We start from the raw sequence: 44,293 nt of genomic DNA on the forward strand, positions 1-44,293 counted from the left end.
GGCGGGGCGCCGCCCGGGAGCTCGCCACCGAGGCACCCCTGTGCACGGTCGAGGAACTCGGGTCGAGGGCGAGGGTGCTGCGGGACATGCTGGACCCGGCCGGAGCCGAAGAGCGCTATGCGGCGAGGTTCCAGAAGCGGTCGTTCCGGTGGTCCACCACGGCGGACGGGCTCCCGGCCGCGCACATCGTGTTCGACGACGAGGGCGGCCACTGGTTCCGGAACCTGATGGACACCGGCCTGTCGCCCCGTCGCGGAGGGCCTCGGTTCGTTGCCGCGGACGAGAAGAAACAAGCGGAAGACCTCGCGGGCGACCCGAGGTCGAACGATCAGCTCGCGTACGACCTGTTCTTCGACGTCCTCCGCGCCGGTGCCCTCGCCGACACGAAGGACGTGTACGGGACCAAGGAAGCCGGGGTACGCCTCGTCACCCTCACCGACACGGTCACCGGAGACACCGTGCACCGGGACGCGTTCGGAAGGCTCCTCGCCAGCGAGGCAGCGCACCGGGACGCGCTTGGGCGACTCGTGGCGACAGCACAGTCCGACGACGGCACCCTCACCATCCCCGGATCGGTACTGGAACGCGCGTTGTGCGTCACCGGGTCTGTCGAGGTCACCGTGGATACGCACGGCACCCCACTGGACCTCGGCAGGGAGGCCCGCCTGTTCTCGCCGAAGCAGAAGCTGGTGATGGCGATCCGGGACGGCGGATGCCTCTGGCCCGGCTGCGACCGCCCACCCGCCTACTGCGAAGCCCACCACGCCGAGCACTGGGCCGAGGGCGGTGCCACAGACTGCGCGTCCGGGGTCCTGCTGTGCAGGTTCCACCACCTTCACCTGCACAACACCGGATGGCGGATCGAACCGATGCCCCGGGGCGTCGGCGGCGGGTTCCTGTTGCATGCCCCGCCGGGCATGAACCTCGACCCCATCCCCTTGCGGTCGAAATCCTCGCTCCGCTGGCTTTGGGACCCGCCACCCGACCGACCCGCATGGCGAACTGCTGCATAGAACACCTAGCCACATGCTCGCATCGACGTTCAAGATGGTTGTCGGCGCGCTGCATCGAGTCTGCATCGCCGGCAGCCGCCTCGTCGGACGCTGAGACCACGGCATCCGGTCAGGATCGAAGAAGCGCCACGTCGGAAGGGCAGGGCAGACTGGACCTCATGCCTGACACCGCCGTGCACGTCGCCGACAGCCACAACGTCATCCGCGTCGTCGGCGCGCGCGAGAACAACCTCAAGAACGTCGACCTCGAGATCCCCAAGCGCCGCCTGACCGTGTTCACCGGCGTGAGCGGCTCGGGGAAGTCCTCGCTCGTGTTCGCCACGATCGCCAACGAGTCGCAGCGGCTCATCAACGAGACCTACCCCACCTTCGTGCAGCAGTTCATGGGACAGCTGAACCGCCCCGACATCGACGCGCTCGAGAACGTCAGCCCCGCAATCGTCGTCGACCAGGAGCGCATGGGCGCCAACGCGCGCTCCACCGTCGGCACCGCCACCGACGTGCAAGCGATGCTCCGCCTGCTGTTCAGCCGCATCGGCAGTCCGCACGTCGGGTCGCCGCAGGCGTTCTCGTTCAACGTCCCCTCCGTGTCGGGCGCGGGCGCCGTCACGTTCGAGAAGGGCGGCAAGAAGGTCAAGGAGCGCCGGTCGTTCCAGATCACCGGCGGCATGTGCCCGCGCTGCGAGGGGCTGGGCCAGGTCAGCGATGTCGACCTCGACGAGCTGTTCGACCGCACCAAGTCGCTGCAGGAGGGCGCCATCACGATCCCCGGCTACAACGCCGACGGCTGGATGGTGCGCGGGTTCACCGAGTCGGGCTTCATGGACCCGGCCAAGCCCATCAAGGACTACACCGAGCAGGAGCTCGCCGACTTCCTCTACAAGGAGCCGACGAAAGTCAAGATCCAGAACATCAACATGACCTACGAGGGGCTCGTCCCCAAGATCACCAAGTCGATGCTGCAGAAGGATCGCGACGCGCTGCAGCCGCACATCCGCGCGTTCGTCGACCGCGCCGTGAAGTTCATGCCGTGCCCGGAATGCAAGGGCACGCGCCTCAACGAGGGCGCCCGGTCGTCCACGATCGGCGGCGTCAGCATCGCGGATGCCGCGGCGATGCAGCTCACCGACCTCGCCGCCTGGCTCGAGACGGTCGACGACCCCAGCGTCGCACCCCTCATGACCGGCCTGCGCGACACGGTCGCCTCCTTCCTCGACATCGGCCTCGGCTACCTCTCGCTGGAACGCGCCTCCGGCACGCTGTCGGGCGGCGAGGCGCAGCGCATCAAGATGATCCGGCACCTGGGTTCTGCCCTGACCGACGTCACCTACGTGTTCGACGAGCCGACCGCGGGCCTGCACCCGCACGACATCCAGCGCATGAACGCCCTGCTGCAGCTGCTGCGCGACAAGGGCAACACGGTCCTCGTCGTCGAGCACAAGCCCGAGGTCATCGAGATCGCCGACCACGTCGTCGACCTCGGTCCCGGCGCGGGCCGCGCGGGCGGCGAGGTCATGTTCCAGGGCGACGTCGCGGGCCTGCGCGCCTCCGACACCATCACCGGGCGCTTCTTCGACCACCGCGCGCAGCTCAAGCCCGCCACGCGCACCGCGAAGGCGTCGCTGCCGATCCGCGGCGCGACCCAGCACAACCTGAAGGACGTCGACGTCGACATCCCCCTCGGCATCCTCACCGTCGTCACCGGTGTCGCCGGATCCGGCAAGTCGTCGCTCATCCACGGCAACGTGCCTTCGTTCGACGACGTCGTCGTGGTCGACCAGTCGCCCATCAAGGGCTCGCGCCGCTCCAGCCCGGCGACCTACACCGGGGTGCTGGATGCCGTCCGCACCGCCTTCGCGAAGGCCAACGGCGTCAAGCCGGGACTGTTCAGCGCCAACTCCGAGGGCGCCTGCCCCGCGTGCAAGGGCCTCGGCGTCATCATCACGACGCTCGGGTTCACCCAGACGGTCGAGACGCTGTGCGACCTGTGCGAGGGCTCCGGCTTCAGCGACGAGGTGCTGGAGTACACCCTCGACGGCAAGAACATCGCCGAGGTCCTCGCGATGACGGCGGCCGAGGCATCCGAGTTCATCGCCAAGGGCCCCGCGCACACGACCCTCGCCCGCATGGTCGACGTGGGCCTGGGCTATCTGACCCTCGGCCAGTCGCTGAACACGCTCTCGGGCGGCGAGCGGCAGCGGCTCAAGCTCGCGATCTCGATGGCGAAGAAGGGCGCGATCTACGTGCTCGACGAGCCGACCACGGGGCTGCACCTCGCCGACGTCGACAACCTGCTGGCGCTGCTGGACCGCCTCGTGGATGCCGGAAACTCGGTCATCGTGATCGAGCACCACCAGGCGGTCATGGCGCACGCGGACTGGATCATCGACCTCGGTCCCGGCGCGGGTCACGACGGCGGGCGCATCGTCTTCGAGGGCACGCCGCACGACCTCGTCGCGGACGCCGAGACGCTCACCGCGCGGCACCTGCGCGCCTACGTCGGCGGATGACCGCGCCGTCGCTGCTCGACCGGGTCCCGGCCGGCGCCGACCCCGACGCCGTCTACGACGGGTTCGTCGCGTGGGCCGCCGACCAGGGGCTGACGCTCTACCCGGCCCAGGACGAGGCCGCGATCGAGCTGGTGTCGGGCGCGAACGTGATCCTGTCGACCCCGACCGGCACCGGCAAGTCGCTCGTGGCGGTCGCCGCACACGTCGCGTGCCTTTCCCGCGGCGGCCGCACGTACTACACCGCGCCGATCAAAGCCCTGGTGAGCGAGAAGTTCTTCGCGTTGGTCGACATCTTCGGCGCCGCGAACGTCGGCATGGTCACCGGCGACTCCTCGGTCAACCCCGACGCGCCGATCGTGTGCTGCACCGCCGAGATCCTGGCGAACCTGGCGCTCCGGCAGGGCGCCGCGGCAGAGGTGGACCAGGTCGTCATGGACGAGTTCCACTACTACGGCGATCCCGACCGCGGCTGGGCGTGGCAGGTGCCGCTGCTGCTCCTGGAGCGGGCGCAGTTCGTGCTCATGTCGGCGACGCTCGGCGACGTGACCGGCATCGCGGACGATCTGTCCCGCCGGACCGGGCGGGCGACGGCATCCATCACCGGCGTGGAACGGCCCGTGCCGCTGCACTTCTCGTACGCGCGCACTCCTGTGCACGAGACCGTGCAGGAGCTGCTCGACACGGGTCGGATGCCGGTGTACATCGTGCACTTCTCGCAGGCGGCGGCGATGGAGCGGGCACAGGCGCTCTCGAGCGTCCGCATCGTGAGCCGCGCACAGCGCGACGAGATCGCCGAGGCGATCGGCGGCTTCCGCTTCACGACCGCGTTCGGCCGCACGCTGTCGCGGTACGTGCGGGCGGGCATCGGCGTGCACCACGCCGGCATGCTGCCGCGCTACCGCCGGCTGGTCGAGACGCTCGCCCAGCGAGGCCTGCTGCGCGTCATCTGCGGCACCGACACGCTCGGGGTCGGCATCAACGTGCCTATCCGCACGGTGCTGATCACCGGGCTCGCCAAGTACGACGGGCAGCGGATGCGGCAGCTCACCGCGCGCGAGTTCCACCAGATCGCCGGGCGGGCGGGCCGCGCCGGCTACGACACCGCCGGCACCGTCGTGGTGATGGCGCCGGAGCACGAGATCGAGAACGCCGCCGCGATCGCGAAGGCGGCCGGCGACCCGAAGAAGCTCCGCAAGCTCGTGCGCAAGAAGGCGCCGCAGGGCTTCGTGAACTGGGGCGAGCCGAGCTTCGAGCGCCTCGTGGCCGCCGAGCCCGAGCCGCTCGAGCCGCAGCTGCAGCTCACCGCCGCGATGCTCATCAACGTCATCGCGCGGGGCGGCGATGCCTTCGCGCACGTCCGCGCGCTCGTGTTCGACAACCACGAGCCCCGGGCGCGGCAGTACGCGCTCGCGCGGCGTGCGCTGGAGATCTACCGCACGCTCAAAGCCGCCGGCGTCGTCGAGGTGGTGGACGGTGACGCCGTCCCGGCGGCCGGGGACCCGGCATCCGCTCACCCGGCGGCCGGGGACCCGGCATCCGCTCACGAAGTTCGGAGAACCGCGCCAACTTCGGAGGATCCGGCCGAAATCCTCCGAACTTCGCGCAACTCTCCGAAGTTCGTGGCGGCGGAGGGGACGGGTGGAGCGGATGCCGCGGCGGCGGAGGGGACGGGTGGGGCAAATGCCGCGGGGGCGGAGGGGAAGGGCGCGGCGGATGTCGCGGGTGGGGCGGATGCCGCGGGCGCGGGGCGGCACGTGCGGCTCACGGTCGACCTGCAGCCGAACTTCGCGCTCAACCAGCCGCTGTCGCCGTTCGCGCTCGCCGCGATCGGGCTGCTCGATCCCGCCGACGGGCCGGGAGCGGCGGGCACCGGGCACTACGCGCTCGATGTCGTGAGCGTCATCGAGGCCACCCTCGACGACCCGCGCCCGGTGCTCTCGCAGCAGCAGTTCCTCGCCCGCGGCGAGGCGGTCGCCGCCATGAAGCGCGAGGGCCTCGACTACGACGAGCGCATGGACGCGCTGGAGGACATCACCTACCCGCAGCCGCTCGCCGAGCTGCTCGCCCAGTCGTTCGAGGTGTTCGCGTCGAGCCAGCCCTGGGTGCGCGACTTCGCGCTGTCGCCGAAGTCGGTCGTGCGCGACATGTTCGAGCGCGCGTTCTCGTTCTCCGAGCTGATCTCGTTCTACCAGCTCGCCCGCAGCGAGGGGCTCGTGCTGCGCTACCTGAGCGACGCGTACCGGGCGATCCGGCAGACGGTGCCGATCGAGGCGCAGACGCCGGAGCTGCTCGACCTCGTGGAGTGGCTCGGCGAGCTCGTGCGGCAGGTGGATTCCAGCCTCGTGGACGAGTGGGAGAGCCTTATCGACCCCGTGCTCGATCCGGCCGCCCCGGTGGTGCCCCCGGCCCCGCCGTCCGTGCTCACCAACCGCCGCGCGTTCCTCGTGCTCGTGCGCAACGAGCTGTTCCGGCGCGTGCAGCTCGCCGCGCTGCAGCGCGACGACGACCTCGTGGCGCTCGACCCCGACGTGGATTGGCCGGCGGTCCTCGACGCGTACTTCGAGGAGCACGACGAGATCCTCACCGGCGGCCCGGCACGCTCGCCGCGGCTCGTGGACATCGACGAGTCGGCGGCGGATGCCGCGGGCCTGTGGCGCGTCGAGCAGACCATCGACGACCCGGCCGGAGACCACGACTGGCGCATCCGCGGCGAGGTCGACCTCGCGGCATCCGTCGAGGCCGGCACCGCCGTCGTACGCATCACCGAGGTCGTGCGCCTCTGACCCGGCCGCGCGGCAGCTCGCGGCGTTCACTGGGCGCGTGTGGTCGCGGGCGCGTGCCGGCGCGACCGAGTGCGCCGACTTTGGATGCCGTACCGCAGGGGCACCGCGTCCGAACCCCGCACAGCCGTCGACCAGAAGTACGGACCGCGAGGGGAGCGATGACCGAGGCGGCGCCGCGCCTGCGGTTCCGGTTCATCGGGTCGTGGCATCCGGTCCTTCTCGGCGCGACCGACAGTCCGCGGCTCATCGAGACCTTTCTGCGTGATACCACCGCGCGGCGCGACGACCTCGCCGTGCTCCGCGCGCAGCTGCGCGCCGAGCTGCGCACCGCGGCCGAGACGGCGCGCTCCGGCGGTGCGGAGGCGATGTTCCTCGCGACCGAGGTCCAGCCCGGGCTGCCGACGCCGATCTCGCTGACCCTCTATGCGCCCGCCGAGCTGCGGATGAGCCCGGCCGTCGGGGTGGACGGCACCGAGGTGATGCGCGTCTTCCGCGACGCGCTCGCCCAGCGGGGCGCCGAGGGACTCGACACGGCACGCGAGATCGCGCATGCCGAGACCACCGTGCTGCGTCTGCATCGGGTCGAGCCGCAGGAGCTGGAGGGTGGCGCGTCGGTACGCCGGCTCTCCGCCGAGTACTGGATGGCGGTGCCGGGCACCAAGAACGTCGTGCTCGTGAACCTCGCCACGCCGCTGGGCGACATCCCGCACGTCATGCTGGACTTCTTCGACGCGATCGTGCGCGCCGCGTGCTTCGACGCGGACGACGTCTCGACCGACACGTCGCCGGCGGCGTCGCCGACCCGCTGAGCGCCTGATGGACGCACGTGGCTAGCCGGCGGCCGGGGCTCGCTCTCGCGCTCGCGGCGGCGACCGCCCTGACGATGACGGGACGCAGTGCACAGCTGGCCACGGACGACGTGAGCGCTCGGCTCGTCGAGGCCACCGGACTGAACGGGGCGCTCGTCGAGGTGCAGCATCCGGCTGCCCCCTGGAACGACAAGATCGTCATCTGGATGATGGTCGACGACGATTCCGCCGATGCGGTGGCCGAGGATGTACGCGAGGTGGCGGCGTTCGCCGCTGAGGATCGTGATCTGGGCGGCCAGGACCTTACGCTCGCCGCGGCGAAGGGGGCGCCTGCAGATTTCCCCGACCGGTCCTCGCTCGTGCTGTCGGCCGCTTACGTCATGGGCTCGGTTGCGGCGCAGGTCGGCGGGAAGGGCGTCGAGGATCTCCTCGAGCTCGACGCGGACGACGTCCGTCGCCTCGCGCGACGGTGGTGATCGTCGAGGAGAAGTACGGCTAGACCGTCGCGTCCTGCAGGTGCGTGCCGCCGTGGGCGAGCACCTTCACGATGACGCCGCGGCCGCGCAGTTCGCGCAGGGTCCGGGTCTCCTCGTCGGTGTCGCGGCCGAGGGCGTGCAGGTTGACCGTGACGAGCACGTCGCCGGGCCCGAGCCGGCCGAACAGGCGGCCGAGCCGCTCCTCCCACGACTCCAGCGTCTCCGGCGCGGGGTGGCGGAAGCCCTCGATCGGCACGCCGAACCTCGCCAGCGCCTCGCGCTGCTCGAACACGCTCGGCATGTCGGCGCGCGCGACGACCAGGCCCACGAGCCTGGCACCCTGGGGTCGCGCCTGCCACCAGTCGCGGTCGCGCTGCAGCTCGGAGAAGCACTCCGGGCACTCGGACGGGGTGTGGGAGGGCGCTGCCGTCGTCGCCGCCGTCGTCTCGTCCACGAACACACCTCCTTGTCGCCGACCGTCGTTCTATTGTGCACCGCTACTGGTCGTCGCGGCGCAGCTCCAGCCCGATCTGGTCCGCATCGAGCTCGGCGAGCGCGTGCCGCAGGGCCGCGGACGAGAACGACCCCTCGTTGCCCAGCTCGACGAGCCGGTCGCGCATGGCCTCGATCATGACGATCCGCAGCTCGCGAGCGTCGGCGAACTGCTGCACGGCATCCTCCTCCGGGGGCTTCGCCATGCGGTGGCCCAGCCGATGCAGGAGCGCCGGGTCGAACGGATCGCCGGACTCCTTCGCGAGGCCGGGGTCGCTCAGCCGCGCCAGCGCCGCGCCCTGGAGCTCGGCATCCAGTCGCGAGCGCTCACTGCGGGGGTCCGCGTCGACGGATGCCGGGATCCGCAGGCGCCGGACCAGTCCCGGAAGCGTCAGGCCCTGCAGCAGCAGGCTTACGACCGCGACCAGGAAGGCGGTGAGGATGAGCAGCTCGCGCGCCGGGGTGTCGCGCGGCAGGGTCTGCGCGGCGGCGAGAGTGACGACCCCGCGCATGCCGGCCCACACGATCACCGTCCCGTGCTTCCAGGTGAGGGGCGACGCGGCGTAGTAGTTGAGGTCGTGCAGCATGCGGGTGAGGCGCTGGCGCATCGTGGCGGCGTGCCGACCGTCCGCCATGCCGTCCAGTCGTCCGCTCACGATCGCCTCGTGCACGCGTTCCCGCCGCGACGACCGGCGGCTCTGCAGCCAGACGAGGAGGGCGACGTAGCCCGCGCGCGCGACGACGATGACCACGAGCGCGCCGGCGGCGAGCAGGACGGCCAGCCACGGGCCGTCGTGGCGCTCGAAGTTGGCCGCCACGATCGCGCGCAGCTCCAGGCCCATGATGAGAAAGACCGCGCCCTCGAGCGTGAGCTCGACGGTGCGCCAGGTCAGCTCGTCGGAGATGCGCTGCTCGGCGGTGAAGCGGCGCGTGGCGCCCTGGCCGGTCGTGATGCCCGCCACGACCGCGGCGACCAGTCCCGAGCCGCCGAGGTGCTCGGTCGGCAGGTAGGCCAGGAAGGGCACCGCGAAGCCCAGCGCGGTGTTCGCGGCGGCGTTGCCGATCCAGCGGCGCAGCCGCAGGTTCACCAGCCCCACGATCATGCCGATCGCCACGGCGCTCGCGACGCCCCAGACGAACGTGCCGACGGTGCCCCAGAACGAGAAGCCGGCCGCGACCGTCGCGATGGCGCTGCGCAGCAGCACCAGTGCGGTCGCGTCGTTGAGGAGGCTCTCGCCCTCCAGCATGGTGACTACCCGGGGCGCGATGCCGAGCTTCTTCACGATGGAGGTGGCCACGGCATCCGTCGGGCTCAGGATCGCCCCGAACGCGACCGCGAGGGGAAAGCCCAGCCCGGGCACGAGCGCGACGAACACGGCGCCCAGCAGGAGCGAGCTGATCACGACGAGCGCGATCGCGAGCCCCGCGATCGGCGCCGCGTCGCGGCGGAACTCCACCGCGGGCAGGCGCACCGCGGCCGCGTAGAGCAGGGGCGGCAGGATGCCGACGAGGATCCACTCCGGATCGACCTCGACATGCGGCATGAACGGCAGCAGCGAGACCCCCAGGCCGATCACCACGAGCAGGATCGGCGAGGATACGCCGATGCGGCGCGCGAGGGGGACCGACAGGACGATGACGATCAGGCCGAGCAGGACCGGGGCGAGGGCATCCACGGTTCAGAGCACCCCCGACTCGCGCGCGGCGTCGCGCGCGGCCGGCGCGCCGATCCGCGCGGCCTCGACGGGGAGCGAGGTCGTGGCATCCATAGGTCAGAGCCTAATTCCCGGCGCCGTCGGTCCGTCGGGGTCCGTTCCGACGCGCCGGTGGGCCCGGAAGACCGCGCCGCGCGCCGTGCTCTCACCGAATCCTGCCCGATCCAAGGCTGGATGCGCTCCAGCGCCCGCGTCGAGCCCCATTCCGGCGATCTGACCTGCATCCGGGTCAGATTCCAGGGATGCCGAGGCGGATGCGGTGGCCGGGAGCGGCGGGGTACCGTGGGCGCATGACGTTCAACCCCGACGCCGACGTCAGCGGCAACAGGGCCACGCGCCGGGGCCGCACCGCGGCGATCGCCGGCGGCGGGGCCGTCGGCGTGGGCGGCCTGGTGGTGCTCCTGCTGAGTCTGTTCACCGGCACCGACCTGACCGCTCTGCTCGGCGGCGGCACGGGAGTGCCGCAGGGCTCCAGCAGCGAGACCGAGATCGGTCAGTGCGAGACCGGTGCCGACGCCAACGAGCGGGACGACTGCCGGTTGGCGGCGGCGTCTCTTGCGATCGACCAGTTCTGGGAGCAGACGCTCGAGGGGTACCGTGCGCCGCAGCTGGTCATCGTCGATGGGGAGACCTCCACCGCGTGCGGCACCGCGTCGAACGCGACCGGGCCGTTCTACTGCCCGCCGGAGGAGACGGTGTACATCGACCCGACGTTCTTCGGTCTGCTGCGCCAGCAGTTCGGCGCCGAAGCGGGCCCGCTCGCGCAGCTGTACGTCGTCGCGCACGAGTACGGGCATCACGTGCAGCGCCTCACCGGGATCATGGACCGCTACCCGACCGGCGACAGCGGTCCGGCGAGCAACGGCGTGCGCATGGAGCTGCAGGCGGACTGCCTCGCCGGAGCCTGGGTCGCCGCGATGTCGCAGCAGACCGACGCGCAGGGCGTCCCCTTCCTGCAGGAGCCCACCGAGGCACAGCTGCGCGATGCACTGGATGCCGCCGCCACCGTCGGCGACGACCACATCCAGGCGCAGTCCGGCGTCGTGAACCCGGAGAGCTGGACGCACGGGTCGAGCGCACAGCGCCAGCGCTGGTTCTCGACCGGGTACGGGCAGGGCGTGGGCGCGTGCGACACGTTCTCGGTGGCCGGGAGCGCGCTCTAGCCCCGCCGGCTCAGGCTCGGCTCGACCCTCAGGTCACCGCGCGCGGCTCGTTCACTTGGCGCAGCTGGTCGCTCTTCGCGTCGACAGCGACCATACGCGCCCACCGAGTGCGCGCGGGGTTCGGCTGACCTGGCCCATTCGGTCGCTGTCGACGCAATCGGCGACCAGTTGCGCCCACCGAGCGCGCGCCCGGCGTCACCGGGCAACGATGCGCGCGGCGCCTCCGGTCGAGCGCGGTCAGATGAGGGCGAGCTCGCGCAGTTTCGCCTCGACGTCGGCGTTGGAGGGCTCGACGTGGTGGGTGGCATCGGGGTAGACGACCACAGGGATGTTGGTACGGCCGGAGATCTCGCGCGCGACGTCCACCGCCGCGGGGTCGGCCTCGAGGTCCACATACGTGTAGGCGACGCCGAACTCGTCGAGCTGGGCCTTCGTGCGGCGGCAGTCGCGGCACCAGTCGGCGCCGAACATCGTGAGGGTCTGGGAGGTCATGCGTCCAGCGTACGTCCGCCTGCGCCCTCGGGGACCGCCACCGGCTCGCGCGCGGGCGGGGTCGGGGCGCTCCGACGCGGTGCGTAGACGACGAGCGCGTGGAAGACGAACCTCACGACGAAGGCGGCGACCAGCGTCAGCGCCGCGGCCATGACGCTCGGCACGTGCGCGCTCTCCACCAGCACGGACATCACCGGCAGCCGCACGATCGCCTCGACGTTGTTGAACGCGAACGACTTGAGGAACCGGTGGCGCATCAGCCCGGACTCGCTGCGCATGTCGGCGAAGACGAGGTACTCCAGCAGCAGGAAGTTGCCGATGATCGTCACCTCGCTCGCGATGACGGCCGCGACCAGGTATTCGACGCCGAAGCGGATCAGCCCCCACATGATGAGCAGGTTGGCGATCGCGCCGAGCCCGCCCACGAGCGCGAACGCCGACATGCGGCCGAACCTCAGCATCGCGAGCTGGACCAGGAAGCGCACCCCCTGGGTGAACGACGCCTTCGACCGGCCGGCGTGGCGCTCGGCGAACGCGAAGGGCACCTCCGCGACACGCAGCTGGCGCCGGGCGAGGATCTCCAAGAGGATCTTGAAGCCGCGCGGCCGCAGGGCGTCGAGGTCCACGGCGTCCCGGTCGAGCAGGAAGAACCCGGTCATCGGATCGGAGCAGCCGGCGAGCTTGCGCGGGAACATCGCCTTGGTCACCAGCGTGGACAGCCGCGACACCGCGGTGCGGGTGGCGTCGGCGAGCCCGCGCGAGTCGCCCCCCGCCGCGTAGCGCGAGGCGACGACGATGTCGACGTCGCCGGCGTCGGCACGCCGGAGGAGCCGGGCGATGTCCTCGGGCGGATGCTGCAGATCACCGTCCATCACGAGGCACCAGCGTGCCTGTGCGAGGCGGAAGCCCTCCACGACGGCACCGCCGAGCCCCGCGTCGGGGAAGTCGCGGTGGATCAGCCGCACGGGGAAGGCGGATGCCGCGGCGGCGGCCTGGATGATCTGCGGAGTGTCGTCGGTCGAGTCGTCGACGAAGATCACCTCGAACGTGCGCCCGTCCGACTGTGCGCCGATGCGGCGCAGCAGCTCCACGACGTTCGGACCCTCGTTGAAGGTCGGAACGATGATGGACAGGTCCATGGGGCTCTCTCGATGGTCGGGCGCAGTCGTCTCAGGCTAATGCGTCGTCCCATGATTCAGGTGGGAGCATCCCCAGAGCCGGCCCAGGCGGGGCCGTGCGGACGGTCTAGACTCGTGGCATCCCATCCGCCGTGTGTGAGAGCTTCGTCGTGTCCGAGACCGCTGCCCGCGCCTTCGAGGTGCGCCATGTGCAGCTCGCGCGCGCCCTCCTCGCAGCGCTCGCGGCGGTGACGATCACGTTCTCGCCCGACCACTCCGCCGGGGTCGGGCTCGCGGTCTTCAGCGGGTTCGCGATCGCGACCGGCGTGGTGGTGCTGCTCGCGGCTCGGGTGCGTCCGGTCGCGCCGCGGTGGCCGGCGGTCCTGCTCGGGTCGGTGACGCTCGTCGCGGGGCTGATCGCGAGCTTTCCGGGCTTGCGATCGATCGGACTGTTCTTCTCGCTCGTGATCGTCTGGGCGGTCGTCAGCGGCGTCGTGGAGGTCGTCGCCGGCCTTGTACGGCGCGACGAGCACACGCGGGATGCCGTCTTGATCGGCGTGCTCACGATCGTGCTGGGCGTGGCCCTCCTGTTCGTCTCGCCCGGATATGCGCTGCACTACGCGATCGAGGAGGCGGGGGAGTTCACCCTCACCGGCATCGCGATCGCCGTCGGCGTCTTCGGGGGCTACGCGGCGGTCGTCGCGGTGTTCCTCGCGATCGCGGGCTTCTCGCCGCGGCGTCCCGCAGCCGGCCCGGACGCCGCCACAGCCTCGGTGGTCGGCTCGGGCGGCGCCGCGTGACCGATCGGCGACCCACGCGTCGCGACCTCATGAAGCCCGTGCAGCTGCTCGGGCTCGCCTTCGCGGCCGCCGTGTTCGTCGGCGTGGTCACCGCGGTCTCGATGGGGGCGTTCCAGGCGCACCCCGCGGACGAGATCCAGCGGGCGATCGTGGTGGCGCTCGTGGCGGCGGGCATCGCGTTCATCGCCACCCTCGTGATCATCGCGCTGCTCATGCTCGTCGTCGACCCGGCCCAGATCGTCAAGCAGGTCGACCGACCGGTGCTGCTTCCCGACGAGGACCCTGCCCCCGGGCAGGCCGACGCCGAACGGCGCGACGAGTCGCCCTAGGCGAGGTCGCGCAAGCGAGCGGCGACGGAGGCCGGCGTCATGGCACGACCGCTGCATCGATCGTGTCGAGCTCGGCCGCCTCGTCGTCGGGCACCCACACGAGGATGTCTCCGGGCTGGCATTGCAGCACGCGGCAGATCGCGTCGAGGGTCGTGAACCGGATGGCCTTGGCGCGGCCGTTCTTGAGCACCGACACGTTGACCGGAGTGATGTCGATCGCGGCGGCGAAGTCGTTGACCGACATCTTGCGCTTGGCGAGCTCGACGTCGAGGTTGATGACGATCGGCATCACACCACCTCCGAGAGGTCGTGCTCGAGCTGCGATGCTTTGCGCAGGAGCCCGCGCAGCACCACGATAAGCAGCGACAGGCCGGACCCGACCACGATCCCGAGCGTGCACAGCAGCGAGATCGATCCGTTCTGCACACCCACCGCGAGGAGGGTCACGAGCGTCACGACCACGAGCACGGTCGCAAACCCGACCGCGGACAGGCTCACGTCCACCCAGGGAAAGGCGGACCGGCGGAAGATGGCATCCGCCCGCACGAGCGACAGCAGCCGCCACACGCACACGAGCACGACCTGCACGCAGACGAGGAAGAGGATGCCGATGACGACGCCGGGCACCTGCAGATAGGCGATCTCGCGGTACCGCCAGGCGGACTGCGCCGCGACGGCCGGCACGATCACCACCTGGCAGACCAGGATCAGGGCGATCAGCACCGCCAGGAGAGTCTTGAGGAGGACGATCGTCGCGTGTTGCATGGGTCGCCTATCGATAGACAGTCAGAATCTATCGATAAACGTTGCATATCTGTCGCGAAACGACAACCGAGAGGATGCTGGGAGTGGGCGCCGCTCCGGGCGCCGCTCCGCGCACCCGGCTCCACCCGGCTCGCACCCGAGTCACTGTGCTTGCACCCGAGTCACTGTCTTGACCTCGAGTCACTGTGCTCCAGCGCAGTGACTCGACACGCGAGCAGTGACTCGACGGACGGCCAGGGCCGCACCAGAGACCCCGGGGGTGGGTGAGGGCAGCGGCTCAGCCGAGCTCGTCGACGAGCCGGTCGGCCAGGCCCGTGTAGGTCGCCGGGGTCAGGGCGAGCAGGCGCTCCTTCGCGGCATCCCCGATGTCGAGCCCCCGGACGAACTCGGCGAGCTCCGCCCCGCCGACACGGCGGCCGCGCGTGAGATCCTTCAGCAGCGCGTACGGGTCGGTGATGGCAGAACGGCCCGCGACGATCTCGGCGCGCACGACGGTCTGGATCGCCTCGGCGAGCACCTCCCAGTTCGCGTCGAGGTCGGCCAGCAGCACGTCGCGCGCCAGCGAGATCTCGCCGAGGCCCCGCTGCAGGTTGTCCAGGGCCAGCAGCGAGTGCCCGAACGCGACGCCGATGTTGCGCTGCGTCGTCGAGTCGGTGAGGTCGCGCTGCAGGCGCGACGTGACGAGGGTCGATGACAGCGTCGCGAACAGGGCGCCCGCGATCTCCAGGTTCGCCTCGGCGTTCTCGAAGCGGATCGGGTTGATCTTGTGCGGCATGGTCGAAGACCCGGTCGCGCCGGCCACCGGGATCTGCGCGAACATGCCCAGGGAGATGTAGGTCCACACATCCGTGGCGAGGTTGTGCAGGATGCCGCCGGCGTGACGCACGCGGTCGTACAGCTCGACCTGCCAATCGTGCGACTCGATCTGCGTCGTGAGGACGTTGAAGCCGAGACCGAGGCCCTCGATGAACTCCCGCGACAGCGCGGGCCAGTCCACGGCGGGGTCCGCGGCCAGGTGCGCCGACCACGTGCCGGTCGCACCGGAGAACTTGGCGAGGTACTCGCCGCTGTCCAGCTGCCGCGCGATGCGCGCGAGGCGCCACGCGAAGACACCGAGCTCCTTGCCCATCGTCGACGGCGTCGCGGGCTGGCCGTGCGTGCGGGAGAGCATCGCGGCATCCCGGTGCTCGATCGCGAGCGCGCGGAGCGCGTCGATCACGGCGTGCAGCTTCGGCAGCCACACGTCCTCGACGGCGCGCTTGACGGTGAGGGCGTAGGCGGCCGAGTTGACGTCCTCGCTCGTGCACGCGAAGTGGGTGAGCTCGGCGAGCGCGTCCAGCCCCAGGGCCGACAGGCGGTCGCGCACGAGGTACTCGACGGCCTTGACGTCGTGGCGAGTGACGGCCTCGGTCGCCGCGAGCCAGTCGATCTCGGCCTGCCCGAAGTCGCGGTACAGCCTGCGCAGCGACTCCTTGTCGGTGTCGGAGAGCGGCGCCGAGCCGAACAGCGACCGGTCGGTGAGCGCGATGATCCACTCGACCTCCACCTCGACGCGGGCGCGGTTCAGCCCGGCCTCGGACAGGTGATCGGCGAGGGCGCCCACAGCGGCGCGGTAGCGGCCGTCGAGGGGGCTCAGTGGCTGGGGGGGCAGGGAGGTCACGGTACTCCGATCGCAGGGGAGCCCTCGCGTGCGCGAGCCCCGAGGGCGCCGAGGCGACCGGCTCAGCGGGGCTGGCGGAGGGCGGGCTCGAGCTGGCCGAACAGTGCTCGACTGGCTCGTTCGATCATAGCGAGCACGTGGTCGAACATCGTGCCGCTGTCGTAGTAGTACGGGTCGGGGACGTCGAGACCGTCGCCGGCCTCGGGATCGAACGAGAGCAGCAGCACGATCTTGTCCGCGTGAGCCGCGCCGCGTGCCTGCACGGTGAGGGCGCGTTCGTGGGAGCGGTCCAGCGCGACCACGAGGTCGTGGCGGTCGAAGTCCGAGACCGCGAACTGGCGCGCCCGGTGCCGGGAGCCGTCGTAGCCGCGCCGCTGCAGGGCGGTGAGGGCGCGCGCGTCGGCGCACTCCCCGACGTGCCAGTCGCCGAGTCCCGAGCTGGAGGCCTCGAGCCGTTCGCCCAGGCCGGCCTGTTCCGCGATGCGGCGCAGCACCACCTCGGCCATGGGGGAGCGGCAGATGTTCCCGGTGCAGACGAACATCACGCGAAAGGGCTCCACGCGCGCGCACATCCCCCCATTGTGCGTGACGCGGGGCCTCCTGCACAGGGGTGGATCTGCGCAGACTGTCCACCGATCGGCCGCTCCGGCTCCCACGGCGGTGGCGGACGGCGCAGGATCGTGACGTGGACAGCCTCGCCCTGCTCGAACGCACGCTGGTGCGGGTGGATGCCGTGCGCGCCGAACTGGCCGGCATCCGGCGCCTCGCGGCGGCCCTCGCGGACCAGACGGCGTGGCGCTCCAGCGGCGCCGACGCCTTCCGTGCCGCGGTGGGCGCGTGGATCGAGCAGCTCGATCAGGCATGCGCGCAGCTGGAGCTGCTGCGCGACGACCTCGACATCGCGCGGGCGCGATCGATGCTGGTCGCGGTCGGCGGATGAACGACGACCTTCAGGTGAGTCGGGGCGGCGCCACCCTCGTCGACACCGAGAGCGTACGGCAGGCCGCGACGGGCTTCGCCGGCGCGGCCGTGGCGTGCGCGCGCGTCGCCGGCGAACTGGAGCTGCTCGCCGGGGCGCTCGGCGGTGCGCTCGGGGCCGCCTTGACGTGGGACGACGGCGGGATCGCGGCGCGGGCGCGCGCTCTCGCCGTGGTCGGCGATCGGGCCCGGGCCGAGGCCGAGCGGCTCGCCGGCGGGCTCAGCGCCGCCGCGGCCGCGTACGAGCGAGTCGAGCTCGAGGCCGCGCGCGCCGCCGCGCTGGCTGCCGGCGACGAGGGCCTCGCGCGGCTGCTCGGCGGCCGCCTCGCGGCGCTGCGCCTGACGACGCCGTCCGACGCCCCGGCCCTGCCGCTCGGGGGCGACGACTTCCTCGACCGCCGGGGCGACCTGGTCGCGCAGTGGGCGCAGGCGCCGCCGCTGGCGCCGCTGGGAGCCGCCGCCGTGGAGGCGGGGATCGTCGGGCTGGTCGCGGTCGAGCGGATGGGCCGGGGAACGGTCGCGGCATCCGCGCGCCTGCACGGTGCGCCGCCGGCGGTCCGCGTGCAGCCGGTGGCCGAAGGGGCGGATGCCGCCGCCGCCGCTCCGGCCGGCCTCGCGGCCGCGGCGACGCGGGTGCCGCACACCGGGGAGGGTCGCGTGCGCGTGGAGCGGTACACGATGGCAGACGGGACGCGGCAGTTCGCCGTGTACGTGGCGGGCACCCGGTCCATCGGTCCGAGCGCGACGGAACCGTGGGACCTCTCCTCGAACGTGGAGCTGTATTCGGGCGAGCGGTCGGCGTCGTACCAGGCGACCGTCGAGGCGCTGCGCGCGGCGGGGGCGGACTCCGGTGACACCGTGCACGCGTTCGGCTATTCGCAGGGCGGCATGATCGCGGCGCGCCTGGCGCTCGAGGGGGAGTTCTCGGTCGATACGCTCGTGACGTTCGGCTCTCCGGTGACCGTCGACGTCGGCTCCGGCACGCTGAGCGTCGCGCTGCGGCACAGCGACGACCCGGTCGCCGCCCTGGTCGGCGAGGGCTTCCCCGCCGGAGTGGGAGCCCCGGGGAGCTTCGTGGCCGAGCGGCTCGGCGACCCGGTCGGCGGGGTGGTGGACGTGATCGACCCGTTCCGCGCGCATCGGCTGGAGCGCTACGCAGAGACGGCCGGCATGCTCGATGCCTCGGCCGACCCGCGCATGGACGCGGTGCGCGGGGTGATCCGCTCGCTCGGGGAGGCGGCATCCGTGGAGAGCACCGAGTTCGCCGCCGAGCGCGTCGAGCCCGCGCAGAGCGAGCCCGTGCGGAGCGAGCCCGTGCGGAGTGACCATCAGTCGGCGTCGGTGGCCTACCGCGGCCGCTGAAGCGGCGCGCGCTCTCGCGAGACCTCCCGTCTGCACCGGTTTCGGCGTGAAAACGTTGCAAACGCGAGGTTTCGCGAGCCTCGGAGGCGGCGGCAGCGGCGGGTCGCAGGCGGCGGGGGGGCGGCGGCAGCGGCGGGGTCGCAGGCGGCGGGGTGTCGAGTGCTCAGTCGCGCTTGCGCCGCTGCGGGCGCAGCAGGATGCCGAAGACCCAGTTGATCAGCGAGATGAGAAGGGCTGCGACGACCCCGAGCCAGAAGCTCTCGACGCGCAGCCCCCAGCTCCACCAGTGCGTGAGCCATGCCGTGAGCCACAGGAGGAACCCGTTCACGACGAGCGAGATGAGCCCGAGCGTCAGGATGTAGATCGGGAAGGCGACGACGCGGATGACGCCGCCGACGATCGTGTTGACGATCGCGAACACGGCGGCCACGGCCAGGAGGGTGAGCACCAGCTGCAGCGTCTCGCCCGGGTCGAAGGCGACCACCGACACCTGCAGCGCCGGGATCAGGGTGACGACCCAGATCGCGAACGCGTTGACGACGGCACGGATGAGAAGGCGCATGGGCTCTCAGTCTCGCACGACTGTCACGTGCCGGCGCAGAAGAGCGTCGTCGCCGGGGGATGCCAGGAGCCGGTACCAGCGGGCTCGCCCGAGCTCATAGGTTGTCGATGAGCTCGCGCATGAGTTGCGACGGTGTGACCTGACGCTCGTGCGCGACCTCGTCGAGCTTTGCTCGGCGAGCGGCATCGAGCCGCAAGGTGAACGGCCGGGCCTGAGCCCCTACGCTGATCGGTCGGCCGGGCACCGCAGGGCCGAGGTGATGGCCCGTGTAGCCCCGCTCGGACTCCGCTTCGGCGGCCCAGCGCTCGATGTCGTCATCGGTGAACGGCGTTCCGTTCACCGCGGTGTGCTCGCTCATTGTGATTACCTCCCTAGCCCTACCTCGTGAAGCACCTTCTTGGTGGCGGGCATCGCGTGAAACACCAGCCACGCATCCGCCTCCTCTTCGACGGCGATGAACTCGAGCAATCGTCCGTTCGAGTCCATGCCGACGCCGACCCAGTGCACGGGATCCGTGTCCCGCGGACGAGATCTCAAGGCTCCCTCGACCGCGGCTACGACGTCGGCATCCGTGATCGCTGGACGCTTCGCGGCAATCCGCGGATGCACTCGGATCTGCATGCACGACCTCGCCGTCTCCCCGTTATGTACCACAGAATTGTAGTACATAATGCTCCTGGGTGGGCGATCGGGAACGGGTGGCGCGGTCGCGGCGGGGCAGAACCCCGCGCGGGGGGCGGGCTTCGTAGACTCGTCGGGTGACCGACCTCCCCGTGCGCATCCGTCCCGAGATCGCGGCGCTCCCGGCCTACCGGCAGGGCCGCGCCGCCGGCGCCGACGCCTTCAAGCTCTCCAGCAACGAGAACCCGTTCGACCCGCTGCCCGGCGTCATCGCGGCCGTGCAGGGCGCGACCTCGTTCAACCGCTATCCGGATGCCTCGGCCGCGCGCCTGCGCGACCGCCTGGCCGCGCGACACGGTGTCGAGGCCGAGAGCATCCACGTCGCCGCCGGATCGGTGTCGATCCTGTACCAGCTCGCCCAGGCGGCCGCGGGACCCGGCGACGAGATCGTGTTCGCGTGGCGCTCGTTCGAGGCCTACCCGGGGCTGGCGGTCGTGGCCGGGGCCACGACGGTCACGGTGCCGCTGACCGCGGACGGGCGGCACGACCTGGTCGCGATGGCGGATGCCGTCACCGAGCGCACCCGCCTGGTCATCGTCTGCAGCCCCAACAACCCGACCGGCCCGGCGGTCGCGCAGGCCGAGTTCGACGCCCTCGTCGCCGCGGTCCCGCGTGACGTGATCATCATTCTCGACGAGGCATACGCCGAGTTCGTCACCGCCGCAGACGCCGTCCGCGGCGAGGCGGTGCTGGCGGCCGGGCACGACAACGTCGTGATCCTGCGCACCTTCTCGAAGGCGTTCGGCCTGGCGGGCCTGCGCGTGGGCTACGCGGTGGGCCACCCGCGCATCCTCGACGCGGCGCGGTCGGCCGGCATCCCGCTGTCGGTCACCGCGGCCGCCGAAGAGGCGGCCCTGGCGAGCCTCGACGCCGAAGGCGCGCTGCGCGAGCGCATCGACGAGCTCGTCGCGCGTCGCGAGCGGCTGGTCGCGGGGCTCCGCACCGCAGGCTGGAACGTGCCCGACGCTCAGGGCAATTTCGTGTGGCTCCCCGCCGGCGAGCACGCCCTGGCCGTCGCCGAGGCCTTCGCCGACGCGGGACTCGTCGTCCGCCCCTTCGCCGGCGACGGCGTGCGCATCTCGGTCGGCGAGGCCGAAGCTGTGGACAAGGTGATAACGATCGCGGCATCCGTTGTCGAGAGCCTCCCTCTGACGCACCCCGCCCGGCGGTAGCGTGAACAAGATGACCGCGACTTCCGACGCACCCGACGCCGCCGATCCGGCGATCGTGCGCGTGCTCGCCGACGACGGCACGTTCGCGCCGACCCCGGCCGCCGAGCGATACCTGCCGCTGATCGACGCGCTCGACGACGCCGTGCTCGAGACGCTCTACCGCGACATGGTGCTCGTGCGTTCCTTCGACCAGCAGGCCACGAACCTCCAGCGGCAGGGACAGCTCGCGCTGTGGCCGCCGTCGCTCGGCCAGGAGGCCGCGCAGGTCGGCTCAGCGCGCGCCGCCCGGCCGCAGGACCACTTCTTCCCCTCCTACCGCGAGCACGTCGTGTGCATGATCCGCGGTGTCGACCCCGTCGACATCATCCGGCTCATGCGCGGGCTCACCCACGGCGGCTGGGACCCGACCGACCCGGCACGCGGCAACGTCCACCTCTACACGCTCGTGCTCGGCGCCCAGACGCTGCACGCGACGGGCCTGGCCATGGGAATGGTCCTCGACGGCCGCTGCGGCACCGGCGACCCCGACCGCGACGAGGCCGTCGTGGTCTACTACGGCGACGGCGCGTCGAGTCAGGGCGACGTGCACGAGGCCATGGTCTTCGCGAACAGCTACCGCACGCCCGAGGTGTTCTTCCTGCAGAACAACCACTGGGCGATCTCGGTGCCGGTGGCCACCCAGTCGCGCGCACCGCTGTCGCGCCGCGGCGAGGGGTACGGGATGCCCTCGCTGCGCGTGGACGGCAACGACGTGCTCGCCAGCTACGCCGTCACCAAGGCGGCCCTCGACGAGGCGCGCGCCGGCGACGGCCCGCGGGCGATCGAGGCGCTCACCTACCGCATGGGCGCCCACACCACGAGCGACGACCCGACCAAGTACCGCACCGCCGAGGAGGAGGAGCGCTGGGCGCGGCGCGATCCGATCGCGCGCATGCGCGCGTACCTGGAGGGCCGGGGCGCGGCATCCGCCTTCTTCGACGGGGTGGATGCCGAGGCCCGCGCCTACGCCGACGACGTGCGCGTGCGCACCAACGCGCTCGGCGACCTCGACGTGTCCATGATGTTCGCGCACGTGTATTCGGAGCCGCATCCGCTCGTCGACGCCCAGCGGCGCTGGCAGGCTGAGTACGAGGCCTCGTTCGGGGAGGCGACCGATGGGCAGTGACCGGACCGAGCACGCCGCCGCGGTGCAGACCATGCCGATCAGCCGGGCGCTGAACGCCGGCATGCGCGCCGCGCTCGCCGCGGACGACCACGTGCTGCTGATGGGCGAGGACATCGGCCGCCTGGGCGGCGTCTTCCGGGTCACCGAGGGGCTGCAGGCCGAGTTCGGCGACCGCCGCGTGCTCGACACGCCGCTGGCCGAGTCCGGCATCGTCGGTACGGCGATCGGGCTCGCGATGGCGGGCTTCCGGCCGGTGTGCGAGATCCAGTTCGACGGGTTCGTGTTCCCGGCGTTCGACCAGATCACGACGCAGCTGGCCAAGCTCACGAACCGGCACGAGGGCGCGATCCGCCTGCCGGTGGTCATCCGCATCCCATACGGCGGCCATATCGGAGCGGTCGAGCATCACCAGGAGAGCCCGGAGGCGTACTTCGCGCACACGCCGGGCCTGCGCGTGGTGAGTCCGTCGACGCCGAACGACGCGTACTGGATGATTCAGGATGCCATCGCCTCGAACGATCCGGTGATCTTCCTCGAGCCCAAGGCGAAGTACTGGATGAAGGGCGAGGTCGACACCTCCGCGCGCGCCCTGCCGCTGCACGCGTCGCGGCTCGTGCGGCGCGGCACCGACGTGACGCTCGTCGGCCACGGCGCGATGGTCACGACGCTGCTGCAGGCCGCCGCCCTCGCCGAGGGCGAGGGTACCTCGTGCGAGGTGATCGACCTGCGCTCGCTGTCGCCGGTGGACTACGGTCCGATCCTCGACTCGGTGCGCCGCACCGGACGCATGGTCTACGCGCAGGAGGCGCCGGGGTTCGTCTCGGTCGGCTCCGAGATCGCGGCGACCGTGATGGAGCGCGCGTTCTTCGCGCTGGAGGCGCCGGTGCTCCGGGTGTCCGGCTTCGACGTGCCGTTCCCGCCCGCCAAGCTGGAGGGCCTCTACCTGCCCGATGCCGACCGCATCCTCGAGGCCGTCGACCGCGCCCTCGCCTACTGACCCACCCACCGCCCCCGCTACCGCCCCCGCTACTGCCACCCCCCACCGCCCCACCGCCACCCTGCTACCGCCACCCCCCGCCCATGACCCCACCTCCCACCGCGAGACTCCACTGGTGCACCGAGACTGCGTGCCCAGCCTGCAGTCTCGGTGCACGGATGGAGTCTCGCGGTCGGGGGCGACTCGCGAGAGGACCGAAATGAGCACGCAGACCTTCCACCTCCCGGACGTCGGTGAGGGGCTGACCGAGGCCGAGATCGTGCAGTGGCGCGTCGCGCCGGGCGACGCGGTCGCCGTCAACGACGTGCTCGTGGAGATCGAGACCGCCAAGTCGCTCGTCGAGCTGCCCTCGCCGTTCAGCGGCACCGTCGGCGAGCTCCTCGCCGCCGAGGGCGACACGGTCGAGGTCGGTGCGCCGATCATCACGATCGCGGGCGCGGCGTCCGCTCCGGATGCCTCGTCCGGACTCTCCGCGCACGGCGAGAAGCCCGCCGAGCCCGAGGGTGCCGGTGCGGTGCTCGTGGGCTATGGCACCGGCGGCGGGGTGACCTCGCGGCGCCGCAAGCCGGCCGAGCGGCCGGTCAAGGCATCCGTCGGCGTGGTCGCCAAGCCCCCGATCCGCAAGCTCGCTCGCGATCTCGGCGTCGACCTCGCCGCTGTGACCCCGACCGGCCCCGCCGGCGAGGTCACGCGCCAGGATGTCGTGGGCCACGCCTCGCAGGCGAGCGTGTTCCGCAACATCCAGACGCCGGAGTGGGGCGACGTCCGCGAGGAGACCATCCCCGTGGCGCCCGAGGTCGCCGCCTCGGCGGTGCCCCCCGTCGTCGCCGACGGCCCGTCACGGCTCGCCGCCGGTGCCGCACTTCCCGCCCCGGCGCCCGACGCCGCCGGGCGCGAGGAGACGATCCCGGTCAAGGGCGTGCGCAAGGCGACGGCATCCGCCATGGTGGGCTCGGCCTACAGCGCCCCGCACGTGTCGGTGTGGACCGACGTCGATGCGAGCCGCACGATGGAGCTCGTCAAGCGGCTGAAGGCCTCGCCCGACTTCGCCGACATCAAGGTGTCGCCGCTGCTCATTATGGCGCGGGCGGTGATCTGGGCCGCCCGCCGCACGCCGATGGTGAACGCGGCCTGGGTCGAGACCGAGACCGGCGCCGAGATCCGGGTGCGCCGGTACGTGAACCTCGGTATCGCGGCGGCGACGCCGCGTGGCCTGCTCGTTCCCAACATCAAGGACGCGCACACGCTCAACATGCGCGAGCTCGCGAAGGCGCTCGAGCGCCTGACCCTTACCGCGCGCGAGGGCAAGACGACTCCTGCCGACCAGCAGAACGGCACGATCACCATCACGAACATCGGTGTGTTCGGAATGGACGCCGGTACCCCGATCATCAACCCCGGCGAGGCCGGGATCGTGGCGATGGGAACGATCCGGCAGAAGCCCTGGGTCGTCGACGGCGAGGTGCGTCCCCGCTGGGTCACGACGGTCTCGGGCTCGTTCGACCACCGCGTCATCGACGGTGACGGCATGAGCCGGTTCATCCGCGACGTGGCCGCGGTGCTGGAGGAGCCCGCGCTCCTACTGGATTGAGTCTCGGGCGGGCTCCGGCGGCCGCACCCGGCGACGGGCACGGGGTCGCGGCGTCCCGCTTACAGGGCGAAACGGCTGCTGGACGGCGCGGAAGGGGCGTGGTGACGTCAACGCCCCTGTAAGCGGAACGCGCGACGCGCGAGAGGGAGTCACGGTCGGCGGTCTCCGGCCCAGTCACCCGCCAGCTTGAGAACGATTATCACTAGACGTACGCTGGGATCATGACCCGTAAGACTCTCGCGACGATCGCGCTCGCCGCCGCCGCCGCCTCCTCCGCCTTCGTGATCGCCGGCTGCTCGTCGGCCTCGACTCCCGACTCCACCTCCACCGACGACGGCACGCTCCAGGTCGTCGCCTCGACCAACGTCTACGGCGACCTCGCGAGCACGGTCGGCGGGGACCTCGTCGAGGTGACCTCGATCATCGCCTCGATCTCGCAGGATCCGCACGAGTACGAGTCGACCGCCCAGGATCAGCTCGCGATCTCGCAAGCCGACCTCGTGATCGACAACGGCGGTGGCTACGACCCGTTCCTCGACGCGCTGCTCGAATCGAGCGGGTCGGATGCCGTGGTCCTCACCGCCGCGGAGCTCTCGCCCGACTGGCCGGGAGAGGACGACCACGACCACTCCGACGACGCCGAGGCCACGGAGGAGGCGGACGAGGACGGCCACGACCACATCGAGGGCTTCAACGAGCACGTCTGGTACGACCCGCACACCATGAGCGAGCTCGTCACCGAGATCGGCCACGAACTGGGCGAGCTCGACGAGGCGAACGCAGAGACCTACGAGAAGAACGCCGCGGCGCTCGCCGCGCAGATCGAGGGTCTGGAGACCGGCCTCGCCGACCTCAAGGCAGCGCACGAGGGCGAGAAGATCTTCGTCACCGAGCCGGTGCCGCTCTACCTCACCGGCGCGGCGGGGCTGGTGAACGCGACGCCCGAGGCCTTCAGCGAGGCCGTCGAGGAGGGGCAGGACGTCCCGCCGGCCACGCTCCTGGAGGCCACCGGCATCCTCGCCGCGGGAGACATCCGAACCGTCATCGTCAACGCCCAGACCGGTGGCGCCGAGACGACCGAGGTCGTCAAGGTCGCCGGAGAGCAGGGCATCCCGGTGCTCGAGTTCACCGAGCTGATCCCCGACGGCGAGACCTACGTGAGCTGGATGCAGCAGAACATCGACGAGCTCGCGGGTACGCTGACCCGGTGAGTCTGCTCCAGATCAGGGATGCCGCGATCCGTCGCGACGGCCGTGAACTGTGGAGCGGACTCGACCTCGACGTCGCCCCCGGAGAGCTGATCGCGGTCCTCGGGCCCAGCGGTTCGGGGAAGAGCACGCTCCTGCAGGCGATCCTCGGGCTGGAGCAGCTCAGCGCCGGCACGATCCACGCCCTGGGCGCGCCGGTGCGCGGGCGCGGCAACCGCCGCATCGGCTACCTGCCTCAGTCCCGCCCGCTCGCGCGCGAGGTCGCGATGCGCGGGCGGGATCTGGTCGCCCTCGGCGTGGACGGCCACCGGTTCGGGCTGCCTCTCCCGCGCCGGGGCGACCGTGCCCGGGTCGACGCGCTCTTGAGCGCGGTCGGTGCGGAGGACTTCGCGGACCGACCCGTCGGCGTGCTCTCCGGGGGAGAGCAGCAGCGCTTGCGCGTCGGTCAGGCCCTCGCCGACGATCCGCGGCTGCTGCTGGCCGACGAGCCGCTCACGAGTCTGGACCTCGCCAACCAGCAGGCGGTCGTGCGCCTGATCGACGAGCACCGCAGAACCGGTGCCGCGGTGCTGCTGGTCACCCACGACATCAACCCGATCCTCGACGCGGTCGATCGCATCCTCTATCTCGCCGCCGGGCGCTTCACCCTCGGCACCCCGGAGGAGGTGCTCACCTCCGAGGCGCTCAGCGCGCTCTACGGCGCGCCGGTCTTCGTCCTGCGTGCCGGCGGCAGGCTGGTGGTCGTGGGGGCGCCGGATGCCGTCGACTCGTCCCATCACCACGACCACCACGAGCGCGATCTCGGGGCGGCGACGTGAACTGGCCGGATGTGGTCGACGCCCTGTTCGGCGGCGTCGCCGACTACGCGGCGATCCTCGCCCTGGTGTCGAACTCGGTGTGGGCGGGGGCGATCCTGGGTCTGGTGGGGGGCCTGGTGGGCGTCTTCGTGATCCAGCGCGACATGGCCTTCGCTGTCCATGGCATCAGCGAGCTGTCGTTCGCGGGGGCGGCGGCGGCCCTGCTGGTCGGAGCGGACGTCGTGACCGGTTCGATCGCCGGCTCGCTCATCGCGGCCGCCCTGATCGGGTGGCTCGGTGCTCGCGCGCGTGATCGCAACTCGATCATCGGGGTGCTCATGCCGTTCGGGCTGGGGCTGGGCATCCTGTTCCTGTCCCTCTACAACGGGCGCAGCGCGAACCGTTTCAGCCTGCTGACCGGGCAGATCGTCTCGGTGCAGTCGGCGCAGCTGGGGTGGCTGGTCGGCATCTCGGCGGTCGTGCTCGTCGCTCTGCTGCTGGTGTGGCGGCCGTTGCGGTTCGACTCGCTCGACCACCAGTCCGCGGCGGCGCGCGGCGTGCCGACGGTGGGCGTCTCGCTGGTGTTCATGCTGCTGCTCGGCCTCGTGGTCGCGGTGGCCGTCCACATCATCGGGGCGCTCCTGGTGATGGCCCTGCTGGTGACCCCGGCCGCGGCGGCGATGCGGGTGGCGTCCGGGCCGGTGGCGGTGCCCGCGCTGGCGGCGCTGTTCGCCGTGGTGTCGGCGGTCGGCGGCATCCTGCTGGCGATCATGGGCACTCTTCCGGTGAGCCCGTACATCACGACGATCTCCTTCGCGATCTACCTCGGATGCCGGGCGATCGGGTCGCGGCGGGGCAGGGTCGAGCGCGCGCTCGCGCGTTAGGGGTGGTGTCCGCGCCGGTTTCGGGTGTGGCACGCCGTTCGATCTCGCGACGGCCACAGGTTCCTGCTTCGGCCCATACGAACATGTGGCGCCATCGCAGCGAAGTGGCGCCGTCGCAGAAAGGCGTCGCCATCGGGTGGGGGGATGGGGGGTGGGGGATGCCGGAACCGCCTGTCCCGGCGCACGCTCAGACGCCGCGAGTAGACTCCCGCGCATGGCCCAGCGCAACACCTGGCAGCGCGAGCGCGTGCGCGCGGCCCTCGCCGAGAACGCGGGCTTCGTGAGTGCGCAGGAGCTGCACGCCACGCTCCGCGCCGAGAACACCGGGATCGGCCTGGCCACCGTCTACCGCGCGCTGGCGACGCTGGCCTCGTCGGGCGAGGCCGACCAGCTTCACAGCCCGGACGGCGAGTCGATCTACCGCGCGTGCGCGACCACGGTGCACCATCACCACCTCATCTGCCGTCGCTGCGGACTGACCGTCGAGATCCAGGCGGACGACGTCGAGGAGTGGGCGGTGCGCACGGCCGCCGCCTACGGCTTCGTCGACGCCCAGCACATCGTGGACATCTTCGGGGTCTGCCCCGCTTGCGCTGCCGAGGGCGATGACGAGGGCTGACCTCTCCTCCCGCCGCGCGGCGGCGCACGGCGGCCGGCGCTCCGCAGACGAGAGCCGCGCCGTGCCGCTGGTCGCGCTCGGCGGCGGGCTCGTGGTGGTGGCGGCACTGCTCGCAGTCGCGCTGGTCTCCCCGGGTCCCGCGCTGCCCACGCGACTGCAGGACGGGCTCACCCTGGCCATCAGCGTGCTCGTCGAGTCGATGCCCTTCGTCGCGCTCGGAGTCCTGCTGTCGATCGTCGTGCAGGTGTGGATCCCGCCCGGCGCCGTCGAACGGTGGATGCCGCAGAACCCATGGGGCCGCCGGGCGGTGCTCTCGCTCCTCGGGATGCTGATCCCGGTGTGCGAGTGCGGGAACGTGCCGTTCGCGCGCGGCCTCATGATGCGCGGGTTCGGCGTCGCTGAGACGCTGACCTTCCTCGTGGCGGCGCCCATCGTCAACCCGATCGTCATCATCACGACCCATCAGGCGTTCGGGTTCGACGACGGCGTGCTCGTGGCCCGCCTGGTCGGCGGCTACGCGATCGCGAACCTGGTGGGCTGGTTGTACAGCCGGCATCCCGATCCCGACGGGCTCGTGACCGACCGGTTCCGGGAGGCGTGCGAGCCCGTGGACGCGCAGCCGACCGACCGGGGCCGCCGGAGCCTCGCGCAGTTCGTCGTGGAGCTGCGCGCGGTCATGCCGGCGCTCGTGATCGGATCGGCCCTGGCCGGTGCCGTGCAGGTGCTGGTGCCGCGCGACGCTCTGCTGGCCATCGGGTCCAACCCGGCGCTGTCGATCGTGGCGATGATCGCGCTGGCGATCGTGGTGTCGATCTGCTCGAACGTCGATGCGTTCTTCGCGCTGTCGTTCGCCTCGGCGTTCACCCCCGGCTCGCTCGTGGCGTTCCTGCTGGTCGGACCGCTCGTGGACCTGAAGATGCTGGCCCTGCTGCGGACGACCTTCCGCACCGGGGTGCTGGCGGGGCTCGTGGTGGTCGTGATCCTCGCGGCAGTGGCTCTCGGCGGGGTGGTGAACCTCCTTGCGTAGGGTGCGTGCGGCGGCGCCGCGGATGCTGGGGGTCGGCCTTGCGGCAGGGCTCGCCGCCGTCACGCTGATGCTGGCGGCGACGGGGCGGATCGGGCTGTACATCAATCCGGAGTCGTCGTGGTTCGCGGTGTCGATGGCGATCGTGGTGCTCGTGGGCGCGGTGGCGAGCTTCGCTCTGCCGCTGGGCGCGGAGGCCGATCACGGCCACGACCACGGTCATGACCACGGGCACCGCCACGACCACGGCGACGAGGACGACGACCACGACCACGGCGACCACGGACACAGCGGCGCGGCGCGGCTGCCCGCCCTGGCCGGCGCGGTCGGCGGCGCGCTCGCGACCGGGATCGTGGCGACGATCCTGGTCGTACCGCCGGCGACGCTGTCGGCCGAGCTGGCGATGTCGCGCGACACCGGCGCGCCCCCGCTGTTCCAGGGCGCCGACGACATCGCCCTGGCGGCCACCGGCGACACGTCGTCGTTCGGCATCGGCGAGTGGGCAAGCGTGTTCGCCACCGCGACCAACCCCGAGGCGTTCGACGGCGACCCGGTCACCCTGACCGGGTTCGTGACTCCGGCCGACGGCGACGGCTTCATGCTCGGGCGGCTGGTCATCACGCACTGCGTGATCGACGCGCAGGCCGCGAGCATCCCGATCGCTGCGGACGACGCGCCCGCCACCGGCCAGTGGGTGACCGTGACCGGGACCGTGCGCGACGTCGACGGGCGCCTCCAGGTGCGCGCCACGTCGGTGCAGTCCGTGGACGTGCCGAAGGACCCGTATGAGTACTGATCGACCGGCGCGCTCCCGGCGCGCCTACCTCGGCGCGTTCGCGATCGTGGTCGGCGCGCTCCTGGTCCTCGCCCTCGGCGGGGCGGCGCTGACGACCGCGCAGGGACCGCGGGTCACGCACGTGCAGCTCGACCCGGTGGCGGCGGCGACGGCATCCGGATCGCGGCTCATCTTCACGACGTCGCAGTCCCTGCGCGAGGTCGACGTGTCGCAGGTGACCATCACCCCGGCCGCCGACTTCACCGTGGACACGTCTGGCCGCACGGTCGGCATCCGCTTCTCCCGACCGCTGTGGGACGACACCGAGTACCGCGTGCGGATCGAGGACGTCACCGGGCTCGGCGGCGGCCCCACCGCGACCGTCGAGGAGTCGTTCACGACGCCGCCGGCGGAGGTCTATGTGCTGCGGCGCGCTCTCACCGGCGACAAGATCGTGCGCACGAGTCTCGACGGCACCGCCGAGACGGTGTACTCGCACCCGCACATCGAGGACTTCCGCGCCACCACCGGGCACCTCGTGATCGAGACCCTCGACGGCGACCGGCCCGTGCTGGTCACCACGCGCCTTGACGGCAGCGGGGAGCGCGAGCTCACCCTCCCCGGTGACGGCACGGTCGCGAACCTGCAGAGCGCCGATCGCGGCAACCTCGTCGGCTACACCTTCACCGACGCCTCGATCGGCGCCGGCGGGAGCCGGGAGAGCGCGCTGTACATCGCGTCCCTGAACGACCCGGAGGCCGCGCCCACCGCCATCGAGATCGCCGGCGGCGACGCGCGCGTCGACGACTGGCGGTTCGTGCCCGGCACCGACAGCCTCCTCATGCTGACCTACGACGGCACGCTCACCCTCGCGACCGCCGACGGGAGCGCGCCGGTCGCGCTCGGGACGGCCCTCGCGATCGACGGGATCGCGCGCGGGTCGACCTCGGCGGTCGTCGAGCGGCTGACCGAGCGCATTGCGGTCGATCTCGCCACGGCGAAGGAGAGCGCGCTGCCACCGCTGGATGCCGCGCTGGGCAGCCCCGGCGCGGTCACCCCGCTCGCCGACGGCGGGACGCTGCGCGTGGTGTCGCAGCTCGACGGGTTCACCGTGCGCTCCACCGACGTCGTCCTCGCCGACGCCGAGGGGGCGGCCGAACGCGTGTTCGGCGTGCCCGCCGGCGACCTGCTGCTGCACACGTGCGTCGCCCCGAGCGGTCGGTACGCGGCGTTCCTCGTCGCCCCGAACGGCGTCGACAACCCCTACGACGGCTACCGGCTCCCGCTCCCGGAACGGCTGGAGACGCACGTGGTCGAGCTGGACTCGGGCGAGGAGGTGTCGGTGCTGGAGGGCTTCGACATCTCCTGGTGCCAGAGCGCGCCGCGCCCGTGAGCGCGCTCGTGAAGGCGACGCGCGAGGACCTCGACGGCCTGCCCGTCGAGGTCGCCCCGATCCTCCTCGGCGGCGTGCTGCGGGTGCGGGTGGACGGGGCGACGGTCGCGGTGCGGATCACCGAGGTCGAGGCCTACCACGGCCGCGGCACAGGTGCGGTGCCCGATCCCGGGTCGCACGCGCGCATGGGACCGACGGCCCGCAATGCCACGATGTGGGGCGAGGCCGGACGCCTCTACGTGTACCTCAGTCACGGCATCCACTCGTGCGTGAACGTCGTGTGCGGTCCGGTCGGCACCGCCGGCGGGGTGCTGCTGCGCGCGGGCGAGGTGGTGGAGGGCGCGGATGCCGCGTTCGCGCGCCGTCCGTCGGCCCGCTCGGCCCGCGACCTCGCCCGCGGCCCCGGACGGCTGGGCGACGCGGTCGGGCTGCGCCACGCGGTCCACGACGGCATCGACGCCGTCGCGGGCGCGCCCCGCGCCGGTGCGGTCGCGCACCTGCTGCTGCGCGAGACGCCGGTGGCCGGGGTGCGCACCGGGCCCCGGGTGGGCGTGGCCGGTGCGGCCGGGACGGATGCCTTCCCCTGGCGCTTCTGGATCGACGGCGATCCCACGGTGTCGCCGTTCCGCTGGGGGCGCGGCGCCGCGCCCGCCTGATCGGGTTCAGGGCGCCGCGGCTGCTCGATCCGGACCCCGGCTCGTCGCACGCCCGTCCGGACCCGGGCTCGTCGCACGCCCGTCCGGACCCGGGCTCGTCGCACCCCCCTGCCCCGCCGAGTCACTGCCTTCCCGCCGAGTCACTGTGCTCCAGCGCAGTGACTGGATGCCGGGGCAGTGACTCGCGTCTGGGAGTAGTGACTCGCGTCTGGGAGTGGCCTGTGCCGGGGGAGGTCCGCGCCTCAGGTGGTGCCGCGCGCGACGAGCTGCGTCGGCAGCAGCGTCGTGCCCGGCCGCTGCGTGCGACCGTGGATGTCCTCGAGCAGGCTGCGGGCCGCTGTCGCGCCGATCTCCTCGAACGGCACGCTGATCGTGCTGAGGTCGAGCAGCTCGGACATCTCATGACCGTCGTAGCCGATGATCGCGACGTCCTTCCCCGGCTGCAGTCCGCGCTCGGCCATGACGCGGATCGCGCCGTAGGCCATCTCGTCCGAGAAGGCGAAGACCGCGGTCGGCGGCTCGTCGGAGTCCAGCAGTCGTGCCATGGCGCGGGCGCCGCCCGACATCGTGTACTCGCCCGGCACGAGCAGCTCGTGATCGCGCTGGAGCCCGGCACGATCCATGGCGTCGCAGAATCCCAGGTGCCGGTCGTGCTCGAGCACGGCGACGCTCTCGGCATCCCGGCCGTAGATCGCCGCGATGCGGCGATGCCCGCGGGAGATCAAGTGCTCGGTGGCGATGGCGGCGCCGGCGCGGTCGTCGATCTGCACGCTCGAGGTCCACGGACCTCGCGACCCGAACATCGTGATCGGCATGCGCAGCTGGAGGATCTTCTCCAGGTCGGGGCTCTGGGCGCTCAGCGACAGGACGAGAAAACCGTCGACACGACGAGCCAGACGCTGATGCGGCGGCACCGGATGCGGGTCGCTCGGGTCGCCGGTGCAGTAGATGAGGAAGTCCGTGCGGGTGTGGCGCAGCTCGCGCTCGATGCCGGCCAGCATGCGCTGGAACGCCAGCCGGTCGACGAAAGGCGTGATGATGCCGATGCTGCCGGTGCGTCCGGTGGACAGCGCCGCCGCGGCCGGCGACCCGATGTAGTCCAGGCGCTGGGCGACCTCCAGGACGTGGTCGCGGATGCCGGGTGCGACGGACTCGAAGCCGCGCAGTGCGCGGGAGACGGTCGCCGTGGACACGCCGGCGACGAGGGCTATGTCCTTGACAGTGACGCCCACCGGTCCTCCCGCGCTCTCGTCGGCACGATACACCCTAGCGTTCCTGTCCGGATGACAGCGCAGTAAGCGATTACAGTATGGCACGCACCAATCAAGACCCAATAAAGACCAGATCAAAGCGGCTAGGTTCCGATCGTTATTCGATTGTGAGTAACCGGTTACTTGACAGTCGAAGCTATGCCCTAGCAAGCTGAGCAAGGACGTGCCACCGGCACGGACGGTCCGCCGGGGCATCACCGCGCACGGCGAGACGACCGAGATCTCAGAGGAGAGACAGTGCGTACAAAGAAGTGGCTTGTCACGGGGGCGATTGCGGCGACGGCATTCGCGTTGCTCACCGGCTGCAGCGGCGGCAGCTCGCCGCAGTCCGGATCCACCGAAGAGGGCGGAACAGGCCCGATCACCTTCGCGTCCGGCAAGGACCTCACCGGCGCGATGCCGCAGCTCATCGACATGTGGAACGAGAAGCACCCCGACCAGGAGGTGACCTTCCTGGAGCTGTCCGCATCGCCCGACGACCAGCGCAACTCGTTCATCCAGGACTTCCAGGCCAAGAGCGGCAAGTACGACGTGATCTGGATGGACGTCGTCTGGACGTCGGAGTTCGCCGCACGCGGCTGGCTGGAGCCCCTCGACGAGGCCGCGGTGGGCGGCGACGCCGTGATCCCGGCCGCGAAGGCGACCGCCGTCTACGACGGTCAGATGTACGGGGCGCCGTTCATGACCAACGCCGGCCTGCTGTACTACCGGTCAGACCTCGTGCCGACCCCGCCGACGACGTGGGCCGAGCTGGAGGCGGCGTGCGAGGTCGCGAAGGCGAACGCCATGGACTGCTACGCCGGACAGTTCGCACAGTACGAGGGCCTCACCGTCAACGTCGCCGAGGCGATCAACTCGGCCGGCGGCACGTTCCTCAGTGACGACGGCACGGAGGTCACCGTCGACTCGCCGGAGGCTCGCGAGGGACTGCAGCACCTCGTCGACATGTTCGACAACGGTGACATCAACGAGGCCGCGATCACCTACAAGGAGCAGGAGAGCGCGAACGCGTTCCTCGAGGGCAAGCTCATGTTCCTGCGCAACTGGCCCTACGTCTACACGGCCGCGAGCGCCGACGACTCGGTGATCAAAGGCAAGTTCGGCATGGCGCAGCTGCCCGGCAAGGACGGACTCGGCGTCTCGTCGCTCGGCGGCATCGACCTGGCCGTCAACGCCTTCTCCAAGAACAAGGAGACCGCGAAGGCGTGGGTCGAGTGGATGCAGTCGGAGGAGGCGCAGCGCGTGCTCGTGAGCGTCATGAACCAGGCGTCGGTGCTCACCGACCTCTACACCGACCCCGACCTGGTGGCCGTGTCGCCCTACCTGCCGACGCTCAAGGACTCGGAGCTGACCGCCGTGCCGCGGCCGCAGACGCCGAACTACAACGCGGTGAGCCTCGCGATCCAGAAGAACGGCTACGCCGCACTGCAGGGCGAGCTGACCGTCGACGAGGCCATCACCCAGATGGCCGCTGACCTCGAGCAGGCCATCAAGTAGTCCGTCGATCACCCGGAAGGCGAGCCATGTCTGTCTCATCCGCACCCGCGCCAAAGGCCGTCCGAGGTCGGTCGGCGGCGCAGGCCCGAGAGCGAGACGGCGGGCTCGCCTTCTGGCTCATCGTCCCCTCGATCGTCATCCTGACGCTGGTCATCGGCTATCCGGTCGCGTCGTCGCTCGTCCGCTCGCTGTTCGGCGACGGAATCGGCGAGGTGCCGTTCGTCGGGCTCGACAACTACGCGAGCGCCCTGTGGGGCGTCGGCGCCACCGAGTTCTGGGAGGCGACGGGATTCACCTACCTGATCTCCGCCGTCACCATCGTCCTGGAGACGCTGCTGGGCCTCGCGATGGCGCTCATCATGAATCGTGCGTTCAAGGGGCGCGGCATCCTGCGCGCCAGTGTGCTCGTCCCCTGGGCGATCCCCACCGCGGTGGCAGCGGTGCTGTGGAAGTGGTCGTTCGACCCGTCCGGGATCGTCAACGCGCTCCTCGGGCAGCAGATCGTGTGGACCGGGTCGGAGCTGCCCTCGTTCGTGGCGATCGTCGTGGCCGACACGTGGAAGACGGCGCCGTTCATCGCGCTGCTGATCCTCGCGGGGCTCCAGGTGATCCCCGAGGAGGTCTACGAGGCCGCGAAGATCGACGGGGCCGGGGCATGGCAGCGCTTCTGGCTGATCACGATGCCGCTGGTCAAGCCGGCGCTCCTGGTCGCGGTGCTGTTCCGCCTGCTCGACGCACTGCGCATGTACGACCTGCCGTGGATCCTCACCGGCGGAGCCAACGGGACCACCACGCTGTCGATCCTCGTGGTCCAGTCCACGCTGAGCCAGTTGAAGCCCGGATACGGCGGCGCGCTCGCGACGATCACGTTCCTGCTCATCTTCCTGACGGCGTTCGTGTTCGTCCGGGCGCTCGGGGTCAACGCCGTCGACACCGGCGAGTCCGGCCGCGAGGCGAAGAAGCAGAAGGAGACGAAGCGATGACCGCCGTGACCACCGCCGACGCACGCGAGACGGCCGTGACGCAGGCGCCGCGCGCGCGTCGCCCGCTCCGGGCGGGCACCGTCGGGCTCTACGTCGGGATCGTCGCGATCGCCGTGTTCTGTCTCGCGCCGTTCTACTGGATGGTCGTGTCGAGCCTCAAGGACCCGCGCGCCATCTTCGACAACTCGCTCATTCCGCTCAATCCCACGCTGATGAACTACGAGGCGGTGTTCGGTGCGCAGAACACCTTCGTCTTCGCGCTCCGCAACAGCCTGATCATCGCGGGGAGCGTCATGATGCTCGCCCTCGTGTTCGGTGTGTTCGCCGCGTACGCGATCGCGCGGCTGCAGTTCCGCGGCAAGACCCTCGTGCTCGGGATGTTCCTGGCCACCTCGATGTTCCCCGGCGTCGCGATCCTCACGCCGCTGTTCCAGCTGTTCGCGGACTGGGGGTGGATCGACACCTATCAGGCGATGATCATCCCGGACATCAGCTTCTCGCTGCCGCTCGGGGTGTGGATCCTGACCAGCTTCTTCAAGGCCATGCCGTGGGAGCTGGAGCAGGCCGCGCGCGTGGACGGCTGCACGCGCGGCCAGGCGTTCCGCCGCGTGATCCTCCCGCTTGCCGTGCCGGGCGTGTTCACGACCGCGATCCTCGTGTTCATCTCCGCCTGGAACGAGTTCATGATCGCCAACTCCATGTCGCAGACCCCCGCCGCCCAGCCGGTCACGGTCGCGATCGCCCAGTTCTCCGGCATCTCGCAGTACGACACCCCGTATGGTACGCAGATGGCGGCGGGCGTCATCGTCACCGTGCCGCTCATCGTGCTCGTGCTGCTGTTCCAGCGCAGAATCATCAGCGGTCTGACCGCGGGAGGAGTCAAGTGAGACCATTGCGCGTCCTGTTCGTCGGGGGCACCGGCATCATCAGCACGGCCTGCGTCGCCGAAGCGCTCGCACAGGGGCATGAGGTGCATCTGCTCAACCGGGGGACCACCGGCATCCGCCCCGTCCCGGAGGGCGCGATCGTGCACACCGGCGACATCCGTGACGAGGATGCCGCGCGCGCCGCCCTCGCCGGGCTCGACTTCGACGTCGTCGCCGAGTTCCTCGCCTTCGTGCCCGAGCACATCGAGACCGACCTGCGCCTGTTCTGCGGACGGACCCGGCAGTACGTCTTCGTGAGCTCCGCCTCGGCCTACCAGACCCCGCCGACGCACCTGCCGGTCACCGAGTCGACGCCGCTGCGCAACCCGTACTGGGAGTACTCGCGCAACAAGATCGCCTGCGAGGACGCGCTGACGGTGGCGTATCGCGAGACGGGCTTCCCGATGACGATCGTGCGGCCGTCGCACACGTACGACCCGACCATGCCGCCGTTCGACGGCGGTTGGACCGTGGTCGAACGGATGCGCGCAGGCAAAGGCGTCGTGGTGCCCGGTGACGGCACGTCGCTGTGGACGATCACGCACCACACGGACTTCGCGCGCGGTTTCGTCGGCCTGTTCGGTCGCAGCGAGGCGCTCGGCGAGGCCTTCCACATCACCGGCTCGGAGTCGCCCACCTGGAACGACATCTACACGCAGGTCGCGCGCGCCGCGGGCGTCGCGGAGCCCGACCTCGTGCACGTCCCCTCGGATGCCGTCGCCGCCGTCGACGCCGAGTGGGGGGCGGCGCTGCTGGGCGACAAGGCCCACTCGATGGTCTTCGACAACGGCAAGATCTCGCGACTCGTGCCACAGTTCCGCACCACGGTGCCGTTCGCGCGCGGCGCGGAGGAGATCGTCGCGTGGCACGACGCCCATCCCGAGGCGCGGGTGGTCGACCCGCACTACGACCGCCTCATGGACGCGCTCGTGGCCGCCCACCGTCCCCGGCCGCTGCCGGGGTGAGGAACGCCGCCGCACGATCGCCTGCCGCGTTCCCCGGGTTCTGAACGCTGCGCGACCCGGGCGTGATAGGGTTGCTCTTTGGCTGTGCGCACTCCAGCGCGCAGATCGCGCCCACTCCCTCGTCGCAGGCCGGAACCGGCCGGGTGAGCCGTGGGCGCAGACAAGGGATCTTGGGTGGGGCCGTCCGGCCCCACGGTATTAAGGAGACACCACCATGGCAGCAGTGTGCCAGGTGACCGGAGCGGTTCCCGGCTTCGGTCACAACATCTCGCACTCGCACCGCCGGACGAAGCGCCGCTTCGACCCGAACGTGCAGAAGAAGACCTACTACGTTCCTTCGCTCGGTCGTAAGGTCACCCTGAACGTGTCCGCCAAGGGCATCAAGGTGATCGACGCGCGCGGCATCGAGTCGGTCGTGAAGGACCTGATCGCGAAGGGTGTGAAGCTCTGATGGCCAAGAAGGCGCAGGACGTCCGTCCGATCATCAAGCTGCGTTCGACCGCCGGCACGGGGTACACCTACGTGACGCGCAAGAACCGCCGCAACAACCCCGACCGCATCGTGCTCAAGAAGTACGACCCGGTGATCCGCAAGCACGTCGAATTCCGAGAGGAGCGCTGACCCATGGCCAAGAAGAGCAAGATCGCTCGTAACGAGCAGCGCAAGGTGGTCGTGGAGCGCTACGCCGCCCAGCGCGCCCAGCTGAAGAAGCAGCTCGTCGACCCCAACGCCACCGACGAGCAGCGTGAGGCCGCCCGCGTCGGCCTGCAGAAGCTGCCCCGCAACGCCTCGCCGGTGCGCCTGCGCAGCCGCGACGTCATCGACGGCCGCCCGCGCGGTGTGCTGTCGAAGTTCGGCGTCTCGCGCGTCCGCTTCCGCGACATGGCCCACCGGGGCGAGCTCCCCGGTGTGACCAAGTCCAGCTGGTAGGAGCCGCACAGCGCCAGGCCGGAGTCCCTCGGGGCTCCGGCCTTACGCGTTCCGGGTGGACGGGCGCCGGCGCCGGTGGCGTGTGGCACGATGGGCGCAGCCGTCCGAGGACGTCGCCGACAGGAGGGACGGATGCCGCTGGATCCCGTGTTCGCCGAGCGCACGCGCGCGCACCGACGCTACCTGCTCGGCCAGAAGCTCACCGAGCTCAAGCGGCGCGCGCACTGGCCCTGGCTGCCGCGTCCGGTGCGGCCGCTTCTGCCCCCCGCGACGTCCGCGCCGTCGAAGCAGCCGCCGCCGCAGGCCGCTGCCGGGGCATCCGCCCCGGCGGCCGCATCGGCCGCGGCATCCGCTCCGCGACCCGCACCCACGCCCGCTGAACTGCGCGACCGCAAGCGCCGCGATGCGCGCCTCTGGGACCGCAAGGAGCTCGCCGACATCGGCACCCCCGGCCCGCGCGTGCGCACGCAGGAGCACGTCGTCGCGGTCGACGGCTACCCCGACGTGCGCGTGCGTCTCTACCTGCCCGACGGGGCGGACGGGCCGGTCCCCGCGTGCCTCACGTTCTTCGGCGGCGCCTTCCGGCTCGGCGGCATCGACTACCCCACGACGGATGCCGCCAACCGGCGCCGCACGCAGGCCGCCGGCGTCGCGTGCCTCGCCGTGGACTACGCCCTCGCGCCCGAGCATCGCTACCCCACCCAGGTCGAGCAGGGCTACGCCGCGCTGGTCTGGCTCTTCGCGCACGCCGGCGAGCTCGGCGTCGACCCCGACCGCATCGGCATCCAGGGCACGTCCGCGGGCGGCTGCATCGCCGCGGCGGTCACGCTCGTCAACCGCGACCGGGCGCGGCTGCCGATCCGCATCCAGGTGCTGGAGGTCCCGGCCACCGACCTCACCGGTCGCCACGTCGATCTGCGGGTGCCGTGGTCGATGGGCGTCCCGTCGCCGCTCGTGCGCGCCGAGATGCGCTCGATCGCCCGCTCGTACCTGTCCGACACCTCCCGTGCGCGCGAGCCGTACGCCTCGCCGCTGCGCGCCGCGTCGCACGAGGGGCTGCCTCCGGCGGTGGTGCTCACCGCCGAGTACGACCCGCTGCGCGGCGACGGCGCCGCCTACGCCGCCGCGCTGCGCGCGGCGGGGGTCGAGGCCAGCGCCGTGCAGTACCTCGGGGTCACGCACGATGTCGCGATGTTCACCGGAGCGCTCGATGCCGCGCGGCGCTGGGAGGACGACGTGGTGTGCGCGCTGCGGCGCCTGCACGGGTGAGGGCGGACGTGGCATGCGTCTCATTGGTCACACCAGCCGCATCCGTCACGTGATCTTCCCGTGAAGATGACGCCTGATGCCGGGAAATCCGCGGAATCACGCCGTTCATGGGTATATTCGAGGGCGGTCGATTGACCATCCGGCGGGATGACCGTCCGGTCCGATGTAACTGACGGCACCGATCGCCGTCTGGAGGACAAACCCCTATGGCTGACAAGTCCATCACCAAGACCGAGCTCGTCGCGAGCATCGCCAGCGCCACGGGCCAGAGCCAGGCCACGGTGGCCGGCGTGCTCGACGCCCTGTTCGCCTCCGTCTCGGAGAACGTTGCCAAGGGCAACAAGGTCTCGATCCCCGGCTGGATCGCCTTCGAGCAGGTCGACACCGCCGCCCGCACCGGCCGCAACCCGCAGACGGGCGCGGAGATCCAGATCGCCGCGGGCAAGCGCGTGAAGGTGACCGCGGGCTCGAAGCTCAAGGCCGCCGTCAAGTAACGCGACGCCGAGCTCGTCCGGAGGGGGATGCCGTGCGGCATCCCCCTCCGGCGTTCCTGCGCGCGACTTTCGGGGCCGGCACGCGCGGAATGCGGCCCGGACCAAGGCTGGATCTCGAAGGATGTGCCTCTGAGACGGGGTTCTGCGAGATCCAGCCTGTATCCGGACGTCATTCGGCGGCTGCCGGACCCGTGAACCCGCGCTCGACGGCCGCTGCCGACGCCGCGCGTAGGCTTGACGGGTGAACTCGCGGGCGCTCCGGCTCGCCGGACCGGCGATCCTCGTCGTGACGGCGCTGGTCGTGCTCGTCGCCGGGCTGGCCTTCGGTGGGGGCGCGTCGCCCCTGCTCCTCGGCGACCCCGGACCGGTCGTGCGCTGGGGTCTGCCGGTGGCGCGTCTGGTCGTCAACCTCGCCGCGGCCGGCATGGTCGGCGCGCTCGTGGTGGCCCTGTTCGCGCTCAAGGCCGGCGAGCGTCCCTTCGACGCGGCGCTGGACACCGCCTCGGTCTCGGCCGCGATCCTCACGGTCGCAAGCGCCGCGACCGGGTTCCTCACCTTCCTCAGCATCCTGAACGCCAGGCTGAGCGTCGACGCCCGGTTCGGGCAGCAGCTCGGGCGCTTCCTGACCGAGACCGAGCCGGGCCGTGCGTGGCTGGCGACGACCGTCGCCGGTGCCGCGCTGACGGTGCTCGCCTTCGCCGTGCGCGGCTGGACGACGACGCTCCTCGTCGCACTCGCCGCGCTCGTGGCGCTCGTGCCGATGGCCACCCAGGGGCACTCCGGAGAGGAGGCGAACCACAACCTCGCCGTCACCGCGCTGCTGCTGCACATCGTCGCGGCGGCCGTGTGGCTGGGCGGGCTGCTGTTCCTCGTGATCGTGCGCCCGGCGCGCGATCAGATCGCGGCGGTCCTCGGCCGCTACTCGAGCATCGCGCTGGTCGCCTTCGTCGTCGTCTCCCTCTCCGGCGTCGTGCGTGGCGCGGTCGGAGTGGTGACGTGGGAGAACCTGCTCTCGCCGTACGGTGCGCTGCTGCTCGTGAAGGTGGGCGCGCTGCTGTCGATCGGCGCGCTCGGCGCCTGGTATCGGCGACGCCTCATCGGTCGGATCGAGACGGATGCCGCCGCCCGCATGTTCTGGCGGCTCGTCCTGCTGGAGCTCGCCGTCATGGGCGTGGCCAGCGGCGCCGCGGTGGCCCTCTCGCGCACCCCTCCGCCGACGGACACGACCCTTCCCGCGGCGCCCACCCCGGCCGAGCTCCTCACCGGCGCGCCGCTGCCGCCCGAACTGACCGCGCAGCGGTGGTTGACCGCGGTGAACCTCGATCCGCTGTGGGCGTTCGTCGTCGGGTTCGGGCTCTTCTTCTACCTCGCCGGCGTGCGGCGGCTGCGCCGGCGCGGCGACCGCTGGCCGCTGCATCGCACCGCCCTGTGGGTCGTCGGCATGGTGCTGCTGCTGTGGGTCACGTGCGGTCCGGTCAACGCGTATCAGGAATACCTGTTCAGCGTGCACATGATCGGGCACATGATGCTGACCATGGCCATCCCGGTGTGTCTCGTGCCGGCGGCACCGGTCACGCTCGCCGCGCGGGCGATCCGCAAGCGCGACGACGGGACGCGCGGCGGTCGCGAGTGGATTCTCTGGGCCGTGCACTCGCCGTTCGCGCGGGTGGTCACCCACCCGGCGGTCACAGCGGTCCTGTTCATCGGGTCGCTGTGGGTGTTCTACTACACCGACCTGGTGCGCTGGTCGCTGTACGAGCACATCGGCCACGAGTGGATGGTCGCGCACTTCCTCATCACCGGCTACCTGTTCGCACTTTCCCTCATCGGCAAAGACCCGGTCGACTACCGCTACCCCTATCCGTTCCGGCTGCTGATCCTCATCGCCGTGATGGCGATACATGCCTTCTTCGGCATGTCCATCATGATGCAGTCGGGTCTCATGGTCGCCGAGTGGTTCGGCGCGATGGGCCGCACGTGGGGACCGACGCCGCTCGACGACCAGTACGGCGGCGGCGGGGTCGCCTGGGCGGTCGGGGAGCTGCCGACGCTCATCCTCGCCGTGGTCGTCGCCGTGCAGTGGAGCCGATCCGACGAGCGCCAACAGCGGCGCCACGACCGTCAGGAGGACCGCACCGGCGACGAGGAGCTGGTCGCCTACAACGCGCGCCTGGCCGCCCTCTCCGAGCGCGACGCCCGCGCCGATCGCTGAGCCCTGCGGGGCGCGGGGCGTGCGGGGCGGTCGCTGAGCCCCTGCCCCGCGCGGGGCGGTGAGCTGCGCTCGCCCGGGCGGTGGGCCCAGCTCGCCCCCGCCCGTGCCGCCGATCCGGTCGGCCCGCCGCCGCCTGAACCACCGCAGATCCTCCGCGCGAAACCTCCCGTTTGCACCGTTCTTCTGCCGAAAACGGTGCAAACGGGAGGTTTCGCGGTGGAGAGGTGGGCTGGTGGCAGAGGGGGGCCGATGCGGAGGGCGGCTGGGGCGCGGGCGTGCGGGGCGCGGGCGTGCGGGGCGCGGGCGTGCGGGGCGCGGGCGGGCCGCGCTGGGTCAGTCGACGGGCGTGAGCTGGATGGATGCCGCCCCGTCCGGCAGGATCTCGATCGTCCCGGTGAACGAGAACGGAACGTCCTCGTCGACGTGGCGGACCGATCCGTCGAACAGCGAGCGCACGTCCACGCGGATGTGGGCGACGGCATCCGTGCGAGGGATCGTCCAGCCGGCGCCGTCGGGTTCGACGGCGATCGTCGGCGCGGTCGCGATCGACCACTCCGGCGCCGCGGTGATGCGGTTGTGCACGACGAAGCCGAACGGGCAGCCGGTCGGCTGCAGCACCTGCTGGGTCGCGCACTCGTCGAGGAACCCCGAGACCTGTGTCTGCACGACGTCGACGAACTCGGGGGTGGGCTGAGCCTCGATGGCGACCGGCGTGCGCGCCTGCGGCGTGTCGGCGAGCACCGCGACGCCGGCGCTCGTGGCGATCGGCGTGTCGATGTCCACCGAGTACAGGCCGGGGGCGAACACGAGGAGGGGCACGGATGCCGCGGGATCGAGCTCCGCGCCGTCGGGCGAGGCCTGGCGCGTGTCGAGCTCGAACCCGTTCACCCGGAACTGGCGCGAGCCGGTGAGAGTCAGGTCGACCAGTGCGAGGGGGCTCTGCGCGAACCGCCAGGTCGGCGCGATGCCGACCGTGCCCGCCCGCTCCACGCGGAAGGTCGTCGCCCCGTCGTGCGGCCCCGCCGAGTACGACATCGTCACGACGCTGATGCCGCCCTCCTCCTGCTGCGTGGCGACGACGCGGATGTCGCGCAGCGGCGCGAGGGCCTCACGGCGCAGCAGCGCGTCGCTCGCACCGGACGGCAGGCCCGCGCCCTCCAGCGCGGACGAGTCGGTCGCGACCCCCGGCAGCTCGAGCGCGTCGGCGGCCCGACCCTGGGCGAGCAGGTCGAGGTAGCGCGTGACGAAGGCGGCCGGGCTGTAGAGCCGGTCGTAGACCACGGCCGCGCCCGCGCCGAGCGCGGCGATCAGCAGCACGGCGATCACGCCGAGCGCGACGAGCTCGAAGGCGAGACCGCGGGGCCGGCGGGCCGGCGCCGCAGGCACGGGCGCCGCCCGCACCGGCGCGTAGGGTGCGGGCGTGGCATCCGCCGACCCGTCGTCGGCGCGCGTGCGCGCCTGCTCCTCCACACCCTTCACGCTGCCAGTCTAGGAAGCCTGCTCGGTGGCTACCATGGAGCCGGTGAGCACCGTGCCGCTGACCGACGAGCAGCAGGAGCTGTTCGCGCTCATCGAGGGCGGCCGCGACCACGTCTTCGTCACCGGTCGGGCGGGAACCGGAAAGTCCACGCTGCTGCAGCACCTCGCGTGGAACACATCGAAGCAGATCGCCGTGTGCGCCCCGACCGGGGTGGCGGCCCTCAACGTCGAGGGGCAGACGATCCACTCGCTGTTCCGGCTGCCGATCGGGCTCATCG

At 71.4% G+C, this 44,293-nt stretch carries 45 protein-coding genes; 33 read left to right on the plus strand and 12 right to left on the minus strand.

Annotated elements, in window-relative coordinates; genetic code table 11:
* The 5 genes from QM641_RS06060 to QM641_RS06080 form a co-directional block, all read left to right on the plus strand.
* A partial coding sequence (locus QM641_RS06060; protein ID WP_415114487.1) for a DUF222 domain-containing protein occupies nt 1–1,013 on the plus strand: 1,013 nt, incomplete at its 5' end.
* 158 nt (nt 1,014–1,171) lie between these two features.
* Nucleotides 1,172–3,523, plus strand: coding sequence for an ATP-binding cassette domain-containing protein (locus QM641_RS06065; protein WP_415114489.1), 2,352 nt, complete (start codon nt 1,172–1,174; stop codon nt 3,521–3,523).
* The gene (locus QM641_RS06070; protein WP_415114491.1) at nt 3,520–6,306 is read left to right on the plus strand and encodes a DEAD/DEAH box helicase; all 2,787 of its coding nucleotides are present in this window, start codon (nt 3,520–3,522) and stop codon (nt 6,304–6,306) included. Before QM641_RS06065 ends, QM641_RS06070 begins: the two co-directional genes overlap by 4 nt.
* Nucleotides 6,307–6,464: 158 nt before the next feature.
* Nucleotides 6,465–7,115 carry a hypothetical protein gene (locus tag QM641_RS06075; protein WP_415114493.1) on the plus strand — a complete coding sequence of 217 codons (651 nt, stop codon included), beginning with the start codon at nt 6,465–6,467 and terminating at the stop codon, nt 7,113–7,115.
* A 17-nt stretch (nt 7,116–7,132) separates the two neighbouring features.
* A complete protein-coding gene (locus QM641_RS06080; RefSeq protein ID WP_415114495.1) occupies nt 7,133–7,591 on the plus strand; it encodes a hypothetical protein in 459 nt (152 codons plus the stop codon).
* 19 nt (nt 7,592–7,610) lie between these two features.
* Here QM641_RS06080 and QM641_RS06085 read toward each other — a convergent pair whose 3' ends face one another.
* Nucleotides 7,611–8,045, minus strand: coding sequence for a dehydrogenase (locus QM641_RS06085; protein ID WP_415114497.1), 435 nt, complete (start codon nt 8,043–8,045; stop codon nt 7,611–7,613).
* A 43-nt stretch (nt 8,046–8,088) separates the two neighbouring features.
* Nucleotides 8,089–9,759 (minus strand): cation:proton antiporter, encoded by a 1,671-nt coding sequence (locus tag QM641_RS06090; protein ID WP_415114499.1) that lies wholly within the window; start codon nt 9,757–9,759, stop codon nt 8,089–8,091.
* A gap of 329 nt (nt 9,760–10,088) precedes the next feature.
* Here QM641_RS06090 and QM641_RS06095 point away from each other — a divergent pair, with 329 nt between their 5' ends.
* Nucleotides 10,089–10,961: a neutral zinc metallopeptidase gene (locus QM641_RS06095; RefSeq protein ID WP_415114501.1), complete on the plus strand. Its 873-nt coding sequence runs from the start codon at nt 10,089–10,091 to the stop codon at nt 10,959–10,961.
* 237 nt (nt 10,962–11,198) lie between these two features.
* On the opposite strand, the gene QM641_RS06100 is transcribed toward QM641_RS06095, so the two are convergent.
* Both QM641_RS06100 and QM641_RS06105 read right to left on the minus strand, forming a co-directional pair.
* Nucleotides 11,199–11,453: a glutaredoxin family protein gene (locus QM641_RS06100; protein WP_415114503.1), complete on the minus strand. Its 255-nt coding sequence runs from the start codon at nt 11,451–11,453 to the stop codon at nt 11,199–11,201.
* Complete coding sequence (locus QM641_RS06105) at nt 11,450–12,592, minus strand: glycosyltransferase (RefSeq protein WP_415114505.1); 1,143 nt, start codon at nt 12,590–12,592, stop codon at nt 11,450–11,452. The genes QM641_RS06100 and QM641_RS06105 overlap by 4 nt, the downstream gene beginning before the upstream one ends.
* Before the next feature lie 149 nt (nt 12,593–12,741).
* Here QM641_RS06105 and QM641_RS06110 point away from each other — a divergent pair, with 149 nt between their 5' ends.
* Both QM641_RS06110 and QM641_RS06115 read left to right on the plus strand, forming a co-directional pair.
* The gene (locus QM641_RS06110) at nt 12,742–13,371 is read left to right on the plus strand and encodes a DUF308 domain-containing protein (RefSeq protein WP_415114507.1); all 630 of its coding nucleotides are present in this window, start codon (nt 12,742–12,744) and stop codon (nt 13,369–13,371) included.
* The gene (locus QM641_RS06115) at nt 13,368–13,700 is read left to right on the plus strand and encodes an amino acid transporter (protein ID WP_415114509.1); all 333 of its coding nucleotides are present in this window, start codon (nt 13,368–13,370) and stop codon (nt 13,698–13,700) included. The genes QM641_RS06110 and QM641_RS06115 overlap by 4 nt, the downstream gene beginning before the upstream one ends.
* A 37-nt stretch (nt 13,701–13,737) precedes the next feature.
* Here QM641_RS06115 and QM641_RS06120 read toward each other — a convergent pair whose 3' ends face one another.
* From QM641_RS06120 to QM641_RS06135, 4 genes are all read right to left on the minus strand, one after another.
* Nucleotides 13,738–13,989, minus strand: a complete 252-nt coding sequence (locus tag QM641_RS06120) for a helix-turn-helix domain-containing protein (protein WP_415114511.1) — start codon at nt 13,987–13,989, stop codon at nt 13,738–13,740.
* A complete protein-coding gene (locus tag QM641_RS06125) occupies nt 13,989–14,465 on the minus strand; it encodes a DUF2975 domain-containing protein (protein WP_415114513.1) in 477 nt (158 codons plus the stop codon). Before QM641_RS06125 ends, QM641_RS06120 begins: the two co-directional genes overlap by 1 nt.
* 277 nt (nt 14,466–14,742) lie before the next feature.
* The gene (gene purB / locus QM641_RS06130) at nt 14,743–16,125 is read right to left on the minus strand and encodes an adenylosuccinate lyase (RefSeq protein ID WP_415114515.1); all 1,383 of its coding nucleotides are present in this window, start codon (nt 16,123–16,125) and stop codon (nt 14,743–14,745) included.
* Between the two features lie 62 nt (nt 16,126–16,187).
* Complete coding sequence (locus QM641_RS06135; RefSeq protein WP_415114517.1) at nt 16,188–16,697, minus strand: low molecular weight protein-tyrosine-phosphatase; 510 nt, start codon at nt 16,695–16,697, stop codon at nt 16,188–16,190.
* A gap of 113 nt (nt 16,698–16,810) precedes the next feature.
* On the opposite strand from QM641_RS06135, the gene QM641_RS06140 reads away from it, so the two are divergent.
* The gene (locus QM641_RS06140; protein ID WP_415114519.1) at nt 16,811–17,065 is read left to right on the plus strand and encodes a hypothetical protein; all 255 of its coding nucleotides are present in this window, start codon (nt 16,811–16,813) and stop codon (nt 17,063–17,065) included.
* The gene (locus QM641_RS06145) at nt 17,062–18,465 is read left to right on the plus strand and encodes a hypothetical protein (RefSeq protein WP_415114521.1); all 1,404 of its coding nucleotides are present in this window, start codon (nt 17,062–17,064) and stop codon (nt 18,463–18,465) included. Before QM641_RS06140 ends, QM641_RS06145 begins: the two co-directional genes overlap by 4 nt.
* 163 nt (nt 18,466–18,628) lie before the next feature.
* Here the strand turns inward: QM641_RS06145 and QM641_RS06150 are convergent, their stop codons facing one another.
* Together QM641_RS06150 and QM641_RS06155 are read right to left on the minus strand one after the other, a co-directional pair.
* Entirely contained in the window at nt 18,629–19,027 is a 399-nt protein-coding gene (locus QM641_RS06150) for a phage holin family protein (protein WP_415114523.1), read from the minus strand.
* A gap of 94 nt (nt 19,028–19,121) precedes the next feature.
* Complete coding sequence (locus QM641_RS06155; protein WP_415114525.1) at nt 19,122–19,385, minus strand: CopG family transcriptional regulator; 264 nt, start codon at nt 19,383–19,385, stop codon at nt 19,122–19,124.
* A gap of 400 nt (nt 19,386–19,785) precedes the next feature.
* Between QM641_RS06155 and QM641_RS06160 the strand changes: the two genes are divergently transcribed.
* From QM641_RS06160 to QM641_RS06215, 12 genes are all read left to right on the plus strand, one after another.
* The gene (locus QM641_RS06160) at nt 19,786–20,880 is read left to right on the plus strand and encodes a histidinol-phosphate transaminase (RefSeq protein WP_415114527.1); all 1,095 of its coding nucleotides are present in this window, start codon (nt 19,786–19,788) and stop codon (nt 20,878–20,880) included.
* 10 nt (nt 20,881–20,890) lie between these two features.
* A complete protein-coding gene (locus tag QM641_RS06165; RefSeq protein WP_415114529.1) occupies nt 20,891–22,045 on the plus strand; it encodes a thiamine pyrophosphate-dependent dehydrogenase E1 component subunit alpha in 1,155 nt (384 codons plus the stop codon).
* Complete coding sequence (locus QM641_RS06170; RefSeq protein WP_415114531.1) at nt 22,035–23,042, plus strand: alpha-ketoacid dehydrogenase subunit beta; 1,008 nt, start codon at nt 22,035–22,037, stop codon at nt 23,040–23,042. Before QM641_RS06165 ends, QM641_RS06170 begins: the two co-directional genes overlap by 11 nt.
* 199 nt (nt 23,043–23,241) lie before the next feature.
* Complete coding sequence (locus tag QM641_RS06175; RefSeq protein WP_415114533.1) at nt 23,242–24,633, plus strand: dihydrolipoamide acetyltransferase family protein; 1,392 nt, start codon at nt 23,242–23,244, stop codon at nt 24,631–24,633.
* Between the two features lie 221 nt (nt 24,634–24,854).
* Nucleotides 24,855–25,844 (plus strand): metal ABC transporter solute-binding protein, Zn/Mn family, encoded by a 990-nt coding sequence (locus tag QM641_RS06180; protein WP_415114535.1) that lies wholly within the window; start codon nt 24,855–24,857, stop codon nt 25,842–25,844.
* Nucleotides 25,841–26,659, plus strand: coding sequence for a metal ABC transporter ATP-binding protein (locus QM641_RS06185; protein ID WP_415114537.1), 819 nt, complete (start codon nt 25,841–25,843; stop codon nt 26,657–26,659). Before QM641_RS06180 ends, QM641_RS06185 begins: the two co-directional genes overlap by 4 nt.
* Nucleotides 26,656–27,522: a metal ABC transporter permease gene (locus QM641_RS06190; protein WP_415114539.1), complete on the plus strand. Its 867-nt coding sequence runs from the start codon at nt 26,656–26,658 to the stop codon at nt 27,520–27,522. The genes QM641_RS06185 and QM641_RS06190 overlap by 4 nt, the downstream gene beginning before the upstream one ends.
* 214 nt (nt 27,523–27,736) lie before the next feature.
* On the plus strand, nt 27,737–28,141 hold the full coding sequence (locus QM641_RS06195) for a Fur family transcriptional regulator (RefSeq protein WP_415114541.1): 405 nt from the start codon (nt 27,737–27,739) through the stop codon (nt 28,139–28,141).
* Nucleotides 28,128–29,168 (plus strand): permease, encoded by a 1,041-nt coding sequence (locus QM641_RS06200; RefSeq protein ID WP_415114543.1) that lies wholly within the window; start codon nt 28,128–28,130, stop codon nt 29,166–29,168. Before QM641_RS06195 ends, QM641_RS06200 begins: the two co-directional genes overlap by 14 nt.
* A gap of 22 nt (nt 29,169–29,190) precedes the next feature.
* Nucleotides 29,191–29,961 (plus strand): TIGR03943 family putative permease subunit, encoded by a 771-nt coding sequence (locus tag QM641_RS06205; protein ID WP_415114572.1) that lies wholly within the window; start codon nt 29,191–29,193, stop codon nt 29,959–29,961.
* Nucleotides 29,951–31,333, plus strand: coding sequence for a hypothetical protein (locus tag QM641_RS06210; protein ID WP_415114545.1), 1,383 nt, complete (start codon nt 29,951–29,953; stop codon nt 31,331–31,333). The genes QM641_RS06205 and QM641_RS06210 overlap by 11 nt, the downstream gene beginning before the upstream one ends.
* Nucleotides 31,309–31,989 carry a DNA-3-methyladenine glycosylase gene (locus tag QM641_RS06215; protein ID WP_415114547.1) on the plus strand — a complete coding sequence of 227 codons (681 nt, stop codon included), beginning with the start codon at nt 31,309–31,311 and terminating at the stop codon, nt 31,987–31,989. Before QM641_RS06210 ends, QM641_RS06215 begins: the two co-directional genes overlap by 25 nt.
* A gap of 242 nt (nt 31,990–32,231) precedes the next feature.
* Here QM641_RS06215 and QM641_RS06220 read toward each other — a convergent pair whose 3' ends face one another.
* A complete protein-coding gene (locus tag QM641_RS06220; protein ID WP_415114549.1) occupies nt 32,232–33,254 on the minus strand; it encodes a LacI family DNA-binding transcriptional regulator in 1,023 nt (340 codons plus the stop codon).
* 243 nt (nt 33,255–33,497) lie between these two features.
* On the opposite strand from QM641_RS06220, the gene QM641_RS06225 reads away from it, so the two are divergent.
* The 10 genes from QM641_RS06225 to QM641_RS06270 all read left to right on the plus strand — a co-directional run bounded on the left by QM641_RS06225 (nt 33,498) and on the right by QM641_RS06270 (nt 42,536).
* Nucleotides 33,498–34,757, plus strand: coding sequence for an ABC transporter substrate-binding protein (locus tag QM641_RS06225; protein ID WP_415114551.1), 1,260 nt, complete (start codon nt 33,498–33,500; stop codon nt 34,755–34,757).
* Nucleotides 34,758–34,783: 26 nt separating this feature from the next.
* Entirely contained in the window at nt 34,784–35,740 is a 957-nt protein-coding gene (locus tag QM641_RS06230; protein WP_415114553.1) for a carbohydrate ABC transporter permease, read from the plus strand.
* Entirely contained in the window at nt 35,737–36,627 is an 891-nt protein-coding gene (locus QM641_RS06235; protein WP_415114555.1) for a carbohydrate ABC transporter permease, read from the plus strand. The genes QM641_RS06230 and QM641_RS06235 overlap by 4 nt, the downstream gene beginning before the upstream one ends.
* Entirely contained in the window at nt 36,624–37,631 is a 1,008-nt protein-coding gene (locus QM641_RS06240; RefSeq protein ID WP_415114557.1) for an SDR family oxidoreductase, read from the plus strand. Before QM641_RS06235 ends, QM641_RS06240 begins: the two co-directional genes overlap by 4 nt.
* Nucleotides 37,632–37,845: 214 nt before the next feature.
* Nucleotides 37,846–38,082: a 50S ribosomal protein L28 gene (gene rpmB, locus QM641_RS06245; RefSeq protein WP_228179498.1), complete on the plus strand. Its 237-nt coding sequence runs from the start codon at nt 37,846–37,848 to the stop codon at nt 38,080–38,082.
* Nucleotides 38,082–38,252: a 50S ribosomal protein L33 gene (gene rpmG, locus QM641_RS06250; protein ID WP_005051772.1), complete on the plus strand. Its 171-nt coding sequence runs from the start codon at nt 38,082–38,084 to the stop codon at nt 38,250–38,252. The genes rpmB and rpmG overlap by 1 nt, the downstream gene beginning before the upstream one ends.
* 3 nt (nt 38,253–38,255) lie before the next feature.
* Nucleotides 38,256–38,561 carry a 30S ribosomal protein S14 gene (rpsN, locus tag QM641_RS06255; RefSeq protein WP_415114562.1) on the plus strand — a complete coding sequence of 102 codons (306 nt, stop codon included), beginning with the start codon at nt 38,256–38,258 and terminating at the stop codon, nt 38,559–38,561.
* 132 nt (nt 38,562–38,693) lie between these two features.
* Nucleotides 38,694–39,830, plus strand: coding sequence for an alpha/beta hydrolase (locus tag QM641_RS06260; protein WP_415114564.1), 1,137 nt, complete (start codon nt 38,694–38,696; stop codon nt 39,828–39,830).
* A gap of 206 nt (nt 39,831–40,036) precedes the next feature.
* The gene (locus QM641_RS06265; protein ID WP_415114566.1) at nt 40,037–40,324 is read left to right on the plus strand and encodes an HU family DNA-binding protein; all 288 of its coding nucleotides are present in this window, start codon (nt 40,037–40,039) and stop codon (nt 40,322–40,324) included.
* A gap of 241 nt (nt 40,325–40,565) precedes the next feature.
* On the plus strand, nt 40,566–42,536 hold the full coding sequence (locus tag QM641_RS06270; protein ID WP_415114568.1) for a cytochrome c oxidase assembly protein: 1,971 nt from the start codon (nt 40,566–40,568) through the stop codon (nt 42,534–42,536).
* 333 nt (nt 42,537–42,869) lie between these two features.
* On the opposite strand, the gene QM641_RS06275 is transcribed toward QM641_RS06270, so the two are convergent.
* Complete coding sequence (locus QM641_RS06275) at nt 42,870–44,015, minus strand: hypothetical protein (RefSeq protein WP_415114570.1); 1,146 nt, start codon at nt 44,013–44,015, stop codon at nt 42,870–42,872.
* A gap of 34 nt (nt 44,016–44,049) precedes the next feature.
* On the opposite strand from QM641_RS06275, the gene QM641_RS06280 reads away from it, so the two are divergent.
* Nucleotides 44,050–44,293, plus strand: a 244-nt coding sequence (locus QM641_RS06280; RefSeq protein ID WP_415114575.1) for an AAA family ATPase, incomplete at its 3' end; no start/stop codon positions are given.

It is taken from the genome of Microbacterium sp., from assembly GCF_047605725.1.
Taxonomy (GTDB): Bacteria; Actinomycetota; Actinomycetes; order Actinomycetales; family Microbacteriaceae; genus Microbacterium.

Coding starts and splice junctions, on each gene's coding strand:
- QM641_RS06065 (WP_415114489.1), top strand. CDS start 1,172: ATGCCTGACACCGCCGTGCACGTCGCCGACAGCCACAACGTCATCCGC.
- QM641_RS06070 (WP_415114491.1), top strand. CDS start 3,520: ATGACCGCGCCGTCGCTGCTCGACCGGGTCCCGGCCGGCGCCGACCCC.
- QM641_RS06075 (WP_415114493.1), top strand. CDS start 6,465: ATGACCGAGGCGGCGCCGCGCCTGCGGTTCCGGTTCATCGGGTCGTGG.
- QM641_RS06095 (WP_415114501.1), top strand. CDS start 10,089: ATGACGTTCAACCCCGACGCCGACGTCAGCGGCAACAGGGCCACGCGC.
- QM641_RS06100 (WP_415114503.1), bottom strand. CDS start 11,453: ATGACCTCCCAGACCCTCACGATGTTCGGCGCCGACTGGTGCCGCGAC.
- QM641_RS06105 (WP_415114505.1), bottom strand. CDS start 12,592: ATGGACCTGTCCATCATCGTTCCGACCTTCAACGAGGGTCCGAACGTC.
- QM641_RS06120 (WP_415114511.1), bottom strand. CDS start 13,989: ATGCCGATCGTCATCAACCTCGACGTCGAGCTCGCCAAGCGCAAGATG.
- QM641_RS06125 (WP_415114513.1), bottom strand. CDS start 14,465: ATGCAACACGCGACGATCGTCCTCCTCAAGACTCTCCTGGCGGTGCTG.
- QM641_RS06135 (WP_415114517.1), bottom strand. CDS start 16,697: ATGTGCGCGCGCGTGGAGCCCTTTCGCGTGATGTTCGTCTGCACCGGG.
- QM641_RS06145 (WP_415114521.1), top strand. CDS start 17,062: ATGAACGACGACCTTCAGGTGAGTCGGGGCGGCGCCACCCTCGTCGAC.
- QM641_RS06150 (WP_415114523.1), bottom strand. CDS start 19,027: ATGCGCCTTCTCATCCGTGCCGTCGTCAACGCGTTCGCGATCTGGGTC.
- QM641_RS06155 (WP_415114525.1), bottom strand. CDS start 19,385: ATGAGCGAGCACACCGCGGTGAACGGAACGCCGTTCACCGATGACGAC.
- QM641_RS06165 (WP_415114529.1), top strand. CDS start 20,891: ATGACCGCGACTTCCGACGCACCCGACGCCGCCGATCCGGCGATCGTG.
- QM641_RS06170 (WP_415114531.1), top strand. CDS start 22,035: ATGGGCAGTGACCGGACCGAGCACGCCGCCGCGGTGCAGACCATGCCG.
- QM641_RS06175 (WP_415114533.1), top strand. CDS start 23,242: ATGAGCACGCAGACCTTCCACCTCCCGGACGTCGGTGAGGGGCTGACC.
- QM641_RS06180 (WP_415114535.1), top strand. CDS start 24,855: ATGACCCGTAAGACTCTCGCGACGATCGCGCTCGCCGCCGCCGCCGCC.
- QM641_RS06195 (WP_415114541.1), top strand. CDS start 27,737: ATGGCCCAGCGCAACACCTGGCAGCGCGAGCGCGTGCGCGCGGCCCTC.
- QM641_RS06200 (WP_415114543.1), top strand. CDS start 28,128: ATGACGAGGGCTGACCTCTCCTCCCGCCGCGCGGCGGCGCACGGCGGC.
- QM641_RS06205 (WP_415114572.1), top strand. CDS start 29,191: ATGCTGGGGGTCGGCCTTGCGGCAGGGCTCGCCGCCGTCACGCTGATG.
- QM641_RS06210 (WP_415114545.1), top strand. CDS start 29,951: ATGAGTACTGATCGACCGGCGCGCTCCCGGCGCGCCTACCTCGGCGCG.
- QM641_RS06230 (WP_415114553.1), top strand. CDS start 34,784: ATGTCTGTCTCATCCGCACCCGCGCCAAAGGCCGTCCGAGGTCGGTCG.
- QM641_RS06235 (WP_415114555.1), top strand. CDS start 35,737: ATGACCGCCGTGACCACCGCCGACGCACGCGAGACGGCCGTGACGCAG.
- rpmB (WP_228179498.1), top strand. CDS start 37,846: ATGGCAGCAGTGTGCCAGGTGACCGGAGCGGTTCCCGGCTTCGGTCAC.
- rpmG (WP_005051772.1), top strand. CDS start 38,082: ATGGCCAAGAAGGCGCAGGACGTCCGTCCGATCATCAAGCTGCGTTCG.
- rpsN (WP_415114562.1), top strand. CDS start 38,256: ATGGCCAAGAAGAGCAAGATCGCTCGTAACGAGCAGCGCAAGGTGGTC.
- QM641_RS06260 (WP_415114564.1), top strand. CDS start 38,694: ATGCCGCTGGATCCCGTGTTCGCCGAGCGCACGCGCGCGCACCGACGC.
- QM641_RS06265 (WP_415114566.1), top strand. CDS start 40,037: ATGGCTGACAAGTCCATCACCAAGACCGAGCTCGTCGCGAGCATCGCC.